General features: G+C 63.8%; 52 protein-coding genes and 1 tRNA gene (2 of these 53 cut by a window edge). 27 read left to right on the top strand and 26 right to left on the bottom strand.

The window, feature by feature from the left end; all coding sequences use genetic code 11:
• From KO516_RS16750 to KO516_RS16720, 7 genes are all read right to left on the bottom strand, one after another.
• Positions 1-1,681, bottom strand: the 5' portion of a protein-coding gene (locus tag KO516_RS16750; RefSeq protein WP_216004923.1) for a 3-hydroxyacyl-CoA dehydrogenase NAD-binding domain-containing protein. 515 nt of this gene lie to the left of the window's left edge; the window shows 1,681 of its 2,196 coding nt (coding positions 1-1,681); it begins with the start codon at positions 1,679-1,681; its stop codon lies beyond the left edge, outside the window.
• Positions 1,682-1,693: 12 nt separating this feature from the next.
• Positions 1,694-2,905 (bottom strand): acetyl-CoA C-acetyltransferase, encoded by a 1,212-nt coding sequence (locus tag KO516_RS16745; RefSeq protein WP_216004922.1) that lies wholly within the window; start codon positions 2,903-2,905, stop codon positions 1,694-1,696.
• Between the two features lie 27 nt (positions 2,906-2,932).
• The gene (locus tag KO516_RS16740) at positions 2,933-3,571 is read right to left on the bottom strand and encodes a glutathione S-transferase family protein (RefSeq protein ID WP_216004921.1); all 639 of its coding nucleotides are present in this window, start codon (positions 3,569-3,571) and stop codon (positions 2,933-2,935) included.
• A 465-nt stretch (positions 3,572-4,036) separates the two neighbouring features.
• Positions 4,037-4,207 (bottom strand): hypothetical protein, encoded by a 171-nt coding sequence (locus KO516_RS16735; RefSeq protein ID WP_216004920.1) that lies wholly within the window; start codon positions 4,205-4,207, stop codon positions 4,037-4,039.
• A 36-nt stretch (positions 4,208-4,243) separates the two neighbouring features.
• On the bottom strand, positions 4,244-6,019 hold the full coding sequence (locus KO516_RS16730; protein ID WP_216004919.1) for an acyl-CoA dehydrogenase C-terminal domain-containing protein: 1,776 nt from the start codon (positions 6,017-6,019) through the stop codon (positions 4,244-4,246).
• A 54-nt stretch (positions 6,020-6,073) separates the two neighbouring features.
• Positions 6,074-6,472, bottom strand: coding sequence for a MerR family DNA-binding transcriptional regulator (locus KO516_RS16725; RefSeq protein ID WP_216004918.1), 399 nt, complete (start codon positions 6,470-6,472; stop codon positions 6,074-6,076).
• Positions 6,473-6,744: 272 nt separating this feature from the next.
• Positions 6,745-7,113 (bottom strand): MerR family DNA-binding transcriptional regulator, encoded by a 369-nt coding sequence (locus KO516_RS16720; protein ID WP_216004917.1) that lies wholly within the window; start codon positions 7,111-7,113, stop codon positions 6,745-6,747.
• 119 nt (positions 7,114-7,232) lie between these two features.
• On the opposite strand from KO516_RS16720, the gene KO516_RS16715 reads away from it, so the two are divergent.
• The 6 genes from KO516_RS16715 (at position 7,233) to KO516_RS16690 (ending at position 12,629) form a co-directional block, all read left to right on the top strand.
• Positions 7,233-7,658: a PaaI family thioesterase gene (locus KO516_RS16715; protein WP_216004916.1), complete on the top strand. Its 426-nt coding sequence runs from the start codon at positions 7,233-7,235 to the stop codon at positions 7,656-7,658.
• Positions 7,655-8,146 carry a PaaI family thioesterase gene (locus tag KO516_RS16710; protein WP_216004915.1) on the top strand — a complete coding sequence of 164 codons (492 nt, stop codon included), beginning with the start codon at positions 7,655-7,657 and terminating at the stop codon, positions 8,144-8,146. The genes KO516_RS16715 and KO516_RS16710 overlap by 4 nt, the downstream gene beginning before the upstream one ends.
• A gap of 82 nt (positions 8,147-8,228) precedes the next feature.
• On the top strand, positions 8,229-9,554 hold the full coding sequence (locus KO516_RS16705) for an MATE family efflux transporter (RefSeq protein ID WP_216004948.1): 1,326 nt from the start codon (positions 8,229-8,231) through the stop codon (positions 9,552-9,554).
• Positions 9,555-9,839: 285 nt separating this feature from the next.
• A complete protein-coding gene (locus KO516_RS16700) occupies positions 9,840-10,853 on the top strand; it encodes a TRAP transporter substrate-binding protein (RefSeq protein ID WP_216004914.1) in 1,014 nt (337 codons plus the stop codon).
• Positions 10,850-11,347, top strand: coding sequence for a TRAP transporter small permease (locus KO516_RS16695; RefSeq protein ID WP_216004913.1), 498 nt, complete (start codon positions 10,850-10,852; stop codon positions 11,345-11,347). The genes KO516_RS16700 and KO516_RS16695 overlap by 4 nt, the downstream gene beginning before the upstream one ends.
• 1 nt (position 11,348) lies before the next feature.
• Positions 11,349-12,629 (top strand): TRAP transporter large permease, encoded by a 1,281-nt coding sequence (locus KO516_RS16690; RefSeq protein ID WP_216004912.1) that lies wholly within the window; start codon positions 11,349-11,351, stop codon positions 12,627-12,629.
• Positions 12,630-12,635: 6 nt separating this feature from the next.
• Here KO516_RS16690 and KO516_RS16685 read toward each other — a convergent pair whose 3' ends face one another.
• A complete protein-coding gene (locus KO516_RS16685; RefSeq protein WP_216004911.1) occupies positions 12,636-13,910 on the bottom strand; it encodes an FAD-binding oxidoreductase in 1,275 nt (424 codons plus the stop codon).
• Positions 13,911-14,031: 121 nt separating this feature from the next.
• On the bottom strand, positions 14,032-15,405 hold the full coding sequence (locus KO516_RS16680) for an FAD-binding oxidoreductase (RefSeq protein ID WP_216004910.1): 1,374 nt from the start codon (positions 15,403-15,405) through the stop codon (positions 14,032-14,034).
• Positions 15,406-15,475: 70 nt separating this feature from the next.
• On the opposite strand from KO516_RS16680, the gene KO516_RS16675 reads away from it, so the two are divergent.
• The gene (locus KO516_RS16675) at positions 15,476-17,152 is read left to right on the top strand and encodes a chloride channel protein (RefSeq protein ID WP_216004909.1); all 1,677 of its coding nucleotides are present in this window, start codon (positions 15,476-15,478) and stop codon (positions 17,150-17,152) included.
• Positions 17,153-17,375: 223 nt separating this feature from the next.
• Positions 17,376-17,876: a CHAP domain-containing protein gene (locus tag KO516_RS16670; protein ID WP_252737646.1), complete on the top strand. Its 501-nt coding sequence runs from the start codon at positions 17,376-17,378 to the stop codon at positions 17,874-17,876.
• A gap of 51 nt (positions 17,877-17,927) precedes the next feature.
• Here KO516_RS16670 and KO516_RS16665 read toward each other — a convergent pair whose 3' ends face one another.
• From KO516_RS16665 to KO516_RS16650, 4 genes are all read right to left on the bottom strand, one after another.
• Positions 17,928-18,272, bottom strand: a complete 345-nt coding sequence (locus KO516_RS16665; protein WP_216004907.1) for a DUF427 domain-containing protein — start codon at positions 18,270-18,272, stop codon at positions 17,928-17,930.
• Positions 18,273-18,398: 126 nt separating this feature from the next.
• A complete protein-coding gene (locus KO516_RS16660; RefSeq protein ID WP_216004906.1) occupies positions 18,399-20,174 on the bottom strand; it encodes an aminopeptidase P family protein in 1,776 nt (591 codons plus the stop codon).
• Positions 20,175-20,348: 174 nt separating this feature from the next.
• Entirely contained in the window at positions 20,349-22,226 is a 1,878-nt protein-coding gene (gene cobT / locus KO516_RS16655) for a cobaltochelatase subunit CobT (protein WP_216004905.1), read from the bottom strand.
• Between the two features lie 51 nt (positions 22,227-22,277).
• Positions 22,278-22,736, bottom strand: a complete 459-nt coding sequence (locus KO516_RS16650) for a hypothetical protein (protein WP_216004904.1) — start codon at positions 22,734-22,736, stop codon at positions 22,278-22,280.
• A gap of 159 nt (positions 22,737-22,895) precedes the next feature.
• Between KO516_RS16650 and KO516_RS16645 the strand changes: the two genes are divergently transcribed.
• The gene (locus tag KO516_RS16645) at positions 22,896-24,020 is read left to right on the top strand and encodes a DUF3466 family protein (RefSeq protein WP_216004903.1); all 1,125 of its coding nucleotides are present in this window, start codon (positions 22,896-22,898) and stop codon (positions 24,018-24,020) included.
• Between the two features lie 51 nt (positions 24,021-24,071).
• On the opposite strand, the gene cobS is transcribed toward KO516_RS16645, so the two are convergent.
• Complete coding sequence (gene cobS / locus KO516_RS16640; protein WP_216004902.1) at positions 24,072-25,052, bottom strand: cobaltochelatase subunit CobS; 981 nt, start codon at positions 25,050-25,052, stop codon at positions 24,072-24,074.
• Between the two features lie 153 nt (positions 25,053-25,205).
• On the opposite strand from cobS, the gene KO516_RS16635 reads away from it, so the two are divergent.
• Both KO516_RS16635 and KO516_RS16630 read left to right on the top strand, forming a co-directional pair.
• Entirely contained in the window at positions 25,206-25,757 is a 552-nt protein-coding gene (locus tag KO516_RS16635; RefSeq protein ID WP_216004901.1) for a sigma-70 family RNA polymerase sigma factor, read from the top strand.
• Positions 25,754-26,461 (top strand): anti-sigma factor domain-containing protein, encoded by a 708-nt coding sequence (locus KO516_RS16630; RefSeq protein ID WP_216004900.1) that lies wholly within the window; start codon positions 25,754-25,756, stop codon positions 26,459-26,461. The genes KO516_RS16635 and KO516_RS16630 overlap by 4 nt, the downstream gene beginning before the upstream one ends.
• Positions 26,462-26,740: 279 nt before the next feature.
• Here KO516_RS16630 and KO516_RS16625 read toward each other — a convergent pair whose 3' ends face one another.
• The 4 genes from KO516_RS16625 to KO516_RS16610 form a co-directional block, all read right to left on the bottom strand.
• Positions 26,741-27,457, bottom strand: coding sequence for a DUF3800 domain-containing protein (locus tag KO516_RS16625; RefSeq protein WP_216004899.1), 717 nt, complete (start codon positions 27,455-27,457; stop codon positions 26,741-26,743).
• A gap of 349 nt (positions 27,458-27,806) precedes the next feature.
• The gene (locus tag KO516_RS16620) at positions 27,807-28,811 is read right to left on the bottom strand and encodes an ABC transporter permease (RefSeq protein ID WP_216004898.1); all 1,005 of its coding nucleotides are present in this window, start codon (positions 28,809-28,811) and stop codon (positions 27,807-27,809) included.
• Complete coding sequence (locus KO516_RS16615; RefSeq protein WP_216004897.1) at positions 28,804-29,841, bottom strand: ABC transporter permease; 1,038 nt, start codon at positions 29,839-29,841, stop codon at positions 28,804-28,806. Before KO516_RS16615 ends, KO516_RS16620 begins: the two co-directional genes overlap by 8 nt.
• Positions 29,842-30,011: 170 nt before the next feature.
• Positions 30,012-31,718 (bottom strand): peptide ABC transporter substrate-binding protein, encoded by a 1,707-nt coding sequence (locus KO516_RS16610; RefSeq protein ID WP_216004896.1) that lies wholly within the window; start codon positions 31,716-31,718, stop codon positions 30,012-30,014.
• A gap of 214 nt (positions 31,719-31,932) precedes the next feature.
• Here KO516_RS16610 and KO516_RS16605 point away from each other — a divergent pair, with 214 nt between their 5' ends.
• The 8 genes from KO516_RS16605 to mltG all read left to right on the top strand — a co-directional run bounded on the left by KO516_RS16605 (position 31,933) and on the right by mltG (position 40,883).
• The gene (locus KO516_RS16605; protein ID WP_216004895.1) at positions 31,933-33,759 is read left to right on the top strand and encodes an ABC transporter ATP-binding protein; all 1,827 of its coding nucleotides are present in this window, start codon (positions 31,933-31,935) and stop codon (positions 33,757-33,759) included.
• Between the two features lie 149 nt (positions 33,760-33,908).
• Positions 33,909-35,072 (top strand): acetylornithine deacetylase, encoded by a 1,164-nt coding sequence (gene argE / locus KO516_RS16600; RefSeq protein WP_216004894.1) that lies wholly within the window; start codon positions 33,909-33,911, stop codon positions 35,070-35,072.
• Between the two features lie 88 nt (positions 35,073-35,160).
• The gene (locus tag KO516_RS16595; protein ID WP_216004893.1) at positions 35,161-36,324 is read left to right on the top strand and encodes a M20 aminoacylase family protein; all 1,164 of its coding nucleotides are present in this window, start codon (positions 35,161-35,163) and stop codon (positions 36,322-36,324) included.
• Between the two features lie 123 nt (positions 36,325-36,447).
• Positions 36,448-36,906: a cytochrome c gene (locus tag KO516_RS16590; RefSeq protein ID WP_216004892.1), complete on the top strand. Its 459-nt coding sequence runs from the start codon at positions 36,448-36,450 to the stop codon at positions 36,904-36,906.
• Between the two features lie 37 nt (positions 36,907-36,943).
• A complete protein-coding gene (locus KO516_RS16585) occupies positions 36,944-37,483 on the top strand; it encodes a cytochrome b/b6 domain-containing protein (RefSeq protein ID WP_216004947.1) in 540 nt (179 codons plus the stop codon).
• Between the two features lie 84 nt (positions 37,484-37,567).
• Positions 37,568-38,368, top strand: coding sequence for a glycosyl transferase (locus KO516_RS16580; RefSeq protein ID WP_216004946.1), 801 nt, complete (start codon positions 37,568-37,570; stop codon positions 38,366-38,368).
• Positions 38,369-38,462: 94 nt separating this feature from the next.
• Positions 38,463-39,719: a beta-ketoacyl-ACP synthase II gene (gene fabF / locus KO516_RS16575; RefSeq protein WP_216004891.1), complete on the top strand. Its 1,257-nt coding sequence runs from the start codon at positions 38,463-38,465 to the stop codon at positions 39,717-39,719.
• 3 nt (positions 39,720-39,722) lie between these two features.
• Positions 39,723-40,883, top strand: a complete 1,161-nt coding sequence (gene mltG / locus KO516_RS16570) for an endolytic transglycosylase MltG (RefSeq protein ID WP_216004890.1) — start codon at positions 39,723-39,725, stop codon at positions 40,881-40,883.
• A gap of 85 nt (positions 40,884-40,968) precedes the next feature.
• Here the strand turns inward: mltG and KO516_RS16565 are convergent, their stop codons facing one another.
• Positions 40,969-42,168 (bottom strand): MFS transporter, encoded by a 1,200-nt coding sequence (locus KO516_RS16565; protein WP_216004889.1) that lies wholly within the window; start codon positions 42,166-42,168, stop codon positions 40,969-40,971.
• A 118-nt stretch (positions 42,169-42,286) separates the two neighbouring features.
• Here KO516_RS16565 and KO516_RS16560 point away from each other — a divergent pair, with 118 nt between their 5' ends.
• Complete coding sequence (locus KO516_RS16560; RefSeq protein ID WP_216004888.1) at positions 42,287-42,916, top strand: DNA-3-methyladenine glycosylase 2 family protein; 630 nt, start codon at positions 42,287-42,289, stop codon at positions 42,914-42,916.
• A complete protein-coding gene (locus tag KO516_RS16555; protein WP_216004887.1) occupies positions 42,913-43,578 on the top strand; it encodes an alpha/beta hydrolase in 666 nt (221 codons plus the stop codon). The genes KO516_RS16560 and KO516_RS16555 overlap by 4 nt, the downstream gene beginning before the upstream one ends.
• Positions 43,579-43,689: 111 nt before the next feature.
• On the opposite strand, the gene trpE is transcribed toward KO516_RS16555, so the two are convergent.
• From trpE to KO516_RS16540, 3 genes are read right to left on the bottom strand one after another with little or no spacing between them, the layout of a single operon-like run.
• A complete protein-coding gene (gene trpE, locus KO516_RS16550; RefSeq protein WP_216004886.1) occupies positions 43,690-45,204 on the bottom strand; it encodes an anthranilate synthase component I in 1,515 nt (504 codons plus the stop codon).
• 4 nt (positions 45,205-45,208) lie between these two features.
• A complete protein-coding gene (locus KO516_RS16545) occupies positions 45,209-47,053 on the bottom strand; it encodes a peptidyl-prolyl cis-trans isomerase (RefSeq protein ID WP_216004885.1) in 1,845 nt (614 codons plus the stop codon).
• 47 nt (positions 47,054-47,100) lie between these two features.
• Positions 47,101-48,303 (bottom strand): aminotransferase, encoded by a 1,203-nt coding sequence (locus KO516_RS16540; RefSeq protein WP_216004884.1) that lies wholly within the window; start codon positions 48,301-48,303, stop codon positions 47,101-47,103.
• Positions 48,304-48,391: 88 nt separating this feature from the next.
• On the opposite strand from KO516_RS16540, the gene KO516_RS16535 reads away from it, so the two are divergent.
• Positions 48,392-48,571, top strand: coding sequence for a hypothetical protein (locus KO516_RS16535; RefSeq protein WP_216004883.1), 180 nt, complete (start codon positions 48,392-48,394; stop codon positions 48,569-48,571).
• Here KO516_RS16535 and gpt read toward each other — a convergent pair.
• Together gpt and fabI are read right to left on the bottom strand one after the other, a co-directional pair.
• Positions 48,561-49,070 (bottom strand): xanthine phosphoribosyltransferase, encoded by a 510-nt coding sequence (gpt, locus tag KO516_RS16530; protein ID WP_216004882.1) that lies wholly within the window; start codon positions 49,068-49,070, stop codon positions 48,561-48,563. The genes KO516_RS16535 and gpt overlap by 11 nt on opposite strands.
• 11 nt (positions 49,071-49,081) lie before the next feature.
• Positions 49,082-49,888, bottom strand: a complete 807-nt coding sequence (fabI, locus tag KO516_RS16525; protein ID WP_216004881.1) for an enoyl-ACP reductase FabI — start codon at positions 49,886-49,888, stop codon at positions 49,082-49,084.
• Between the two features lie 105 nt (positions 49,889-49,993).
• Between fabI and pdxH the strand changes: the two genes are divergently transcribed.
• From pdxH to KO516_RS16500, 5 genes are all read left to right on the top strand, one after another.
• Positions 49,994-50,599, top strand: a complete 606-nt coding sequence (pdxH, locus tag KO516_RS16520) for a pyridoxamine 5'-phosphate oxidase (protein ID WP_216004880.1) — start codon at positions 49,994-49,996, stop codon at positions 50,597-50,599.
• A gap of 109 nt (positions 50,600-50,708) precedes the next feature.
• The gene (locus KO516_RS16515; RefSeq protein ID WP_216004879.1) at positions 50,709-51,251 is read left to right on the top strand and encodes a cold-shock protein; all 543 of its coding nucleotides are present in this window, start codon (positions 50,709-50,711) and stop codon (positions 51,249-51,251) included.
• Positions 51,224-51,694 carry a DUF192 domain-containing protein gene (locus KO516_RS16510; RefSeq protein ID WP_216004878.1) on the top strand — a complete coding sequence of 157 codons (471 nt, stop codon included), beginning with the start codon at positions 51,224-51,226 and terminating at the stop codon, positions 51,692-51,694. The genes KO516_RS16515 and KO516_RS16510 overlap by 28 nt, the downstream gene beginning before the upstream one ends.
• A 52-nt stretch (positions 51,695-51,746) precedes the next feature.
• Positions 51,747-51,823: transfer RNA gene (locus tag KO516_RS16505), tRNA-Pro, on the top strand.
• 525 nt (positions 51,824-52,348) lie between these two features.
• Complete coding sequence (locus KO516_RS16500; protein ID WP_216004877.1) at positions 52,349-55,984, top strand: vitamin B12-dependent ribonucleotide reductase; 3,636 nt, start codon at positions 52,349-52,351, stop codon at positions 55,982-55,984.
• A 161-nt stretch (positions 55,985-56,145) separates the two neighbouring features.
• On the opposite strand, the gene KO516_RS16495 is transcribed toward KO516_RS16500, so the two are convergent.
• Positions 56,146-56,490: a hypothetical protein gene (locus tag KO516_RS16495; protein ID WP_216004876.1), complete on the bottom strand. Its 345-nt coding sequence runs from the start codon at positions 56,488-56,490 to the stop codon at positions 56,146-56,148.
• A 190-nt stretch (positions 56,491-56,680) separates the two neighbouring features.
• Positions 56,681-56,698 carry the end of a class I adenylate-forming enzyme family protein gene (locus tag KO516_RS16490; RefSeq protein ID WP_216004945.1) on the bottom strand. The gene runs 1,488 nt beyond the window's last position, so the window shows 18 of its 1,506 coding nt (coding positions 1,489-1,506); the start codon falls outside the window, past its right edge; it ends in the stop codon at positions 56,681-56,683.

Here is a 56,698-nt window from a genome sequence, read left to right as displayed (position 1 = left end):
CCCCAAGATCGATCGAGGTTTCATCCACCAGTTGCAGCGGCCCCAGCGGCATGCCCACCAGCTTGGCGGCGTTCTCGATTAGCGCTGGGGAAACCCCCTCGGCCACCATGCGGATGCCTTCGTTGATGTAGGGAATGATGCAGCGATTGGCGTAGAAGAACCGCGCATCATTGACCACGATCGGCGTCTTACGGATCTGCCGCACGAAATCGAGCGCCTTGGCCACGGCCCGCGCACCGGTGGCAAGGCCCTTGATGATCTCGACCAGCGCCATTTTTTCGACGGGCGAAAAGAAGTGGATGCCGATGAACTGCTCGGGGTTGTTCGAGGCTTTGGCCAGTTGCGAAATCGGCAGGGTCGAGGTGTTGGTGGCAAAGATGCAATCTTGCGGCGCGTGGCAAAGCACCTGCGCCGTCACCTCGGCCTTGATCTTCGGGTCTTCGAACACCGCCTCGATGATCAGATCGCAGCCCTCTAGCGCGGCGTAATCGTCGGTTGCGGTGATCAGCGCCAGCGCCGCCTCTTTCTGTTCGGGCATCGTTTTGCGCCGGGCGATGCCCTTGTCCATGTAAGCGGCGGTGTGATCGCGGCCCTTGTCGGCGGCTGCCTTGGATTGATCCAAAAGAACCACCTCGATCCCCGCCATGGCCGAGACCAGCGCGATGCCCGCGCCCATCATTCCCGCGCCGATGACGCCAAGTTTGCGCACCTGCTGTGGCGGCACATCGGGCCGGTTCGCGCCCTTTTCCAACGCTTCCTTGCTAAGGAACAGTGACCGGATCATCGCCGCAGACGATGGGTTGAGCAGCACCGAGGTGAACCAGCGCGCCTCGATCTTCAGGGCGGTGTCAAAGGGCACCAGCGCGCCCTCATAGACGGCGGACAGCATCGCCTTGGCCGCCGGGTAGACGCCCTTGGTCTTGCCATGCACCATGGCCGAGGCACCCACGAAGGTCATGAAGCCCGCCGGGTGATAGGGGGCGCCGCCCGGCATCTTGTAACCCTTGGCATCCCACGGCTTGACGATATCGGCAGGCTTGGCTGCCAGCACCCATGCTTTGGCGGCGGCGAGCGGATCCTCGCAGACCTCGTCGATCAGGCCCGCCGCTTTCGCCTTCTTCGGATCGGACAGCTTGCCTTCGAGCAGGTAGGGCGACGCCGCCATCGCGCCCAGCTTGCGCACCAGCCGCGTGGTGCCGCCCGCGCCCGGGAAGATGCCGACCATGATTTCCGGCAGACCGATCTTGGCCTTGGGATTGTCTGCGGCAAAGATCCGATGACAGGCCAGCGGGATCTCGAAGCCGATGCCCAGCGCGGTGCCGGGCAGGGCGCAGGCGATGGGCTTGCCGCCCTTGTTCCGCTCATCCATACCAGCGCGCTCGATCTTGCGCAGGATAGTATGGATCTGCAGCACCCCGTCCAGGATTCCAGCGGCGGGATCGTCGCCGCCATCCTCCCGCATCTTGGCCAGAACCCCCAGATCCATGCCCCCGGCAAAGCTGCCCGCCTTGCCCGAGGTCAGCACGATGCCGTTGACGGCCTCATCCGCCAGCGCCGCGTCGACAAGGGTCGACAGTTGGTGAAAGCCCTCGATGCTCATCACGTTCATCGACTTGCCGGGCGTGTCCCAGACGATCAGCGCAACGCCGTCGGCGTCGGTGCTCATGGTGAATTCGGTCATGGTATCCCTCCCTCAGAGCCGCTCGATGATGGTGGCCGCGCCCATGCCAGAGGCAACGCAAAGCGTGGCAAGGCCCGTGCCCTTGCCGCTGCGCTCCAGCTCGTCCAGCAGCGTGCCGATGATGATCGCGCCGGTGGCCCCCAGCGGGTGGCCCATGGCGATGGCGCCGCCATTGACGTTGACCTTGTTGCTGTCGACGTCGAAGGCTTGCATGAAGCGCAGGACAACGGCGGCAAAGGCCTCGTTCACCTCGAACAGGTCGATGTCACCGATGGCCATGCCGCTGTCTTGCAGGATCTTCTCGGTCACCGGAACCGGGCCGGTCAACATGATGGTCGGATCAGTGCCGATCTTGGCGGTGGCGCGGATGCGGGCGCGAGGCGTCAGCCCATGCGCCTGCCCAAAGGCCTTGTCGCCAATCAGCAGCGCCGCAGCCCCATCGACAATGCCCGAGCTGTTGCCCGCGTGGTGCACATGCTCGATCTTCTGAAGATGCGGGTATTTCATCAGCGCCAGCTGGTCGAACCCGGGCATGACTTCGCCCATCTCCTTGAAGGCGGGCTTGAGCGCGCCCAGCGCCTGCATATCGGTGCCGGGACGCATGGACTCGTCCCGATCAAGGATCGCGACGCCATTCTGGTCGCGCACGGTCAACATGGATCTGGAGAACCGGTCATCGGCCCATGCGGCAGCGGCGCGGCGCTGCGATTCCACCGCCAGCGCATCGACATCATGTCGCGAGAACCCGTATTGCGTCGCGATGATGTCGGCGCTGATGCCTTGCGGCACGAAATAGGTCTTCATCGCAAGGCTCGGATCGACCGCAATCGCCGCGCCGTCGCTGCCCATGGGCACGCGGCTCATCATTTCGACCCCGCCTGCGATATAGCCGCTGCCGGCCCCGCCACGGATCTGGTTGGCGGCAAGATTTACTGCCTCCATGCCGCTGGCGCAAAAGCGGTTGATCGAAAGGCCGGGAATGCGCTGATCCAGGTCCGAGGCAAGGACGGCCGAGCGCGCAAGGCAGCCACCCTGTTCGGCGACCTGCGTGGCATTGCCCCAGATCACATCCTCGACGGCATGGCCCTCCAGCCCGTTGCGCTCGGCGATGGCATTGAGTGTCAGGGCGGAGAGCCGCAGCGAGGTCACCTCGTGCAGCGCCCCGTCCTTGCGGCCTTTGCCGCGCGGGGTGCGCACGGCATCGTAGATATAGGCCTCGGTCATGTGGTCCTCCTCCTTGGTCGTGTCGGCTCAGACGCGGTCGGCGGGCGAGCCGGGCATTAGATCGTAGGGATGTTTCCAGCCGGGCAGGGCCTCGATGCGCGACAACCAGCGGTCGATGTCGGGCCAGTCCTTGCGGACGAAGCCAAAGGGCTCGGGGTAGAAGAGATAGCCACAGCAAGAGAAATCCGCATTGGTCGGGCCGTCGCCGACCATCCAATCCCGGCCCTGAAGATGCCCATCGAGCACCTTGTATGCTGCGGCGAGCCGGCCTTGGGCAAAGGCGATCACCTCGGCAGGGCGCTTGTCTTCGGGCAGGAAGTTCATCAGGAACCGCGTCATCCCGGCCTGGCTGGAGAGCTTGTGGTTGTCCCAGAAACACCAGCGCATCACCTCACGCGTCTCCTCCGGGCTGGCACCTCCGAATTTCCCGGTTTTCTCGGTGATATACATCTGGATGACGCCAGATTGCGTAAGACGGGTGTCGCTGTCGACGAGCACAGGCACTTCGCCCATCTCGTTCACCTCGGCGCGGTAGGCATCCTTGCGGGTTTCGCCGTTGAAGAAGTCGACCTTCACTGGCTCCCAGTCGAGTCCCGACAGGTGCAGGGGCAAAGCGGCCTTGTAGGCATTTCCCGACTCTCCGAAACAGTAAAGCTTGATCGTCATCGCGTTGTCCTTTGGTTGCGCCAGAATCCGGGATCGGCAGTGGGGGCTTCGCGCCCCCACACCCCCGCGGAGTTTAGGGGCAAGATGAAGGGGCGCGCCGCGTGTATCCTCAACCTCATCGCAAGGGAGTCAACGTGACATTCGATTATTTACTTTGCGTTAAGTATGTCGTGGCTAAGATGGTCCTGCGTCGCAGACTGGAGAGTTGAGCGGCGTGCAAGGTGAAGCTCCCCCGCCTGCCTGCGTTCCGCTTGGCGGTCGGGCTGACGGGGGAGCCGACCGGGTGCTGCCCATGATCCATTCGGGGTTCGATGTACGGTCTTCAACTTCATCTTGCCCCTAAACTCCGCGGGGGTCCGGGGGTGTGAAACCCCCGGTCCTTTGCTACGATGCGGGCGCTGGTGCCGGTTCTGTGGGGTGCCCTCAGCGTTCACGCTCATCCAGTTCGGCGTTGGGCTGCCGCAATCAGTGGGCCAGCAATTCACCATCAGTTACTCTGTCGTCATGTTTGAAGAGGAAGGACAGCGCCTTGCCCTCATCCAGCCCAGCATCGGATGCAAACCTCCTGTGACCGTGGTCGCCGTCTTCGGTCATGGCGGCGGAAAAGCGGCGGGTGAGGCGGAAGCGCTTCGGCATGTCGGTCTCCGCGGGTACTCGCGGCTCGTGTCTGATTCAGAACGCCGCCGGGTCAAGAGCCATCACCGGCGCGGCGCCGCTCTCGATCCGGGCGAGGTGCAGCTTTGTCGCGGGCAACTGGCGCGCCATGTAATAGTGGCCCGTTGCGATCTTTGCTTGCAGAAACGCCGTGTCACCGCCAGACCCCATCGCCTTTCCCGCGGCCTTGGCCATGCGGGCCCACATCAACCCGAGGCAGACATGCCCGAAGAGATGCATGAAGTCATACGAGCCCGCCAAGGCCTCATCCGGCGACGTCATGCCCTTCTGCATGAAGAACATCGCCGCCGCCTGAAGATCTTTCGACGCGGATTTGAGCGGGGTCAGGAACTGCGCCTCGAAGTTGTCGTCGCCCTTGTTTTCGGCGATGAAGGTCTTGACCAGATCGAAAAACGCCATGACGTGCTTGCCGCCGTCCGCCGTCAGCTTGCGCCCGACAAGGTCCAGCGACTGGATGCCGTTGGTTCCTTCGTAGATCATGGTGATGCGCGCATCGCGCACGAACTGTTCCAGTCCCAGATCGCGGGTGAATCCGGCGCCGCCCGGTGTTTGCTGGGCCAGCACGCAGGTCTCGAACCCCTTGTCAGTCAGGAACCCCTTGATCACCGGCGTGAGCAACGAGATCAGCCCTTCGGCATCGGGGTCGTTGCAGCGCTGCGCTCGGTCGATCAGGCTCGCCCCCCAGAAGACAAAGGCGCGCGCGCCTTCGGTGATGGCTTTCTGGTCCATCAGCCCGCGCCGCACGTCGGGGTGCACGATGATGGGATCGGCTGGCGCGTCAGGAGCGGCGACGCCGGTGACGGCCCGGCCTTGCTGGCGCTCTTTGGCAAAGGCCAGTGCGTTTTGATACGCGACCGCACCCTGTGCATAGCCTTGCAGGCCGACGCCCAGCCGAGCCTCGTTCATCATGGTGAACATGGCGCGCATCCCCTTGTGCGGCTCACCGATCAGCCACCCTTTGGCGCCCTCATAGCTCATCACGCAGGTGGCGTTGCCATGAATACCCATCTTGTGCTCGAGCCCGACGCACTCCAGCCTGTTGCGTGCGCCCAGCGAGCCGTCCTCGTTGACGAGGAACTTCGGGACGATGAACAGCGAAAGCCCCTTTATCCCCTCGGGGCCGCCGGGGATCCGGGCCAGCACAAGGTGGATGATGTTGTCGCACAAATCGTGCTCGCCAGCGGAAATCCAGATCTTGGTACCGGTGATCGCATAGCTGCCATCGTCCTGCGGCTCGGCCTTGGTGCGGATCAGCCCCAGATCGGTGCCGCAGTGCGGTTCGGTCAGGTTCATTGTACCGCCCCAGTCGCAGCTGACCAGTTTCGGCAGGTACATCGCCTTCTGCTCGGGCGAGCCATGGGCGTGAATGGCGTTATAGGCGCCATGTGTCAGCCCGGCGTACATGTTGAAGGCCATGTTCGCCGCGCTCAGAATCTCGCCGACCGCGGTCGACATCAGGTAGGGAAGCCCCTGACCGCCATACTCGGGGTCGCAGTCCAGCGCCGTCCAGCCACCCCGTCGCAGCTGATCGGAGGCGGCACGGAACCCGTCGGGGGTGCGCACCACGCCGTTTTCCAAACGACAGCCCTGTGCATCGCCCACCGCATTCAGCGGCGCGAGCACGCTGGAGGCCAGCTTGCCGGCCTCGTCAAGGATCGCCTGAGTGGTGTCGCTGTCAAGATCCTCGTAACCCGGAATACCGGCTTGGCTGACCATGAGCATCTCGTGCAGCACGAATTGCATGTCCCGGACGGGAGCGGTGTAGCTTGGCATCGGTATCCTCCTCCTGTGGCGTCGGGCGGCGGCCTCCTCCTGACCGCGGGCACCTTAGCCTGCCTTTTTCTGCTCCAATTGTGTGAGCATCTTTTCACCCCAGGCAAGTTGATCCTTCAGATCCTTGATCGCCGCATCCAGATCTTCACGCTCCTTGAGCAGATCGTCGAGCCGCTTGCGGGCGATCTCGTATGTGCGCTCGATCTGGGTCTGCTGCTGGTCGCCGACATGGTACAGCTCAAGCAGCTGGCGGATTTCCTCGAGGCTGAAGCCAAAGCGCTTGCCACGCAGGATCAGCTTGAGGCGAGCGCGATCACGACGGCTGTACAGACGTTTCTGGCCGACGCGTTGCGGAAAGATCAGTTCCTTCTGTTCGTAAAAGCGCAAGGTGCGCGGGGTCACCTCGAAAAGATCGCACATCTCGCGGATGCTCATTGCCGTGTCTTCGCTCATTGCTCTTCGGGCCTCACCTAGCGTTCTCATCAGCGTCAGGTGCCCCCTCGTCATAAAACATACAATGGGCATTTTGGTTTACGTAACGGGGACGTAACGTCACCCTGTAGGGTTACGTAACTTCCTTTCCGGTCAGTCGGGGTTTGCTGAAACATCCTTGCCGGCAGATCTGCGCCGATCTGCCTAAAATAGGCATTAAAGCGCTTTAATTCCACTTTTAAAACGGTTTTGCCGGGATTCGGTGGCGGGCAGGCCGCGGTGGCGACTCGCTGTCAGGGCAGCGAGGCTGCGGTTTCGTCGCGCAGCTTGCGCAGCTCGGCCATCGCCTCGTCAAGCTGGCGGCGCTGCTCGGCCAGCTCCTTCATCTGCCGGTCGGCCATGTCGACCCAGGCGCGCATCTGTGCCTCGGAGCCCTGCCGGTCGCGCATCTCAAGCCACTGCCGGATGTCCTCGAGCTGAAAGCCGAACTTGCGCCCGCGCAGGATCAGCACCATGCGGGCCACTTCGCGCGCGCCGTACCAGCGCGCACGCCCCTCGCGCTCGGGCGAGAGCAGTTCGATGTATTCATAATAGCGCAGGGTGCGGGGGGTCACCTCGAACCGCTCGCACATTTCCCTGAAGCTGAGACGGGTGTCGCTCATCTGCTCCTCCTAGCCCTCGGGCCGGACGGTATCCCCGGCGCAAGGGCAGAGCAACCGCCTCTTGCAGGGCAGGGGCGGGGCTTTCATAAAGGTCGCAACTTGCAGCGAAAGAGACCCCGATGAGCACCGATCAGACCGAGACTGCCCGCCGTTTCATGGAGGCGATCCCGCAGGCGCAGGCGCTCGGGCTCGAGATCCTCGAGATGCAGGGCGGCGTTGCGGTGATCCGGATGCCCTATGCCGAGGCGCTGGTGGGCGATCCTGAAACCGGGGTGATCCATGGCGGCGCAGTGTCGACGCTGATGGACACCTGCGGCGGCGCGGCGACGATTTCGCACCCGGGCAACGCCGGCGGCACGGCGACCATCGGGCTGCGTATCGATTATCTGCGCGGGGCGACGCCGGGGCAGGCGATCACCGCGCGGGCCGAATGCCACCACGTGACGCGCTCGGTCGCCTTCGTGCGGGCCACGGCGCATGACGACGATCCCGACCGGCCCGTGGCCACCGCCACCGGCACCTTTACCGTCGAGGCCAAGCCATGAGCCGTCCGGCCCCCGAGCCGATGCAGGTGGTCAAACAGCGCCGCGACGCCGCGCTGACGACCTTGGCCGGACGCGTGCCCTACATCCGATTTCTGAACATCACCTTCGATCGGCGCGGCGACGAATTGACCGGGGTGCTGAATTTCGACGGCAAGCTGATCGGCAACCCACTGCTGCCAGCGCTGCATGGCGGCGTGACTGCGGCCTTTCTCGAGGTGACCTCGATCATTACGCTCAGCTGGTCGCTGCTCTGGGAAGATGTGGAAAGCGGTGCAATCAGCCCCGAAGCGTTGCCGCGCCTGCCCAAGACCATCGACTTCAGCGTCGATTACCTGCGCACGGGGTTGCCGCGCGATGCCTATGCGCGTTCCACCGTGACCCGGTCGGGCCGGCGCTATGCCTCGGTGCGGGCCGAGGCATGGCAGGACAATCACGCCCGGCCCATCGCGTCGTCGAACGCGCATTTTCTGATGCCGCGCGAAGGCTAGGGCAATTTGGATGCCTGCGAATGATTGTTCCGGGCGCGGCAATCGGTTAGCGCTCCGGGCAAGTTGACACGCGAGGCCCATGATGACCGCTCCGGATGCTGGTACACCCGTCACACATGCGCGCGTTCTGAAGATCGCGTTGCCGATCCTGCTGTCGAACGTGACGATCCCGATCCTCGGGGCGGTGGATACCGGCGTGGTCGGCCAGATCCCGCAGGCGGAACCGATCGCGGCGGTGGGCGTCGGCGCCATCGTGCTGTCGGCGGTCTACTGGATTTTCGGTTTCCTGCGCATGGGCACGGTGGGGCTCGCAGCGCAGGCGGCCGGGGCTGGCGATCATGGCGAAGTCACCGCGCTTCTGACTCGCGCGCTGCTGATCGGCCTGGCCGGAGGGGTTGCGCTGATCTTGCTGCAGCCGCTGATCTTTGCCGGAACCTTCGCGGTGTCGCCAGCCTCGGATGAGGTCGAGCGGCTGGCAAGGTCTTACATGGGCATCCGCATCTGGTCTGCCCCCGCAGCCGTGGCGATCTACGGCATCACCGGCTGGCTCATCGCGCAAGAGCGCACCCGGGCGGTGTTCGCGCTGCAGCTTCTGATGAACGGGGTGAACGTGGGGCTCGACCTGCTGTTCGTGCCGGTCCTCGGCTTTGGGGTCGAGGGTGTGGCGCTGGCCACCGCCATCGCCGAAATCGCGGGGCTGGTGATGGGCCTGTGGCTGTGCCGCGAGGCGCTGCGCGATCCGGCGGCACGGGTCTGGGCACGGGTGTTCGACAAGGCGCGGCTGCTGCGCATGGCGGCGGTGAATGTTGACATCCTGATCCGCTCGCTGCTGCTGCAATCGATCTTCGTGTCGTTTCTGCTGCTCGGCGGCCGGTTCGGAGATGTCACTCTGGCGTCCAATCAGGTGCTGCTGCAATTCCTGATGATCACCAGCTATGCTCTGGATGGGTTCGCTTATGCGGCCGAAGCACTGGTTGGCCGCGCCTTCGGGGCTGGCCGGGTGTCGGCCCTGCGGCGCAGCGCAGTGGTGACGAGCCTCTGGGCCGCCGGGGTCGCAATGTTGCTAGCAGGGGTGTTCTGGTGGTGGGGGCCGTGGCTGGTCGATCTGATGGCGAAGGATCCGCAGGTGCGCGAGGCGTCGCGACTGTATCTGCCATGGATGGTGGCCGCGCCTGTCGCGCAGCTTGGTCTGATCATGTTCGACGGCATCTTCATTGGTGCCACGCGATCGCGCGACATGCGCAACATGATGATCCTGTCGTCAGGGATCTATCTGTGCGCCGTACTGCTGCTGATCGGCCCGATGGGCAATCATGGGCTATGGCTTGCGATGCTGATTTCGTTCGTAGCGCGAGGCTTGTCTCTTGGCGCACGCTACCCGGCGCTGGAGCGTGCGGCGAGGGCGTAGGGGGCGCTGCCCCCCGTGCGTCGCGCCCCCCCGGGATATTTAAGGCCAGAAGTAGCAGGGGCGCCGCGCCTTGGTTTCTTCTGGCCTTAAATATCCCCGCCGGAGGCAGGCGGAACCTTGCGGCCGGGCGCGTCGTCGAATTTTGGGCGGGCAGGTCTCTGCGGGGCTCGCAATCGCTGCAGGCGAGGGGGCGGGCCTTGCGTCCTGGAGCGGATTGCTCAAGAGATGGGCCAGCAGGATCGCGCCCCCTATGCGCATCCGGGGACAACCAATTGGGACAGACCGATGAAACACCTGATGATCGCAACCGCGCTGACGCTGAGCCTTGCCGGGGCTGCCTCGGCCCAGACCATGCTGACAGTCGCCAACTGGTTGCCGCCGTCGCATCCTCTGGTCTCGGACCTGATTGTTCCGATGACCGAAAAGATCGCCGAAGCAACTGGCGGCGAGGTCACCGCCAACATTCTTCCCGCGCCGCTAGGGCCGCCGCCCGCGCATTTCGATTTCGCCGTCAACGGAGTCGCCGACATCACCTTTGGCGTGCAGGGATTCACTCCCGGCCGCTTCAAGACCACCAACATCGTCGAATTGCCGTTCCTCGGCGAGACGGCCGAGGCGATCTCGGTTGCCTATTGGCGGGTGTTTGACGCTATGTTGAAGGACGCGGGTGAATACGATCAAGTCAAGGTTCTGGGGGTGTTCAGCCACGGGCCGGGTGAGATCTTTGTCAAGGAGGGCGATCTGAGCAGCCCCGATGTGCTGAAGGGCAAGAAGATCCGTGTCGGCGGCGGCATCGTTCACGAGGTTGCCAGCGCGCTTGGCGCTGTTCCGGTCGAGGGGCCGTCTACCAAGGCCTATGAGCTGCTGAGCCAAGGCGTCGCCGACGGGATTTTCTTTCCCTATGAGTCGGTGAATTTCTTCAAGCTGATCCCGCAGCTCGATCAGGCGATTGCGGTGCCGGGCGGGCTGTACAACACCTCGTTCTACGTCGTCATGAACAAGGCCAAGTGGGACAGCCTGACGCCGCAGCAGCAAGAGGCCATCGACAGCGTCACCGGCGAGGCGCTGGCGCGGATGGCGGGCAAGATGTGGGATGCCGCCGATGCCAAGGGCAAGGCCGCAATGGAAGGTGAAATCGACATTTTCCCCGCAACCGAGGCCCAGCTTGCCGCATGGGAGGGCGCCTTGTCGCCGCTGGTGCAGGCCAAGCTTGACGAGGCCGCAGAGACCGGGATCGATGCGCAGGCGGCCTATGACATGCTCAAGGCGGAAATCGCGACGGAAACCGCCAGCCAATGACCCGGCCCGCCCCAATTGATCACGGTGCCCCTGCGGGGGCACTGCGCGTGGCGCTGGCCGCGCTCGGCGGTGTGCTGTTGATGGCGCTGATGGCGCTGACGGTGGTGGACGTGATCGGGCGCTATCTGTTCAATTCACCGCTGATCGGGGCGACCGAGCTGACCGAGCTGCTGCTGGCCGCCGTCATCTTCCTTGGCCTTCCCGCCGTGGCGCTGGCTGAAGAGCATGTCAGCGTCGATTTGCTGACCGACCGGATGCCGCCTTGGGTGCAGCCGTGGCGGCTGGCGCTGGCAGGGGTGTTTTCCGGCGTGGTGCTGGCGCTGGTCACTTGGCGCATCTGGATTTACGCGGGGCAGATCGGCAGCTATGGCGGGGCGACGAACAGCCTGCGCCTTCCGATCGCGCCGCTGGGCTATTTCTGCGCGCTGTGCACCGGGGCCGGGGCGCTGATCACCGCGCTGATGCCGCTGCCGCGCCTCTTCCGGAAAGACTGAGATGGAACACTGGCCGACGGGATTGGCGGTGCTGACCGTGCTGCTGCTGCTGGGCGTACCGATTTCGATGGCGCTGGCCGGGGTCGGGCTGGCCGGGGTCGCTGCGATCATCGGCTGGTCTCCGGCGCTGTCGCTGATTGGCAGCGCGTTTTTCGACAATGGGCGGGAGTATTCGCTGTCGGTGTTGCCGCTGTTCCTGATGATGGGCAATTTCGTGGTGCAATCGGGGATCGCCGAAGAGCTTTATACCTCGGCCTATGCATGGCTGCGCCACCGCAAGGGCGGGCTGGCCATGGCGACGGTGGTGGCCTGCGGGGCGTTTTCTTCGGTGTGCGGCTCGTCGATGGCGACGGCGGCGACGATGACGCGGATCGCGCTGCCCTCGATGCGGCGCTTTGGCTATCCTGACCGCTTGTCGACCGCGTCGATTGCCGCGGGGGGCACGCTGGGCATTCTCATTCCGCCCTCGGTGATCCTCGTGTTCTACGGCATCCTGACGCAGCAGGACATTGGCAAGCTGTTTCTGGCCGGGCTGATCCCCGGCGTGATCGGTGTCATCGGCTATGCCATTGCGGTGCGGCTATCCATCGCGTTGGGAAAGATCGACTTGCCGGTCGAGCCAAAGCTGCCGCTGATGGATCGCATCCGGGCGCTGAAGGGCACGGCGGGGGCGCTGGCCCTGTTCGTCTTCGTGATGGGGGGCATCTATCTGGGCGTCTTCACCCCGACCGAAAGCGCTGGGATGGGCGCGGGGGGCGCGTTTCTTCTGGTGCTGCTCAGCGGAAAGTTCAGCAAGGACAGAATGATCGCGGTGCTCTACGACACCATGAAGACCACCTCGATGATGTTCTTCATCCTGTTCGGGGCGCTGACCTTTACCAATTATGTCAATATGTCTGGTATGACCGCCGACATTCAGGCCTTTCTGGCACTGTTCGGAGACAGCCCGACCACGACCATTCTGGTGATCCTTTGCATCTACCTTGTGCTGGGGTGCCTGCTGGAAAGCCTGTCGATGATCATGCTCACTGTACCTGTGTTCTATCCCATCGTTGCAGCGCAGGGGATTGACCTGATCTGGTTCGGCATCTTTGTGGTCATGGTGACCGAGATTTCCTACATCACGCCGCCTGTCGGGATGAATGCCTTTGTGCTGCGCTCGGTGGTGCCAGACGTACCGCTAAGCACGATCTTTCGCGGGCTCGGCCCGTTTGTGGTGATGGATGTCTTGCGGGTGGCGCTGCTGACTGCGGTGCCGGGGCTGGTGTTGCTGCTGACCTGACCCGGCTCAGCGCGCGCTTATCGCATGGGTCAGGGTTGCGCCGAATTCATAATAGCTAGCCTTGAGCGCCGTCAGGCTTTCGTTGTGGCGCGGCACCGGGGCCAACGGGAGACTCGCGCGATTGCCGCTTAGCAGCGCCTCGGCGCAGGCCGTGCCGAACACCGTGCCGGGGCCGATGCCGCGCCCGGAATAGCCGTGGCAGCCAAGCCCGGTTTCGCCAAGCGCGGTGATCTTGGGGATGTGATCCGAGGTCATGGCGATGCGCCCGCTCCAGCCGTGGACAAACGGCAGATCGGCCAGTTCGGGGAACAGTTGCGCCAGTTTGCGGCGGGCCCATGCGGCGTGGATGCCCGCGCCGGGCCCGTCCAGATTGCCCATGGCGCCGATGATCATCCGCCCATCGTTATCGGTGCGAAAGGACGACATCACCAGCGCGGTATCCCAGCAGCCTTCGAGCCGGGGCAGGATCTTGGCCCGCGCTGGCTGGGGCATCGGCACGGTGGCGAACTGGCCGTACCAGACCGGCACATAGGCGGGCGCGGGAGGCCCGCCCAGTGGCAGGTGATAGGCCCCCGACGCCAGCAGCAGCGCCCCGGCGCGCAGCCTGTGCCCGTTGCAGGTGATGCGCCAGCCGCTGCCGTCCGGCACCACGCTGCTCACCGGGCTGGCCTCGTGCAGGGTTGCGCCCGCCTGCTGCGCCGCGCGGGCGAGGCCACGCACATAGCTAAGCGGCTGGATCGTACCGGCGCGCGGATCGAACAGCGCTCCATGCACCGCGCGGCTGCCGGTGCGGGCCTGCGCCTCGGCGGCGTCCAGCAGTTGCAGCGGTGCACCGGCGGCATTGCCTTGCCGGTGCCGCTCGCGCAGATCGTCCATCCCAGAGGGGGCATGGGCGCAGTGCAGCGTGCCGTTGCGGGTGGCCTCGCAGCGGATGCCCTCGCGCGCGATCAGATCAAACACCTGATCGGGCGCGCCGCCAAGCCGGTCGATCAGCGCGCGGCCGGGGCCAGCGCCCAGCTTTGCGATGATCTCGTCGGGCTTGAGCCACAGCCCGGCATTGGCCAGCCCGACATTGCGCCCCGAGCCGCCATGCCCGATCTTGCGCCCTTCGAACAGCGCCACTTTCGCGCCGCGCCGCGCCGCTTCCAGCGCCGCCGAACAGCCGGTAAAGCCGCCCCCGATGATCGCAAGATCGACCACGGCATCAGCTTCGAACGGTGCGCCCGAGACATGCTCGCGCGCACTGGCCTGCCAGAGGTTGGTATCGGGGGCGGATGGCATCTGCAGAGTCCTTTTCCGGGGCGGCTCGATATGGTTGCCGCATCAAAGCGATGCGCCGCGCGCGGGGCAGTGGCAAGCTCTGGCGCAACTATGCGCCACCCCGGCGCGGCCAATTGCTGCCTTAGCGGGCGGGCACCAGCTTGCCGGGGTTCATCAGGTTCATCGGGTCAAGCGCGGTCTTGATCTGGCCCATCACATCCCAGCCATCGCCATGCTCGGCGCGCATATAGCCGGTCTTGCCCATGCCGATGCCATGTTCGCCGGTACAGGTGCCGCCAAGCGCCAGCGCGCGCTCTGCCATGCGATGCGACAGGCGCTTGGCCTCTTCGATCTCGGCGGGTTGATCCGGGTCGATCAGCAGGATGGCATGGAAGTTGCCGTCGCCGACATGGCCCAGAATCGGGCCGGGGATCAGGCTTGCCGCGATATCGGCCTGCGTCTGCTCGACCGCATCGGCAAGACGCGAGATCGGCACGCAGATATCGGTGACCAGCGCCCGCGCGCCTTTGCGGCTGGCAAGGATGGCGTAATAGCCGTTGTGGCGCAGTGCCCAGAGCGCGCGGCGCTCTTCCTCGCGCGCCGACCAGCGGAAGGTCGAGGCCCCGTGATCGGCGACAATCTCGGCAAAGCGTTCCGCGTCCTGCGCCACGCTGGCGTCCGAGCCGTGAAACTCCACCAGCAGATGCGGTGCCTCGGACATCGCCATGCCGGAATAGGCGGTAAAGGCCCGCGCCGTGGCCGCATCGACAAATTCGATACGGGCCATGGGGATGCCCATCTGGATCGTCTCCATCACCGCAGAAACTGCCGCGTGCATATCGGGAAAGGCGCAGATGCCCGCGCTGGTCGCCTCGGGAATGCCGTGCAGCTTCAGCGTCAGCTCGGTGACAAGGCCCAGCGTGCCCTCCGAGCCCAGCATCAGCGCCGTCAGATCGTAGCCCGCGGCGGATTTGCGGGCGCGGGTGCCGGTGCGGATCACCCGCCCGTCGGCCAGAACGACCTGCATGCCCAGAACATTGTCGCGCATCGAGCCATAGCGCACCGTGGTGGTGCCCGAGGCGCGGGTCATCGCCATGCCGCCCAGCGTGGCATTCGCCCCCGGATCGACCGGAAAGAACAACCCCGTCGCCCGCAGCTCTTCGTTCAGCGCCTCACGGGTGACGCCCGGTTGCACCGTGACATCCATGTCGGCAGGGCGCAGTTCCAGCAGCTTGTTCATCCGGGTGAAATCAATCACCACGCCGCCGCGCACCGCCAGCCCGTGGCCTTCTAGCGAGGTGCCCGCGCCCCAGCCGATCATCGGGCAGCGATGCTCAGCGCAGATCTTCACCAGCCCCTGCACATCGCTCAGGCTCTGCGGATAGGCGATCGCATCGGGAACCACCGGCGGAAAATACGATTCCGAGCGCGCATGAAGTTCCAGTTCTGACTTGGAGCGACTGAGCCGTTCGCCTAACAGGGAGGAAAGAGCGTCGAGCGCCGTGGCGATGGTCATGAATACCTCCGAGCAATCGGTTGATGTTACCCTTGCCATGCGCCTTCGAAAAGCCAAAGGGGACGTGGCGATGGTCCGGGCATTTTCCCGCCAATGGACGGAAATGACCAGCAGCTTCGGGCGGGGCTGGCACACAATGCGACACAAGGCACCGGGGCAGGTGAGCTTTTGGTTTGTCGCGCTGTTCGTCGGCATTGCATCCGGCTGCGCAGCGACGGTTTTCAGGTTTGCAATCAGCCGCTTGCAGGCGTTTCTTTACGGCACCGAAGATGTCAATACGCTGGCGAGTTTTGCCAGCACCCTGCCGTGGATCTGGGTGCTGCTGATCCCCGTGACCGGAGGCATCGTCGTCGGAATCATTGTGCAGTACTTCACCCCGGACGGGCGCGTGCGGTCGGTTTCCGATGTGATCGAAGGGGCGGCGCTGAACGACGGGCGGGTGGAAAAGAAGGCGGGTATCGCCTCTGCATTGTGTTCTTGGATCACGCTTTCAACCGGGGGTTCCACGGGCCGCGAAGGCCCCGTTGTCCATATCGCCGCGATGATCGCTAGTTGGACCTCGAACCGGCTGAGAGTCGACGGCATTACCGGGCGCGATCTGCTCGGCTGTGCGGTGGCGGCGGCGGTGTCTGCCAGCTTCAACGCGCCCATCGCCGGGGCGCTGTTCGGGCTCGAAGTGGTGCTGCGCCATTTCGCGCTGCATGCCTTTGCCCCGATCGTCGTGGCCAGCGCTGCGGGCACCGTCATCAACCGGCTCGCCTTTGGCGATGTGACCGAATTCCTGCTGCCCGGCACCACCACGGTCGAATTCTATCTCGAGCTGCCGGCGTTCTTTATGATGGGGATGGTGTGCGGGCTGGTGGCGGTGCTGATGATGCGGGCGATCTTCTGGTCCGACGATTTCGGCAATCGCGTGCAGAAATGGCTGGGGTTGCCGCTGGTGCTGCGCCCGGCACTGGCCGGGCTGTTGCTGGGCGCGCTTGCGATCCAGTTCCCGCATATCATCGGCGTTGGCTACGAGACGACCTCGCTGGCGCTGACCGGGGGGCTAGGGCTTGGCGCGGCCTTTGTGTTTTGCGTGGTCAAGGTGGCGGCGGTGTCGATCACCATGGCAGGGCGCATGGGTGGCGGCGTGTTTTCTCCGTCGTTGATGGTCGGCGCGCTGACCGGACTGACCTTTGCCCATATTGCCACCAGCCTGTTCCCCGAGCAGAGTTCGGCCTTCACGTTGTATGCGCTTGCGGGGATGGGCGCCGTGGCGGCAGCGGTTCTGGGCGCGCCGATCTCGACCACGCTGATCGTGTTCGAACTGACCGGCGACTGGCAGACCGGGCTTGCGGTGATGGTGTCGGTGTCGATGTCCACCGCCGTGGCGTCGCGTCTGGTCAATCGCAGCTTCTTCCTGACCCAGCTGGAGCGGCGCAAGGTGCATCTGGCCGCCGGGCCGCAAAGCTATCTGCTGGCGATGTTCCGCGTTGCCGGGGTGATGCGCAAGATCGACGATCCGGGCGCGGCAGACGAAGAAGCCTGCCTGCGGATGATCGATCAGGGGCTTTATGTGAAAACCACGGCGACGCTGGAAACCGCGCTGCCGCGCTTTGACAAATCCGGCGTGGCCTTCCTGCCGGTGGTGACGCTGGATGCGCAAACCCAGGAGCCGCTTCTGCAGGGCGCACTGTTCCATGTCGATGCGCTCAAGGCCTATAACCGCGCGCTTGCGGCCACCGCTGCAGAAGAACACAGCTGAGGCGTCAAGTTCCTGCACGAAATGGTTCCCGGATGTGTCTGGATCTGCGCGGATTTCCGCGCATCGCGATCACGCCCCCTTTCTTTTGGTTAAGTGATCGTAAAAAGATGTGACTGAGCTTCGGGACACACGAGGCAGGGCAGATCCAAACTCTTCGAGGGACAGAATGAGTGTGAACGGCAACCGGAGGGCACGTCTCGCCCTTCCTTTGATGTGTGTGTTGATGACGGCCGTTGCGGCCTGTTCCAGCAACCCCACCCCCGACATCCGATATGCCTCCGAAGGCGGACTTGACCTTGATCGCCGCGCCATGGCGCTGCGCGAGGTGAAGGCGCTTCAGAACAAGGGGGCTCGCGTGTGGTGCGTGCCCTTCGCCCGCAACGCCAGCGGCGTCAATATTCGCGGCAACGCCAACACATGGTGGGGCAAGGCGGCGGGGGTCTATGATCGCGGTCGCAAGCCGGTGGTTGGCGCTGTCATGGCCTTTGCCGGCACCTCGGGCATGAGCATGGGTCACGTCGCGGTGGTCTCTGAGGTGGTGTCGGAACGCATGCTCAAGATCGACCACGCCAACTGGAACCGCAACAAGGTATCGCTTGGCATGTTGGTCGAGGATATCTCGCCGCGCAATGACTGGAGCTCGGTGCGGGTAGAGAGCAATCCGGGGAGCTTTGGCAAACCATACCCGATCAACGGGTTCATCTATCCCAAGCAGGATAGCTGATACGAAAAAGGCCCCCGGTTCGGGGGCCTTTTCACATTCGGGAAATGCGCGTCAGACCAGTTCGACGGCAACGCCATCCTGAACATGAAACGCAAGATAACCCCGAAGCGCCGCGCCCTCATCGGTCGGGTTCTCATAGGACCAGACGGCGTTTTCGTAGGTCCGGCTTTTTGATGCGATGTTGTAATAGGTAGCCTCGCCAAGCCACTGGTTGCGGGTCCGGTAGTCGGACGGCTCAAGAAACGCTGTGGCGATATCCTCGCGCGGGAAATAAATCACAAAGGGCATGTCGCCTTCGGTCAGCTCCATCGCGCGGCTGCTTTCGCCAAGGACAGCGCCGCCGGCGCGGATCACCCATGTGCCGTTCGTCGGCCGGACCTTGATATGTTTCAACATGTCTTCTCTCCCCGTTTGCACCCCGGATGATATACCAATCGGAATGCGACAGTGTTGTGTCATTACGGCGCAGGCGCGCCGCGTGCTTGTGTCTGTTCGGCGAGGCGACGCCGCAGCCTGTTGCGCTCAGAAAGGAGCGCAGGCGCGGGCGAGCCATGCCGCGTCTTCCGTGTCGACCAGCGGACCAATCCTGACGAGGATTTCCGCGTGGTAGGCATTGAGCCAGTCACGATCTTCTTCGGTCAGCAGATCTGGCACAATCAGCCTGCGATCGATCGGCACCCATGTCAGGGTTTCGAAACGCAGCATCGCGGGCACCGTCTGCCCCGGCAGGGGCGGCGCGTCTTCGACCGCGATGAGGTTCTCGATACGGATACCATAAGCCCCCTCGCGATAGAAGCCCGGTTCGTTCGAAAGGATCATGCCCGGCGCAAGGGGGACGGTGCCGGTGCGGGCGATGCGCGCCGGCCCTTCGTGCACGCTAAGATACGCACCCACGCCATGCCCGGTGCCATGCCCATAATCAAGCCCCGCCTGCCAGAGCGCGGCGCGCGCCAGTGCGTCGATGTCACGCCCGGCAAGTCCACGCGGGAAGCGCAGCCGGGACAGCGCGATCATGCCCTTGAGCACACGGGTAAAGCTGTCTTTCTCGGCATCGCCGGGCGTGCCGATGGCGATGGTGCGGGTGATATCGGTGGTGCCGTCGACATATTGCCCGCCGCTGTCCATCAACAGAAGATCACCCGCGTTCACCACGCGGTTTGTAGCCTCGGTGACGCGGTAATGCACGATGGCGCCATTTGGCCCGGCGCCCGAAATCGTCTCGAAAGAGATGTCGCGCAGCGCGTTGGTGGCGCGGCGTTTGGCTTCCAGTGCCTTCACCGCGTCGATCTCGGTGAAGTTGCCGGGCGTCTGCCGGTCGAGCCATGCAAGAAAACGCACCATCGCCGCGCCATCGCGCAGATGGGCGGCGCGGGCACCGGCAAGCTCGGCGGTGTTCTTGCAGGCCTTGGGCAGCAGACAAGGATCCGGAGCCTCGATGATCTTGGTGCCACGAAGCGCATCGGCGACGGCAACGGGGCAGGTGGCCGGATCGATGCGCACCCGTCCCTCCAGCGTTGCGATGGCCGCAAGGAAGCCCTCCGGTGGCAGGATCGACACCCGCTCTCCGAGATGTGCGCCAAGCTTTGCCAGCTTTTCTTCGGCGATGAACAGCTCGACCGTGCCATCGGCGTTGAGCAGGGCAAAGCTGTGCGGCACCGGGTTGCGCGGGATGTCGCTGCCGCGGATGTTGAGCAGCCAAGCGATGCTGTCGGGCAGGGTCAGAACACAGCAAGCCGCCCCCAGATCCCGTGCCAGACGGGCGATCTTGTCGTCATGGGATTCGCCCGAAAGACTGACGTCCTGCGCAAAGACCGCCCCCATGGGCGGCGCAGGCTGATCTTCCCAGATCTCATCTACGAGGTTGTCGGTGAAGCGTAGTTCTAAGCCGCGCAGATCGGCCTCAAGGCGGCGCACTTGTTCGACCGAGAACAGCCAGGGGTCGATACCTATGCTGCCGCCATCGGGCAGCTTGTCCGAGATCCACTCGGCAAGGCCGGTCTCGGGCCAGTCGACGGGAGTGAAGACATCGGCCACTTGCGCCTTGACCTGCACCCGGTATCGGCCATCGACAAAGACCCCGGCAACGTCGCGCAAGGCAACGCAGTAACCCGCTGAGCCGGTGAAGCCGGTCAACCATGCCAGCCGGTCATCATGTGGTGCAACATATTCGCCCTGATGAGCGTCGGCCCGAGGAACGATGAAACCGTCGATTTGCCGCGCATCGAACAACCCGCGCAGCTCTTCGAGACGCGTAGGACCCTGATCCGGATGGGCGGTTTCGGTGAACTGCTGATACATGCTGCGCCTTTCCTTGATGGTGTGCGCTTTGTGAGCGCCGAGGCGGGGGCCAGCCCCCGCACCCCCGGAGTTTAAGGGCAAGATGAAGGGGCGGCGTTGCGCTTCATCTTGCCGAATAAACTCCGGGGGGAATTGGCCGTAAGGCCAAGGGGGGCAGCGCCCCCAATCGTTGCATTACCCTGCCCGGCGGATGCCCATGAAGCGGGCGCGCGCGCGCGGATCGCTGTCGAACAGCGCCGCAAGCTGTTCGGTCATCGCGCCGGCAAGCTGTTCGACATCGGTGATCGTGACCGCGCGGTTATAGTAGCGTGTCACGTCATGACCAATGCCAATAGCGAGCAATTCCACTTGCTTGCGCCGTTCGACCATGGCGATCACGTCGCGCAGGTGTTTCTCCAAGTAATTCGCCGGGTTCACCGACAGGGTCGAATCATCGACCGGGGCACCGTCGGAAATCACCATCAGGATCTTGCGGGCCTCGGGGCGGGAGATCATGCGGCGGTGCGCCCATTCCAGTGCCTCGCCGTCGATGTTTTCCTTGAGCAGCCCCTCTTTCATCATCAGGCCAAGGTTGTCGCGCACCCGACGCCAAGGCGCGTCGGCGCGCTTGTAGATGATGTGGCGCAGATCGTTGAGCCGCCCCGGTTGCTGTTCGCGCCCCTCGTTAAGCCATTTCTCACGCGCGGTGCCGCCTTTCCACGCACGAGTAGTGAAGCCGAGAATCTCGACCTTGACCGAGCAGCGTTCCAGCGTGCGGGCCAGAACGTCAGCGCAGATCGCGGCGATCGAGATCGGGCGCCCGCGCATCGATCCCGAGTTGTCGAGCAGCAGCGTGACTACTGTGTCGCGGAATTCGGTGTCTTTCTCGATCTTGAAGCTGAGCGGTGTCGTCGGGTTGGCGACGACGCGGGCGAGGCGGCCGGCGTCGAGGATGCCTTCTTCGAGATCGAATTCCCAGCTGCGGTTCTGCTGGGCCTGAAGCCGACGCTGCAACTTGTTGGCCAGCCGCGACACCGCGCCTTTGAGCGGTTCGAGCTGCTGGTCGAGATAGGCGCGTAGCCGTTCTAGCTCTTGCGGATCGGCGAGTTCCTCGGCGGGGATCTCTTCGTCATGGGCGCCGTCATAGACCTTGTATTCCGGGTCGGCCTCGGACACCGGCGCGGGGGCGGGCGGCTCCATCGGAGCGTCGCCCTCGGGCATTTCGGTTTCCTCGCCCATTTCCTGATCGGCGAGATCGTCGGTCGAGACCTGGGCCTGGCTGGCATCCTGGGTCTGGTCCTGCGATTGCTCGGGAGAGGCCTCGGCCTCGTCCTGATCGTCGGCATCGTCACCGCTGCTGTCGGGCTGGTCCTCTTCGGCGCCTTCGGGTTCGGCCTCGTCGCTGTCGTCTTCGTCGAGCGAATCCGGGTCTTCGCCAAGCTGATCGCCATAGCCCAGATCGGTGATCATGCGCCGGGCGAACTTGGCAAAGCTGGCCTGATTGGCGAGCGTGTCTTCGAGCCCTTCGAGCGTGCCGCCGGCCTGATCCTCGATGAAGCCGCGCCACAGTTCCATGACATGGGCGGCATCCTTGGGCAGATCGCGCCCGGTGGCGAGATGGCGAATGAGATAGCCCGCCGCAACCGGCAGGGGCGCCTCTGCCGCCTGGGTGATCTGGCCATAGCCGCGACGTGCGGCTTCGTTGCCGATCTTGGCGTCGATGTTGCCGGCGGTGCCGGGCATGTCGCGCGCGCCCATCGCCTCGCAGCGGGCGGTTTCCATGGCTTCGTAAAGCTCGCGCGCCATGTCGCCGGGGGGCGCGTAACGTGCGTGGGTGCCCGTATCGTGATAGCGGCGATACAGCGCCAGCGCGTCGGCGGTGCCACGCGCCAGCAGCACCTCGTCGCGGGTCATGCGCCGGCTGACCTGCGGCAGGCGCATGTTGTCGCCGGAGACGCCCGATGGATCGACGGTGAAATTCACCGACAGATCGGGGTCGTCGGCCATGACCTTTGTTGCCTCGGCCAGAGCTTTCTTGAAGGGATCAGCGGGGTTGTCATCGCGCATTGCCATGCGCTCAGGTTTCGCGCCTTGGCGGGAGCTTGGCAAGGGGCAAATGCAGCCCTAGCGGTTGATCATCCGGTGGCAGGTGAAAAGCTGGTTCATCGCCGTCGTTTCGGCGAGCCGGGCGCGGCGGGCGTCATCGTTGAAACTGCCGGTTTCGAGCAGCGCGAGCTGGTCGCGTTTGGCGCGGATGCGCAGCATCATGTTGAGTTCGCGCCCCGCCTGCGTTTCGCCGGGAAGGGGAAGGCGCGTGGCGTCATACAGCGCCCTGACCCAGTCGCGACGGAGTTCCAGCGCGTCGGCGAGCGGGTCCTGGATGAGCCAGGAATGTTGCAGCAGCGCTGTCAGCCGCCCCAGACAGACGGCGTAATCCGCCGCCAGAAGCATTTGCCCCCGGTTGCTTTCGTGGGTTTGCGCAAGATCCTGTGTCTCGGCAGCGCCCGCGCCTGCCGCCAGCCAGAGGCAGAACAGGGCGCAGATGCGCGCGTACAGCAGGCGTATCAGAGGTGATCTGGTCATGCCGTGAGCCTGCGACGCAAACCTTCAGATTCCGTGAAAACACCGCACGGACGCGTTCGACCTGATTGCATTGGCCGTTAACCTATCAATCAAAGGTAGAATCAGGCTACGCTGACACGCGTCAGGGGCAATCCTGACCTGTCTTCGGAGGAACCGGGAATGGCCTTTCTTCGCCTTGTGCCTGTGGCGCTGTTCGCACTGACTGGCACCGCGCAAGCCGCGACGCTCTCATATTCTGTGACTGAAATCGGAGACAGGGTGCTTGGCAACGCTCTGAATGATTCCGGAACCGTGGTCGGCCGTGACGGTGCCTACGGATTCATCTACAAGGACTCGGCGATGACGCTGCTTCCGCCTGACGACGATCACTACTGTTGCAGCATCGCCTTTGCCGTGAACAACGATGATGTCGCCGTCGGTCACACGGCCTGGGACTATTACGACTCCGGCAATTCCAACGCGACGAAATGGGCGGGTGGTGTCGGCGAGGAGATGTCCAACTTCAGGACCAGCGCGCGCGATATCAACGACAGCGGAATGAGCGCCGGCATTGCCTGGAGTGGGTTCAGCAATGAGGAGGCCTTCGTCTGGTTCGCGGACGGGTCTCAGCGCTACCTCGGCCATCTTTATTCGGCAGATTACCGGTATTCCTACGCATATGCCCTGAACGAGTCTGGTCAGGTGGTCGGCCAAAGCGACGTCGAATGGCAGTACGGCCTGCCCGATCTGCCGCATGCCTTCATCTGGGACCTTGGGACCGGGATGCTGGATCTGAACGATCGGGTCGATACGGGCGCGACCGTGCTGACATCGGGCAATGATATCAACGATTTCGGAGTGATCACCGGCAGCGAGGTCACGGGCGACGTGCTGTCTGGCTTTTATCTGGATGGCAGTGAATACCGCTCTGTCGAGTCGGGTGCGCTTGGATTCTCGGTCGTTACCCCGAGCGCGCTGAACAACAACGGGATTGTCGTGGGCTCGGCGGGCGACGACGAGGCGGGTTTTTCCGCCTTCTCCTGGGCGATGGAGGGCGGCATGGTCGATCTCAATACGCTCATTGACCCGGCGCTCGGCATCTCGCTGATCGAGGCGGTCGACATCAATGACGCGGGCCAGATCCTCGCCCTTGGCAATACCGATGGCAGCTTTTTCGGCGCGGACGCCAACCGGACCTTTTTGCTGACCCCGCTTGCACCGGTGCCGCTTCCGGCCTCGATGCTCATGCTCCTCGCCGGGTGCATGGCGCTTTGCGCGCTGCGGCTTCGCGGCGTCGGAACGTAAAAGCCCCGCCACAAGGGCGGGGCTCTCGATACCGTCGATGCGGCAAACGGGTCAGGCGATGCTTAGGCTTGCGGCGCTCTCGGGCAGTTCTTCATCAAAGCAGCGCTGGTAGAACTCCGCCACGGTCTGGCGTTCAAGCTCGTCGCATTTGTTGAGGAAGGACAGGCGGAAGGCGTAGCCCACATTGCGGAAGATTTCCGAATTCTGCGCCCATGCGATCACCGTGCGCGGCGACATCACCGTCGACAGCTCGCCGTTCATAAAGGCGCGGCGGGTGAAATCGGCCACCGTGACCATCTGGCGAATGGTCTTGCGACCCTTCTCATTGTTGTAATGCGGCGCCTTGGACAGAACGATGTTCACCTCGGCGTCGATGCTCAGGTAATTGAGCGTCGCCACCAGCGACCAGCGGTCCATCTGTCCCTGGTTGATCTGCTGGGTGCCGTGATACAGGCCCGTCGTGTCGCCAAGGCCGACGGTGTTCGCGGTGGCGAAGATGCGGAAATACTTGTGCGGCGTCAGCACTTGATTCTGATCCAGCAGCGTCAGCTTGCCGTCGGTCTCCAGCACGCGCTGGATCACGAACATCACGTCGGCGCGGCCCGCATCATATTCGTCGAACACGATGGCGCAGGGGTTGCGCAGCGCCCAAGGCAGAATGCCTTCCTGAAATTGCGTGGTCTGCTTGCCGTCGACCAGCTTGATCGCATCCTTGCCGATCAGGTCAATCCGGCTGATGTGGCTGTCGAGGTTCACCCGCACCGACGGCCAGTTCAGGCGGCTTGCCACCTGTTCGATATGGGTCGACTTACCCGTTCCGTGGTAGCCTTGGATCATCACGCGGCGGTTGTTGCGGAACCCTGCAAGGATGGCCAGCGTGGTATCGGGGTCGAATTTGTAAGTGCTGTCCAACTCCGGCACCCGATCGGTGCGGTCGGCAAATCCGTGCACCACCATATCGGTGTCGATGCCGAACACTTCGCGCACCGCGATCTCTTCGGTCGGCTTCGCATTGACGTCGATATCGCTCATCTTCGGCCCCTGGTCTTTCTTGCAAGAATTGTCGCCCCGTGGTGCCCGATATCAGGCGCAAGGGCAAGAGTGCCCGGCCCATGCTTTGGGGTTTGCCGTTCCAATGCCGCCGCGATAGGCTCTGGCGAAACGCACCCGGCAGGCAGGTTGGACGTGAACACGCCCTTATCCGAGATTGAAGAACTCATCTCGCGCATCGCCATGGGCGACCGTGCGGCCTTTCGCGCGCTTTACGGGCGAACCTCTGCGAAACTCTTTGGCGTGTGCCTGCGTGTCTTGAACGACAGGGGACAGGCCGAGGAGGCGTTACAGGAAGCTTATGCCAAGATATGGACACGCGCCGGGCAGTACCGGGTCAACGGGTATTCGCCGATGACCTGGCTGATCACGCTGGCGCGCAACACAGCCGTCGACAAACGCCGTGCCTCCGGGAGGGCGCGCCGCTACGCGCCCATCGACGCGGCAGAGCAGATCGCCGATCCGGGGCCGGGCCCCGCGCAGCAGGCCGAGGCCAGCGACGAGTCGCGCGCGCTGCATGGCTGCCTGTCCGAACTGCCGCCCGAGCGGGCCGAGATGGTGCGCCGCGCCTATCTCGACGGGTTTTCCTACGTGGAACTCGCCGAGGCCACCGGCACCAAGCTCAACACCGTGCGGACCTGGCTGCGGCGCAGCCTGATGCAGCTCAGGGAGTGTCTTGGTCGATGAGCGGACCGGCGGACCATGACCTTCCCAGAGATTTCCCCGGCGGCTGGGAAGCCGCAGCGGCGGAATATGTGCTCGGCCTGCTGCCGGCGCCAGAGCGCAAGGCGTTCGAAAAGCGCCTGCTGGATGATCTCGATCTGGAACAGGACGTGGCCGCTTGGCAGGAATATTTCGCCAGCTTCGCGGAGAGGATCGCACCGCAGGAGGCACCGCCGCAGGTTCTGCACCGTCTCGAGGCGCAGCTGTTCGGCGCGGCGCGCAAGCCGGTCTGGCGGCAGCTTGTGCCCTATCTGCTCGGGGCCATTACCGCTGCGGCCATCGCTTGGGGCGTCAGCTTCTCGGGGCTGCTCGATACCGGGAATGCGCCCGACCTGTGGGCCGATCTGGAAATCCGCGCGCCCGAGCTGGTGCTGCTGGCGCATTACGCGCCCGACAGCCAGACTTTCATGGTGCGGCGCGATGCGGGCACGCTGCCGCAGGATCGCTCGCTCGAGCTCTGGCTGATCCCCAAAGGCAGCAATACGCCGGTCTCGATCGGCCTGCTGCAAGACGTCACGCTGACAGAAATTCCGCTGTCCGACGAATTGGCGGAGCAGGTGCCCGGCGCCACGGTCGCGATCTCGGACGAACCGCTGGGCGGCTCGCCAGAAGCAGGCCCGACGGGCCCGGTGCTGACGCTTGCCACCATGTTGCCGCGAGGCGACTAGCCCGGAGTGGCTGGGCAGGCCGCTAGATGAGCTTTCGTGCCCGTTTTGTCGGATGCAGCGCTCGGTAGTGAACGACTGCTATGCGCAGAAAGCGGGCTTTGCAAAGTCGTGGCATGAGCCGCCTCCTTGCCGTCCGTTGATCACGCTTTTGATGTTTAAGAAGAGAAACCTTGAATGTCAGGCAGCGCATAGTATGCTGTTCTTAGCTCGCGGCAGTTGAACCGGCTGGCCAGACCAGTCTCCTCGGGAGAACCGATAGGCTGTCGCGTGTGAATCCTCTTAACAGTTGAAGTTCCAAATAGAGAACTGCCGCTCGTCTCGATGGGAGTCTGTTGACAGGTCAGAAATCGGGCTTTTCGCCATCACGTAGTCTCGCAGGTCAGCCTTCACCGCTTTCACCGATCTGTCTTCACGATGCGCAGCCATTGCCCCAATGATCACGTCTGTCATTTGCAGAAGACCGACCTTCTTTGATGCAGTTGGGTGGATCTCTCTAAGACAGTTCGGTTTAGCGGTGTACCTCTTATACGCTTGCCCGCAAATCCCGTTTCTGTAGTCGCCAATTTGATAAGAATCCGGCCCATGATCCGGGAACATGACTATGCGCCACTTGTCTCCATACCGCCTGCAAACTTCATGAAGCATAAGCTGGTAGTACATCTTATTTACGGATAGATGCGGCGCTCCACGTCCTTTCTTGTGATGATCGAATTCATCAAAATCGACAATCATCGCATGGAAATGCATATAGTGCAGGTCGATCGCCTCATAGAAAAGGTCGATTAACGCCTCATACGTCGCTTTCTTCCTGCCACCGCGATATTCACTCCACTTGAACTCGCTCTGCATACCGATCCCCTCCTTTAACGACTGGACCTTGCCGTTTAGGAGGTCAACCATGTGAGCCTTGACTGCAATGCCGCCGACGACAGCGTACTTGTTGTCACCCGCGTAGCTGCTGCAGTCGCAATAGTAGTGGAGTACGTCCAGAGCCATCTATATCTCGTTGTTGCCAATGCTCTCTGCAACAAGATAGCCATGCCCGCAGCGGGTGTTAAGCTCGACTTGTTGAATCGTAACCTGAGAATTGCGTTTATTCGCAAACGGGCAGTGAATGTCCGGCTTCCGCCCGACGTGCTAGACCGCCACATCCGCTTCGGGCTGAGTCCAGTCATTGAGAGACGACTGGCAAATGGGGGCTCTGTTCCACTGAGCGGACATCAATGCTCGCCGAAGACGGCTTGAGAACGCGGTCTTCGGATATAGCTTTCTGGGTGCAATAAATTTGTAGTAGCGGTCTGCGCAACACACAGGTGCCGGGGCAAGCCCCGACACCGTTGATATTCTAGCGGCCCCGGATGCGCGGATCGAGTGCGTCGCGCAGGCCGTCGCCAAGGTAATTGACCCCCAGCACCGTCAGCGAGATCGCGATACCCGGCAGAACGACGCGTTCGGGGTAATCCTCCATCCGGGCGACAGCATCGGCCAGCATCTTGCCCCATGTCGGAAAGTCCGATGGAAAGCCAACGCCCAGAAAGCTCAGCGCGGATTCTGTGATGATCGCGGTGGCAAGGCCCAGCGTCGCCGACACCATGATCGGCGAGAGCACGTTGGGCAGCAGGTGGCGCCGGATGATGGCAAAGGGACGCGTGCCGATGGAGCGCGCCGCCAGCACGAATTCCCGCTCCTTGAGCGCAAGCACATCGCCGCGCACGATCCGCGCCGTCGGCATCCACGAGGTGATGCCGACCACGGCGACGATCAGGATGAACATGCCGCCCTCGGGGCCGAAATTGGCGCGCAGCGGTTGGCGGAACAGCGTGACCGCCACCAGCAGCAGCGGCAGGATCGGCAGGCTCAGGAACAGGTCGGTCAGCCGCATCAGCGGCCCGTCGAGCCTCTTGAAGAACCCCGCAACCACGCCGACCCCGGTGCCAATGATCAGCGACAGCAGCATCGCCGCCCAGCCCACCGCCATCGAGGCCCGCCCACCCGCGATCAGCTGCGCCAGGTTGTCGCGCCCCAGCTGGTCGGAGCCGAGCGGATGGTTCCAGCCGGTCTTGGCCTCGGGGTTCCACAGCGCGGTATAGATCGGGCGCATGTCCTTGGCCCGGATATCGAGCTTTTGCGCATCCAGCGTCCACAGGTAGGGGCCAAGCAGCACACCGAAGGTGATCAGCATCAGGAAGAAGGCGCCGATCATCGCGCCCCGGTGTTTGCGGAACTGCGCCCAGACGTCTTTCCATTTCGACCGGGGCGGGGCATCCGGCCCCTTGTCCCTGAGCGCTTCGATGGGGGCCACGGTTTCGGGGGCGGCCACAATCAGATCGTCCTGCGGGCTGTCAGTCATAGCGGATCCTCGGGTCGAGCAGGCCGTAAAGCACATCGGCGATCAGGTTGAAGGTCACGATCAGGAAGGCGAAGATGAAGGTCAGGGTCATCACCATCGGCAGATCATTGGCAAACAGCGCCGTCAGCAGCAGCTGGCCGATGCCGTTCACCTTGAAGACGTTCTCGGTAATGATCGCGCCGCCAAAGATCGCCGGAACCCCCAGCGCAATCACCGTGACCACCGGAATCATCGAATTGCGCAGCACATGCACCATGACCACGATGGCTTCGGACAGCCCCTTGGCCCGCGCGGTGCGCACGTAATCCTGCCCTAGATTGTCCAGCATCGAGGCGCGCATGTAGCGCGACAGCTGTGCCGTGGTCTGCAGCGCCAACACCATGATCGGCATGACCATCTGGCGCAGCTGCACGGTGAAGCTGTCCCAGTCATTGACCACATGGGTGGTGTCATAGATCGACGGGAACCAGCCAAGATAGACCGAAAAGATCACGATCAGCAGCGGCCCGGTAAAGAACGGCGGGATCGAAAAGCCGACCATGGTGACAAAGGTGCCGGCCTGATCGAACACCGAATATTGCCGGTAGGCGGAATAGATGCCGATGGGCAGCGCGATCAGGATGCCGACGATATACGACAGCCCCACCACCCACAGTGTCTGAGGGAGGCGTTGCAGCACGATGTCCATCACCGGCGAGCGGGTCTGCCAGCTGAGCACGCGAAGTTCGTTCTGATACAGATGGGTATCGGGCAGCCAGCCCAGCAGAAAGGAATCGCGGGTCAGCCAGTCGATGAAAATCTTCGGCTCGGTCCAGAACACCTGCACCAGCCATTTCCAGTATTGCACCAGCGGCGGCTCTCCGAGACCCAGCGCCTGACGCATCTTTTCCTTCACGTCTGGTGGCACTGTCAGTGGCACCTGCGCCATCGGATCGCCGGGGGCGAGCTGAAGCAGCATGAAGATGACGAAGCTGATGAACAGCAGCGTCGGAATGGACAGCAATAGGCGCCTTACGGCGAATGTCAGCATGGTCGGTGGCCTCCGGTCTGGGCGCGGCTGGCGAAGCGGTTCCGTTTCATCGCGCTCTAGCGGCGCGGGCGCCACCCTGCAACGGGCAGCGTTACGGAAAACGGGCCTTGCCGCTGGCAAGACGCCCGAAAATCAGGCGCGCCCCCGTCCGAGGGCGCGCCAAGACGGCATCAGCCGTCGATGCGGTACCAGTCCGCGGCGTTCCAGAGCTCGGAATCCCAAGTGTTCAGGATCACGCCGCCAAGGCTGTTGGAATGGGCCGAAACGCGGCCACGGTCGACCAGCGGAACGATGGTGTAGCTGTCTTTGGTCAGCATCTCGTTCAGCTTCTTGGCGATCTCGCCGCGCTTGGACAGCTCGCCAGTGGCGGCCAGCTCGTCGAGCAGCGCATCATAGGCGGGATCGCAGTAGCGGTTGATGTTTTCGCCCTGCCATTGCGACGAGGGCTTGGGCTCGTTGCCGCAGCGGTACATCTGCAGATAGCTCTGCGGATCGGTGCCATCGAAGTTGTTGGCGTACATTTCCACGTCGGCATAGAACTTCTGGAAAGTGTCGGGCGAACCGGGATCGCCGCCGAAGAACACCGAGCTGTCGACATTGCGCAGTTCGACCTCGACACCGATCTGGTTCCACCAATCCTTGATCAGGGCCTGAAAATCCTGACGCACGGCGTTGGTCGAGCTTTGGTACAGCAGCGAAAGCTTTTCGCCGTCCTTGTCGCGGATGCCGTCGCCATCGCTGTCGGTCCAGCCGGCCTCTTCGAGCAGCGCCTTGGCGCCGTCCAGATCCTGCGTCAGGCAGTCGGTGTTGGGGCTGGCGTACATCTCGGGCGCGGGCACGAGGTTACAGGTGGCACGACCAGCCTGACCGTAGCCGACCTCGACCAGCAGATCGCGGTCGATGGCCATCGACAGCGCCTTGCGCACGTTCAGATCCGACAGGATCGGGTGCGGATGAGCCACGGTCGCGCGCTCACCCTCGGGCAGGTCGGGCGAGGGGTCGGTCATGTTCATTTCGATGCGCTCGACCAGCGTGCCGAAGGCCGACACAGGTACACCGGCGCCGGCTTCGGCCATCGAGGCCAGCACGTCGGGGGCCAGCTGCAGGTTCCACGCGTAATCCATCTCGCCGGTCTGAAGCACGGCCCGGGCCGCCGATTCCGCATCGCCGCCGCCCTTGAGGGTCGCGGTGGCAAAGGCGGGCTTGGCCGGATCGCGGTAGTTGGGGTTGGCCGACAGCGAGATCACATCGTTGGGCTTGAACTCGTCAACCACGAACGGGCCGGTGCCGACCGGCTTGAAGTTGGCCTCGGTGCAGGTCGATGCCGCCGCGCCCATGCAGGATTCGAACTGCGCCTTTTGCAGAATCGGTGACTGGCCACCCATGAACGGGCCGTAGGGGTTCGGCATTGCCTTGTCGAAATGCACGATGATGGTCAGATCATCCGGCGTTTCGATTTCCGAAATATGGTCGAACTTGGCCAGCTGCGCGCAGCCGCCTTCGGGGTCCATGCAGTAATCGGCGGTGAATTTCACGTCGGCAGAGGTCAGCGGGGTGCCATCGGACCAGGTCAGCCCTTCCTTGAGCTTCCACGTGATGGTGGTCAGGTCTTCGGAGACGCCGCCGTTCTCGACGGTGGGGATCTCGGCCGCGAGATAGGGCACCAGCGCGCCGGTCTGGTCGTAGCGACCCAGCGGTTCCAGAACGAGGCTGGCGGCCTCGATGTCCTTGGTGCCGCCCGACAGGTAGGGCGTCATGATCGACGGCGCCTGCCAGTAGATGATGTTGACGTGCCCGTCCTCGCCTCGCTCGGCATAGGCGGCCGGGGCCAGCGCGGACGTGGCGACCGCCCCGAGCAGCAGGGTCTTGAGGGTCATGAGTCTCTCCTTGTTGGGCTCACGGCCGCTCTGGGCCGCTTGTTGGTCTTGGGGCCACCGGTCGACACATCGGCCATGGCGCTTCCCTGCGCCAATTCGAACCACATGCGCAGGGAATTGCAAGCGCTGCCGTCGGGAAATCTTGTCGAGGGGTTTGACACTTGCTTGGCGCTGCCCGTAGCCTTGGCATCTTGAGATCCCCAGGAGAGCCGAAATGCTGGACAGCGCCGGACCCATCGCCCGCATCGAAAAACTGCGCGTGGAATTCCAGACCAAGGACGGCACCGTCGCCGGGGTCAAGGACGTGAGCTTTGACATCAACCCCGGCGAGACGGTCTGCGTGGTGGGCGAGAGCGGGTCGGGCAAGTCGGTGTCCTCGCTGGCATTGATGCGGCTGATCGAGTTCGGCGGCGGCACCATCGCGGGCGGACGGCTGCTGTTCGATCGCAAGGATGGCGGCGAGATGGATCTGGCCACGGCGGATCAGGACCTGATGCGCACCATCCGCGGCAACGAGATCGGCATGATCTTTCAGGAGCCGATGACCGCGCTGAACCCGGTGTTCACCGTGGGCCGCCAGCTGACCGAAGGGCTGCGAGTGCATCGCGGCATGTCGAAGGACGCGGCCGAGGCGCGAGCGCTTGAACTGCTGCAACAGGTGCGCATTCCCGAGCCCGAGCGGCGGCTCAAGCAGTATCCGCACGAACTTTCGGGCGGGATGCGCCAGCGTGTGGTGATCGCCATGGCACTGGCCTGCAAGCCGCGCCTGCTGATCGCCGACGAGCCGACCACGGCGCTGGATGTGACCATTCAGGCCGAAATCCTCGCCCTGATGGACCGACTCAAGCGCGAGACCGGCACGGCGGTGATGTTCATCACCCATGACATGGCGGTGGTGGCGCAGATGGCCGATCGCGTGGTGGTGATGTTCCGCGGCAACAAGGTCGAAGAAGGCCCGGCGACGCAGATTTTCGAGACCCCGCAGCATCCCTATACCAAGGCGCTGCTGGCGGCGGTGCCCAAGCTGGGCGAGATGACCGGCAAGGCCTATCCCGAGCCGATGAAGCTGCTGGGCCGCGAGTCGGATGCCATCGCGCCCATCGTCGGCACCGACACGCCGCTGCTGACGGTCGAGAATCTGGTGACGCGGTTTCCGGTCAAGGGCGGCTTTTTCCGTCGCACCGTGGCCAATGTACATGCGGTCGAGGATGTCAGCTTTACCATCAACAAGGGCCAGACCCTGAGCCTTGTCGGCGAATCGGGTTGCGGCAAATCGACCTGCGGGCGCTCGCTGTTGCGGCTGGTCGAGCCGGATCAGGGCCGGGTGGTGCTCGATGGCACTGACGTAATGGGGCTCGGGCCGAACATGCTGCGCAATGCGCGGCGCGAAATGCAGATGATCTTTCAGGACCCGTTTGCCTCGCTCAACCCGCAGATGGGGCTGGCCGATCAGGTGGCCGAGCCGATGCGCAATTACGCTACCCATTCGGGATCGGAGATGATGGACCGCGTGGCGATGCTGTTCGACCGGGTCGAGCTGCCGCGCAGTTTCATGCGGCGCTATCCGCACGAACTATCGGGTGGGCAGCGCCAGCGCATCGCAATTGCCCGTGCGCTGGCCCTGTCGCCCAAGCTTATCGTCGCCGACGAGGCGGTGTCAGCGCTGGACGTGTCGGTGCAGGCGCAGGTGCTGAACCTGATGATGGAATTGCAGGCGGATCTGGGCCTGTCGTATCTGTTCATCAGCCATGACATGGCGGTGGTCGAGCGGGTGTCGCACAATGTGGGCGTGATGTACCTTGGCCGTATCGTCGAGATGGGGCCGCGGGCGGCGGTGTTCGAGAACCCGCAGCACCCCTACACACGGGCCTTGATGCAGGCGGTGCCGGTGGCGGATCCGCGCCGGCGCAAATCCGAGAAAGACCTGAATTTCAAGCCGATTCCGTCGCCGATCCATCCGGTCGGCTATGAACCTGCCGCGAATGTCTATGCCGAGGTTGCGCCGGGGCATTTTGTCCTGACCTCCGACAGCGGGTATTGAAGAGGGGGGCCAGCCCCCCGCCTGCGGCTCCCCCCGGAGTTTTCCGGGCAAGATGAAGCGCGGGCGCGGCGCGTTATGGGGGTGTTGCGTGGCTTGATGCCGGGGCGGCACGGGCGTAGGTCATTGGTGGACATACGAAGGACCCGGACATGCCACAGCATCTTTCCCCCCGTGAAATCCTTGCCGAGCTCGTCGGTTTTGCGACCGTAAGCCGCGATCCGAACCTGCCGCTGATCGAATGGGTGGCGGGGTATCTGCACAGCCACGGCATCGAGAGTTTCCAGCACCGCAAACCCACCGAGCCGGACACCAAGGCGGCGCTGTTTGCCCATGCTGGCCCGCGCGTCGCGGGGGGCGTGGTCTTGTCGGGACATACCGACGTGGTGCCGGTGGATGGCCAGAGCTGGACATCGGACCCGTTTGTGCTCGCCGAACGGGAGGGGCGGCTCTATGGGCGCGGCACCACCGACATGAAGGGGTTCGATGCGCTTGCGATCTGGGCCATGGTCGAAGCGCAGCAGCGGGGCGTGCCCTTGCAACTGGCGCTGAGTTACGACGAAGAGATCGGCTGCGTCGGAGGCAGGGATCTCGCCGAGGCGCTGGTGGCCAGTGATCTGCCGCGCGCCGCCTCGGTGATCGTTGGCGAGCCGACGATGATGAAGGCGGTGTCGGGTCACAAGGGATCGGTGAATTTCTGGGTGCATGTGCACGGGGTCGAGGTGCACTCATCGATCCTGCACACCGGCGTTTCGGCGATCATGTGGGGCGCCAAGCTGATCGACTGGTGCAACGGCATCAATGCGCAGAACGCCGCGCGCACACCGGGGCCGGTGGCGGCGATGTTCGAGCCGCCCTATACCAACGTCCACGTCGGGCAGATTTCAGGCGGCACGGCACATAACATCACCGCCAAGGATTGCGCCTTCGGGGTTGGATTTCGCATCGTGCCGGGCGAGACCACCGAGCAATGGGTGACGCGTTTCAAGGCCGAAGTCGCGCGGCTGACCGAGCAGATGCAGCAGGTGCGCCCCGAGGCGTGGATCGAGATCACCCCGATGTTCGAGGTGCCAGTGCTACGGCCAAGCGCCGACAACAGTGCCGAAACACTGGTGCGCGCGATCACCGGTGACAATGCCAGCCTGCAGGTCAGCTATGGCACCGAGGCGGGGCATTTTCAGGCGGCGGGCTATGATGCGGTGGTGTGCGGGCCATCGGATATCATCCTTGCCCATACCCCGGACGAGTATATCGAGATCGCCCAGCTAGAGGCCGGGCAACGTTTCATGGACCGGCTGCTGACCCGGCTGGGCTGACACGCGCGCCCGACCGTGCCGGGCCGATCCGCTTGCGGGCGGTGCGCCGGGCTGGCAGGCTGCGCCGCAAAACTGGAAAGGACCCTTCATGCCTGTCAAGAACCGTTTCGCCGAGCTTCAGGCAGAAATCACCGCCTGGCGCCGCGATTTGCACGAGAACCCCGAACTGCTGTTCGACACCCACCGCACATCGGGCGTGGTGGCCGACAAGCTGCGCGCCTTTGGCTGCGACGAGGTGGTCGAGGGCATCGGGCGCACCGGCGTGGTCGGCGTGATCAAGGGCAAGACGCAGAGCTCGGGCAAGGTCATCGGGCTGCGCGCCGACATGGATGCGCTGCCGATCACCGAGAACACCGGGGTCGAGTATGCCTCGAAAACGCCGGGCGCGATGCATGCCTGCGGCCATGACGGCCATACCGCCATGCTGCTGGGCGCGGCGAAATACCTGTCGGAGACGCGCAATTTCGACGGCACCGTGGTGGTGATCTTTCAGCCTGCCGAAGAGGGCGGCGGCGGCGGCAAGGTCATGTGCGACGATGGCATGATGGACCGCTGGGGCATTCAGGAAGTCTATGGGATGCACAACTGGCCGGGCCAGCCTTTGGGCAGCTTTGCGATCCGGCCCGGCGCCTTCTTTGCGGCGACGGACGTGTTCGAGGTCACCATCGAGGGGCGGGGCGGTCACGCCGCCAAGCCGCATGAGACGATCGACCCTACGGTGACCTCGGCGACCATCGTCACGGCGCTGCAAAGCATCGCCTCGCGCAATGCCGATCCGGTCAGCCAGATCGTCGTGTCGATCACCAGCTTTGTCACCTCGAGCCAGGCGTTCAACGTGATTCCCGCCCGCGTTACGTTGCGCGGCACCGTGCGCACCCTGTCGGCGGAGAACCGCGATCTTGCCGAGGAACGTATCAGCCAGCTCTGCACCGGCATCGCTAGTGCCTATAATTGCAGCGCAAAGGTGGATTACACCCGTAACTATCCCGTGATGGTGAATCACGACGAGCAGACCGCCTTTGCCGCCGAAGTGGCGCGCGAGGTGTCGGGTGATTGCGCCGATGCGCCGCTGATCATGGGCGGCGAGGATTTCGCCTTCATGCTCGAGGAACGCCCCGGTGCCTACATCCTCGTCGGCAACGGCGACACCGCCATGGTGCATTCGCCCGAGTACAACTTCAACGACGAGGCGATTCCCGCCGGGTGTTCGTGGTGGGCCGGACTGGCGGAACGGCGGATGCCCGCCGCCTGACAATGTCGTGAGCATCAATGCTCGGATTGTTACATTTATTTTGTGATATGTAATGATCACTGACGAGTAGGGCGGGGCCATGTCTGGCCCCTCCTTTGGTTTGACAACAGGAAAGACGATATCATGCGCAAGCTGCTGATTGCCACGCTCGCTGCCGCCGTGCCTGCCACGATGGCCCTTGCCCAATCCGCCGAAAACACCTTGAAGGCGCGTCAGGGGTTCTTTCAGTTGATCAGCTTCGAGATGGGCGGTCTTGCCGCCATGGCCAAGGGCGATGTCGAGTATGACGCCGAGGCGGCCAGCGCCCACGCGGCGGATCTGTCGACGCTGATGTCGCTGCATATCGCCGATTACTTTGCACCAGAGACATCGAACGCCGATCTGCCGGGCAAGACCCGCGCGCAGCCGGTGATCTGGGAAGACATGGATGGTTTCATGGAAAAGGCCACGGCGCTGAACGCGGCTGTTGAAACCATGGCTGGCGCGGCGGGCAACGGGCTGGATGCGCTGCGCCCGGCGGTCGGTCAGCTTGGCGGTACCTGCAAGGCCTGCCACGACGATTACCGCGCCAAGAGCTTCTGATCCCGTGAGCGCCGGAACCAACGAGCCCTCCGGCGAGATGTGGGACCCGGTAGTCCGGGTTCTGCATTGGGCGCTGGTGTTGGCCTTCGCCACCGCTTGGGGGCTGGGGAAGTTCGGCCCGGCGCAGATGACGCTGCATTTTTACGCGGGCTACACGGTGGCGGCCATCGTGACGCTGCGGGTGATCTGGGGGCTGATCGGGCCGCGCACCGCCCGGTTTACGAGTTTTGTCAAAGGCCCGCGCGCCATCGCCGCCTATGCACGGCGCCTGCCCAATCGCGCGCCGTCACGGACGTGGGGGCACAACCCGGTGGGCGCGCTCTTCGTGGTCGGCGTGCTGGCGGTTCTGGCGATGCAGGTGCTGTCGGGGCTGTTTTCGGACCCCGAGGATTACATCAACGTCGGCCCGCTGGCGAAATACGTCAGCTACGAGACCACGCAGAGGGCGCTGGCCCTGCACGAGCCGCTGTCGACGCTGCTGCTGATCATGGTGGCGATCCACATCGGGGCCATCGTCTTTTACAGGCGCTGGAAGGGCGAAGACCTCGTGACCCCAATGATCACCGGTCGCCGATAAGCCATCCCTGCCGGAACGCGCAAGGATGGCACCCGGATGCGCTTTGCGCTAAACCCCGCGCAAGAGCAGCCCGAGGAGACCCGCGTGAGCCAACGCGCCAATATCATCTGCATCAAATGGGGCACCTTGTTCGGGCCGGAATACGTCAACCGGCTGTATTCCGGAGTGCGGCGCAACATGGCGCGTCCCGTGCGGTTTTTCTGCATGACCGAACACGCGCAGGGCCTGCACCCGGATATCGAAGTGCTGCCATTGCCCACCGAACCCTTTGCCGAACCGATGGCACAGGCGCTGGCTGTGGCAAATCGGCAGGGGGCGATGCGCAAGGTGTCGCTGTTTCGCCCCGGCCTCGTGCCCGATCTGGATGGACCATATCTGGGATTCGATCTCGATGTGGTAATCACCGGCAGTCTTGACGAGATTCACGATCTCGCCCCCGGCACCGTTGCCATGCGCCACGACTGGACCGAAAAGCGTAAGGGTCGGCCCACCGGACATGGCTCGGTGTTTCGCTTCGATCCGGCGCAACACGGGTTTCTCTACGAGGATCTCGCCGCCGATGCCTACAGGGAAGTTGAACAGGCGCGCGGATCGGAACAGCGCTACACCAGCCACAAGGCGATGGATCGCGGGGTGTTCACCTATATCCCCGAACCTTGGGTGGTGTCGTTCAAATATGATTGCAATCCATTTCCGGGCAACTGGCTGCATCCGCCGCGCCTGCCGCAGGACGCGCGCGTCGTCTGTTTCCACGGACGGCCCAAGATGAGCGACGCGCTGAGCGGCTGGAATGGCTCGCTGATCCGCCATTCCAAGCCCTGCGATTGGCTGCAAGACCACTGGATAGACCGCTCGCGGGCGGATCTCGGCTCGGAATGGGCCTGATGGTCTCGCCAAGGCTTGCCCCGGGGCCTTGGGGCAGGGTATGAGCGGGGCCACGAAAAATCACGTTATATCGACCGAGAAGAGGGCAGACAGCATGCGTCGTGTCGTTGTCACCGGGCTGGGGCTTGTATCGCCCCTCGCGGACGGAGTGGAAAAAAGCTGGGAACGCCTTCTCGACGGTCAGTCGGGCGCGGGCCCCATCAAGAATTTTGATACCGAGGGGCTGGTCACGACCTATGCCTGCGAGGTGCCGCTGGGCGAGGCCGAGGGCGAGTTCAACCCGGACCGTTATCTGGCACCCAAGGAGCAGCGCAAGATCGACACGTTCATCCTGTTCGGCCTTGCCGCCGCGCAGCAGGCGGTCGAGGATTCCGGCTGGATGCCGACAGAGCGCGAAGATCTGGACCGCACCGGCGTTCTGATCGGCTCTGGCATCGGTGGGCTGAATTCCATCGCCAATACCGCTGTCACCATGGAAACCAAGGGGCCGCGCCGGGTTTCGCCGTTCTTTGTGCCGGGCGCGCTGATCAACCTGATCTCTGGTCAGGTGTCGATCAAATACGGCTTCCGCGGCCCGAACCATTCGGTGGTCACCGCCTGTTCCACCGGCGCGCATGCCATCGGCGATGCCATGCGGCTGATCCGCTATGGCGATGCCGACGTGATGGTCGCCGGCGGGGCCGAGGCCGCGATCTGCCGCATCGGCATCGCCGGCTTCAACGCCTGCAAGGCGCTGTCGACCAAGCGCGCCGATGATCCGACCAAGGCCAGCCGCCCCTATGACGCCGACCGCGACGGGTTCGTGATGGGCGAGGGCGCGGGCATCGTGGTGCTCGAGGAATACGAGCACGCCAAGGCCCGCGGCGCCAAGATCTATGCCGAGGTGCTGGGCTATGGCATGTCGGGCGACGCCTACCACATCACCGCGCCGTCCGAAGATGGCGACGGCGCCGAACGCTCGATGCGCGCGGCGCTGAAATCGGCCAACCTTGCGCCGACGGATATCGATTACATCAACGCGCATGGCACCTCGACCATGGCCGACACCATCGAGCTGGGCGCGGTGGAACGCCTGCTGGCCGATCACGCCGCCAGCGTCACCATGTCCTCGACCAAATCGGCCACCGGGCACCTTCTGGGCGCGGCGGGCGCGATCGAGGCGATCTTCTCGATCCTCGCGATCCGCGATCAGGTTGCACCGCCGACCATCAACCTCGATAACCCGGCGGTCGAGACCCCGATCGACCTTGCGCCCAACGCCAAGCGCGAGCGCAAGGTGCACTACGCCCTGTCCAACTCCTTTGGGTTCGGTGGCACCAACGCCAGCGTGATCTTCGGAAAGGTGGACTGAGCCATGTGGCGCAACATCGCCTCCAATGCGATGACCTTTCTCGTGGTCATCGTCTTCCTCTTCGGGGGCGTGCTGCTCTGGGCGCAGAACGAATACCGCACGGCGGGTCCTCTGGACGCGCCGATCTGTCTTCAGGTGCAGCGCGGCAGCAATTTCAACCGGGTGTCGGCTGATCTTGAAGATCAGGGCGCGATCACCTCGGGCACGCTGTTCCGGCTTGGGGCGGATTACACCGACAAGACCGCGCTGTTGAAGGCTGGCTCGTATCTGGTGCCCGAAGGCGCAACCATGCCCGAGATCACCGACATCATCACCCGCGGCGGGGCTTCGACCTGCGGCACCGAGGTGGTCTATCGCATCGGCGTCACCAGCGCCGAAGTGCAGGTGCGCGAGCTTGACCCGGCGCAGGGCCGCTACGCCGAGGTTCTGGCCTTTGATCCCGCCGAAGACGCGCCCGCAGATTACGCTGCGTTTCGCGACGATGTCGGCACCCGCTTTCGCGTCGCGCTGGCCGAAGGCGTGACCAGCTGGCAGGTGGTCACCGAGCTGGGGCAGGTCGATATCCTTGAGGGCGAGGTCGCCGATCTGCCCGCCGAGGGCGCGCTTGCCCCTGACAGCTACGAGATCGCCAAGGGCGACACCCGCGCCAGTGTCATCACCCGGATGCAGGACGCCCAGCAGCAGATCCTTGCCGAGGCATGGGCGAACCGCGCGCCGGGTCTGCCCTATGCCTCGCCCCAAGAGGCGCTGACCATGGCCTCGATCGTCGAGAAGGAAACCGGCGGTCCGGATGAACGCCCGCTGGTGGCTAGCGTCTTCGTCAACCGCATCGAGCGCGGCATGCGCCTGCAGACCGACCCGACGGTGATCTATGGCATCACCAAGGGTGAAGGCGTGCTCGGGCGCGGCATCCGGCAGTCCGAACTGCGCCGCGAGACGCCCTACAACACCTATGTGATCGACGGCCTGCCACCGACCCCCATCGCCAACCCCGGTCGTCTGGCGATCGAGGCGGCGCTGAACCCGGCTGAGTCCGACTATCTCTACTTTGTCGCCAAGACGCTGGACCCGGCAGATGGGCATCTGTTCGCCGAAACGCTGGACGAACACAACCGCAACGTTGCCGGCTATCGCAGGCTCGAGGCCGAGCGCGCCAACCAGTAGCCTCAGCGCAGAACACCACACAATGAAAAGCCCCCGATGCGCAATGCGTCGGGGGCTTTTGTCTGTTCGTCGTGGCTTGCGCCTGTCACGCCTCCTTGGGGCGCAACAGCAACCAGATCAGCGCGCTGCCTGCCAGCACCAGAAACGGCGCCATCGCCATGTTCACCGCCGCCCATCCAGCCTGCGGCGAGCCCCCCGTGCAGTTCATCAGCCCGCCCGAGGCGAGCGAGGCCATGGTCACCCCGCCGAACACCAGAAGATCGTTCAGGCCCTGCATCCGGCCTCGCTCTTCGGGGCGGTGGGCGCCGGCCAGCATGGTCGTTGCGCCGATGAAACCGAAGTTCCAGCCGATCCCCAGCAGCACAAGCGCGGCGAAAAACTGTTCCAGCTCGACCCCGGTCAGCGCGACGCCGCCCGCGCTGGCGAGGATCACCAGCCCCAGCGCAATCACTTTTTCGACGCCAATGCGTGCGATGACATGGCCGGTGAAGAAGCTTGGCACATACATCGCCAGCACATGCGCGGTAACGACATTGGCGGCATCCGCGGTTTCAAACCCGCAGCCGACCACCGCAAGCGGCGACGAGGTCATCACGAGGTTCATCAGCGCATAGCTGACCATGGCGCAGATCACCGCCACGGCGATGCGCGGCGTGGCCAGCAGTTCGCGCCTTGAACGGCCCTTGGGCGCGTCATGCGCCGGCACCGGCGGCTTGGGAATGCGCAGGAACAGGAACAGCGTGCTGCCGACCAGGTTCACCGCGATCACCGTCGCATAGGTGCCAAGAAACGGAACGACAAAGGCATTGGCCGTCAGCTTCACCAGCTGTGGGCCGATGATCGCGGCGGCCAGACCGCCCGCCATGACATAGGAAATCGCCTTGGGCCGGAATGCTTCGCTGGCGGTATCAGCGGCGGCAAAGCGATAGAACCCCTGCGCTGACATGTAGATGCCGGTCAGGAAGCTTCCCACAAGGAACAGCGGGAAGGATGCGATATACAGCGCATAAGCCCCGACAGCGCCGCCCAGTGCGCCGCCAAGCGTGCCCAGCATGAACCCGGCGCGGCGGCCGAATTTCTGCATGAACGCCGACACCGGGGTGGCTGCGCTCATCGAGCCGAGCACGATCAGCGAGATCGGCAGCGTGGCAAAGCAGGGGTTGGGGGCAAGGCTCTGCCCGGCAAGCCCGCCGATGGTAAAGATCATCGGCATCTGCGCGCCCAGCAGGGCCTGCGCCATGACCAGCACGATGACGTTACGTTTGGCGAGGCTGTCTTGGGGCATGTCGGTCTTTCGGCGCAGGTTTCGGGTGGAGCTTGTGGTGTCCCCCGTGTCAGACTGGGGGCAACCCTTTGCTTTGGCACCGGGATAAGTGCATTCAACACAAGATGAAAGGCTCACCGTGGTTGGACGGATCATCGAAAGCGATGCCTGTATCGCCGAAGGCGCAGCGTGGCTGGCCGAGCTCGAGCCGCGCTTTGCCCATGCCTTGTCGCTCACCGGGCCATTGCCGCTGCGCCTGCGCCCCGACGGCTTTGCGCAGCTGCTCTCGGCGGTGGTCAGCCAGCAGGTCAGCGTCGCGTCGGCGCGGGCGATCTGGGCGCGGCTTGAAGCGGCGGGCATGACGCAGCCGGGGCCGGTGCTGGCCGCCTCGGATGAAGAGCTGCGCGCACTGGGGCTGTCGCGGCAAAAGGCCAGCTACGCGCAGGCGCTGGCCGGCGCGGGCATCGATTTCGACGCGTTGCGCGCCGCACCAACGGAGGAGGTCGTCAAGACGCTGGTGGCGGTCAAGGGCATCGGCATCTGGACCGCCGAGATCTACGCGATGTTCTCGCTGGGCCGGGCGGATGTGTTCGCCCCCGGAGATCTGGCCTTGCAGGAAGGGGCGCGGCTGCTGTTCGATCTGCCCGAGCGGCCCAAGGACAAGGCGCTGCGCATCATGGCCGAATCGTGGTCGCCATGGAGGTCGGTTGCGGCGCGCGCGCTCTGGGCCTACTACCATGTGGCGAAGCAAAGAGAGGGCATTGCATGACGCGCGTTCTGACAGCTGGCCGCAAGGAGCCCGTTTCGGGCGAAATCCGTTCCTGCGTGGTCTTCCTGCATGGCTATGGGGCCAATGGGGCCGATCTTCTGGGGCTGGCCGATCCGCTGGGCGAACACCTGCCCGACACGCTGTTCGTCGCCCCGGACGCGCCCGAGGATTGCGCCGGCTCGCCGATGGGTTTCCAGTGGTTTCCGATCCCGTGGATCGACGGCTCCTCCGAAGAGGAATCGATGCAGGGCATGGCCCGCGCGGTCGAGGATCTGAACGCGTTCCTCGATGCGCTGATGGTCGACGAGGATCTGCTGCCCGAACAGGTTGCACTGTTCAGTTTTTCGCAGGGCACGATGATGGCGCTGCATGTCGCGCCGCGGCGCGAGGATGAGTTTGCCGGTCTGGTGGCGTTTTCCGGGCGGCTGTTGCAGCCCGAACTGCTGGCCGACGAGGCTGTAAGCCGCCCGCCGGTGCTTTTGGTGCATGGCGATCAGGATGACGTGGTGCCGGTGGAATCGCTGCCGCAGGCGGCCGAAGCGCTTCAGGGCGCTGGTTGGAAAGAGGTCTTTGCCCATATCCAGAAAGGCACCGGCCATGGCATCGCGCCCGATGGGCTCAGCGTCGCGCTGGCCTTCATTCGTGACAAATGCGGGTTCTGAACGGGTGACGCTCTGGCAGCGCTGAAGGCCGGTTGTGGCGTTTCAGCGTTGCCAGAGCTTTTACTTGGCAGTCTATGTGTAGGGCAATGCCCCACGCATAGAGGGGCCGTGTCAGCCGTTGCCATGCCCGGTAAAGCGCGCCGCATCCGCAGCCGCACGGCGGATGGCGTTGGATTTATGCACCGTCTCCTGATATTCGGATTCCGGATCGCTGTCGTAGACCACGCCGCCGCCTGCCTGAATATACAGCTTTTCGTCTTTCACGATGGCGGTGCGCAGGGCGATGCACATGTCCATGTCGCCGCCCGCGCTGAAATAGCCGACACCGCCGCCATAAACGCCGCGCTTTTCCGGCTCCAGCTCGTCGATGATTTCCATCGCGCGCACCTTGGGCGCGCCAGACACCGTTCCGGCGGGCATCCCGGCAAAGAAGGCCGACAGCGCGTCCTGATCATCGGCCAGCTCGCCCACCACGTTGGACACGATATGCATCACGTGGCTGTAGCGTTCGATGATGAACTGCTCGGTCGGGCGCACGGTACCGATCTTGGACACCTTGCCAGTGTCGTTGCGGCCCAAATCGAGCAGCATCAGATGCTCCGCCAGTTCTTTTTTGTCGGCGAGCAGATCGGCCTCGAGGGCGCGGTCTTCCTCGGGGGTGGCGCCGCGCGGGCGGGTGCCAGCGATGGGGCGGATGGTGACCTCGCGGCCAAAGACCCGCACGAGGATCTCGGGCGAGGCACCGATGACCTGAAAACCGCCGAAGTTGAAGTAGAACATGAAGGGCGAGGGGTTGGTCCGGCGCAGGCTGCGATACAGCGCAAACGGCGGCAGAGGGAAATCCTGCGTCCAACGCTGTGCGGGCACCACTTGAAAGATGTCGCCTTTGCGTATGTAATCCTTGGCTTTTTCGACAGCGGCCTTGTAGCTTTCGCGGGTGAAATTCGACACCGGCTCGCCGATCTCGCGCGCCTCGCCCAGATCGCGGCTGGCCTGCGGCATGGCCCGTTCCAGATCGCGCACCGCGTCCATTACCCGTTCGGCGGCGCGGGCATAGGCGGCGCGGGCCGATACCCCGTCCGAAACCCATGCCGGGGCCACCACCGTCACCTCGCCCTTGACGCCATCAAGCACGGCAACCACCGAGGGGCGCAGCATCAGCGCGTCGGGCAGGCCCAGCGGGTCGGGGTTCACGTCGGGCAGCTTTTCCACCAGCCGGATCATATCGTAACCGAGATAGCCGAACAGCCCGGCGGCGGCCTGCGGCAGATCGTCCGGTAATTCGATACGGCTTTCGGCCAGCAGCGCGCGCAGGCTGGTCAGCGGGTCCTGATCGCAAGGCACAAAGGCCTCGGGGTCGAACCGCGCCTGCCGGTTGATCTGCGCGGCCTCACCATGGCATTTCCACACCGTGTCGGGCTTCATGCCGATGATGGAATAGCGCCCGCGCACCTCGCCGCCGGTCACCGATTCCAGCATGAAGGCATCCTTGGCAGCGCCCGTCAGCTTGAGCATCAGCGACACCGGCGTGTCGAGATCCGCCGCAAGACGTGCATAGACCACTTGGTTCTGACCGGCCTCGTAGCCGGGGGCGAAATCGTCGAAACTGGGAATGAGCGTGGCCATGAGCTTACCGGATATTCGTGAGCACGGCGTTGACCGCCGCCTGATCGACGTTGACGCCCGCGCGCTGCTGCACATCGGCGTTGAAGGCAGAGAACAGGTCTTGCGCGACGGAATTGCCCGCCTGCTGGCGCAGGATCTGCGAGAGCATCTGCACCTGCGCGTCCTGCATGTCGACCGGGGTGACCTCGTCTAGCCGGATGACGACGGCGCCGTCATTGGCGGGCAGGGCGCGGGTCTCTCCGGGCTGCATCTCGAACAACGCGGCGATCACGCTGGCGGCAAGGCCGTCGGGCTGGCTGTCGCGGCGCAGGCCGCTGCTGGTCTGGGTGCTCAGCCCCTCGTCTTCGAAGCTGGCACCGCCTGCGATCGCCTCGGCCTTCACCTCGGCCTGCGCGGTGAGCGCCTCGGCGGCTTTCTCGGCGTCCCAAAGCTGGCGGACCTCGTCAGCCACATCGTCATAGGGGGCCGGTGCGGGCGGGTTGATGGCATCGACGCGCAGGGCGAACAAGCCGCCATCGCCCAGCCGTTCGATGGCCGGATAGTCGCCTTCGACTGCCTGTGCGGCGGCGGTGTTGAAGGCGCTGTATTGCGCCGGCCCGTCGCTGCTGCTTTCGGTCCAGTCGATCTGGCCAAGCTGCATGTCGGTGTCCGCGGCGAGCTCTTCCAGCGTCGCGCCGCCGGCCAATTCGTCATCCAGCGCCTGTGATTGCGCGTCGATGGCCTTGCGGGCCTCGTCCATGGCGACGCCGTCGCGCAGGGCATCGCGGGCTTCTTCGAAGCTGGTTTCCTGCGCCGGGAAAACCCCGTTCACCCGGTACAGCGCCGGGCCAAAAGGCGATGGTGCCGGGCCGACCACCTCGCCAGTCTGCGCGGCAAACACCGCATCGGCGGCCTCGCCCAGCTGCTCTGCGTCCTGATCGCCAAGGTCGGTGTCTTCGATCTGCAGGCCGCGGGTTTCGACCTCGTCTTCGAAGCTCGCCGCGCCAGAGGCGATGCGTTCGGCGGCAGCCTGCGCTTCGGCCTCGTTGCCATAGACCAGCCGTTCGACCAGACGCCGCTCGGGCATGTTGAATTCGGCGCGCCGTTCCTCGTAGGTGGCGCGCAGCACGTCCTCGGTGATCTCGACGCTGTCGATGATCATCGACGGCGTGAGCCATGCATAGGTGATCGCGTGGGTTTCGGGCAGGGTGAAGCGGTCGATGTTGGCATCGTACCAGTCTTTCAGCTGCGCCTCGGTCGGTTCGGGAATGCCGATGGTCAGCGCATCGCGGCCCAGCGTCGCCCATGTCAGGCTGCGGGTTTCGCCGGCATAGCCAAGCAGCGTGTCGATATAGGTGTCGGGCAGGGTGGTTCCGGCAAGGATCGCGCCTTGCAGGATCGAGCGGGCGGCATCGGCGCGCAGGCTGTCCTCGAACGCGCCTTCGTTCAGACCGGCGTTGCTCAGCGCAAAGGCATAGGCATCGCGGTTGAAGCTGCCGTCGGGGCCGGAAAAGGCGTCGATGTCCTGCAGCGATCTGGCCACCTGCGCATCGCCCACCGACAGGCCGATCTGCAACGCCTCGTTGTCGAGCGCGGCGTTGCTCACCACGCGGGCCAGAACCTGCTGGGTCAGCCCCATCTGCCGCGCCTGTTCCAGCGTCACCGCCTGCCCGGATTGCTGTGAAAGCTGGCGCATCTCGCTGTCAAGCGCGCGGGCGTAATCGGAGCCCTTGATCGGGATGTCGCCCGCGGTTCCGATACGGTCGGTGGTGCCGGTGAAATTCACCGTGCCAAAGGCGCCGAAGCCGACAAAGGACGCGATCAAAACGCCCCAGACCGCATATTTTGTGATGCCGTTCTTGCGCGTCATGGTGCGTTTTCCCCGTATTGTCTGCCTTGGCCTCGTGGCGCCAGTGTCTAAGCCGCGCCGTCACTGCCCGCAAGGGGCCAGTCCAGCGCCGCAAGCCGGTCGAACAGCTCTTCGATGCCGCTTCGGTTCACATTGGCGTAGGCGATGCGAAGATGGCGCGCGCCGGTGGCATCGCCGGCAGGCGTGAACATGGTGCCCGGCAGCACCAGAACACCGGCCTCTGGCACCAGCTTGGGGCCCAGTTCGTCGGACGACATGGCAAACGGGTGTTCGAGATAGGCAAAATAGGCGCCAAGCCCCTTGAGCACCCAGCCCTTTTCCTCAAGCTTGGGCATGTTGTCGGCGATGGCGGCGCGGCGATTAAGGATCTCGTCGCGCTCGCCCGCGAGCCAGTGCGACAGGTTTTCAAGCCCCCAGAGCGCCGCGTGCTGGCCGAGCTGCGGCGCGCAGATCGCCACGGTGTCCTGAAATTTCTCGATCTCCTGCAACAGCGCCGGGTCGGCGATGATCGCGCCAACGCGGTGGCCGGTCAGGCGATAGGCCTTGGAAAAGCTGTAAAGCTGCACCAGCGTCTCGTCCGCGCCCTTGCGATTGAGCAGGTCATGCGGCGCGCCGCTGCGGCTGTCGAAATCCTTGTAGGTTTCGTCGACGATCAGCTTCAGGCCCTTTTCCACCGCCAGATCGAACAGCGCGTTCAGCGTCTCGGCGGGGTATTCGACGCCGCCGGGGTTGTTGGGCGACACCAGCACGATGGCCTGCGTGCGCTCGGTGATCAGGGCGCGGGCAGTGTCGGCATCGGGGAGCAGCTGCTCATCGGTGGGCAGCGGGACGGTGGTGACGCCCTGCATGTCGAGCCACATCTTGTGATTGAAATACCACGGCACCGGCAGCAGCACCTCGTCGCCATTGCCGCAGATCGCCGACAGGGTCGCGGCGAAGGCCTGATTGCAACCGGCGGTGATGGCGACCCGCTCTGGCGCGACCGGGGCGCCGTAATGGGCCGACCAGTTGGCGGCCAGCGCCTCGCGCAGCGCGGGCAGGCCAAGCACGGGGCCGTAAAGGTGGGTTTCCGGCTTTTCCAGCGCCTCGGCCATGGCGCGACGCAGCGGTGCGGGCGGCGGGTCGATGGGGGCGGCCTGGCTGACGTTGATCAGCGGGCGTTCGGGCGGGAAGGTGATGCCAGCAATCCAGCGCTTGGCCTCCGGCACGGGGGGCACAAAGGTCGATTGGGTGCTGCTGCTGTGGGTCATGATCTGTCCTGCCTCGAAATTTGCCGCACGCTAGCAGCGGCGGCGGGCAGGGGGAAGGGTCAGACTGCGGCCGCAAAGACGTGGTCTGGTGACCGTCGCACTGGCAGATCGCGCAAGCGTTTCGCGGGGGCGCATCCTGTCGCAGCCCTTCGCCACCCGGGCCCGCCTTGGCGACTGGTTGAAGGGCGCGGCGGAACAGAAAACCCCGCGCCTTGATCGGGCGCGGGGCAAAGTCGAGATCATCCGGGATCGGGCGCTCAGTCGCTGACGCCGCGATAGGGTTTGACGTATTGCAGCGCCATGTCCCACGGGAAAAAGATCCACGTGTCCTGACTGACCTCGGTGATGTAGCTGTCGACCATCGGCTTGCCCTTGGGCTTGGCATAGACCGTTGCCACATGCGCTTTGGGCAGATGCTTGCGCACCACTTCCAGCGTGCGACCGGTGTCGACCAGATCATCGACGATCAGCACGCCGGTGCCGTCGCCCATCACTTCCATGTCGGGAAACTTGATGACCTTGGGCTCGCTTTGCGCCCGATGATTGTAGCTTTTCACCGAGATCGTATCGACAAGCCGGATGTCCAGCTCACGCGCGACGATCATCGCCGGGGCCATGCCGCCGCGGGTGATGGCGACAACGGCGCGCCAGCCGCCATCCGCGGGGCCGTGCCCCTGCATCCTCCAGGCCAGCGCCCGCGCGTCGCGGTGCAGCTGGTCCCAGCTGACGTGAAATCCTTTTTCATGCGGCAGGCGATCCAGATCCATGGCGTGTCTCCTCAGGCTTTGGTGATGTCCGGCGCGTCCACCGCCTTCATTCCGACCACGTGATACCCTGCATCGACGTGGTGAGTCTCGCCCGTCACACCGCTGCCGAGATCGGACAGCAGGTACAGCGCCGAGCCGCCGACATCGTCGATGGTCACGTTGCGCCGCAGCGGCGAGTTGTAGGCGTTCCAGTTCAGGATATAGCGGAAATCACCGATGCCGCTGGCGGCCAACGTCTTGATCGGTCCGGCAGAGATGGCGTTGACGCGGATACCGTCCTTGCCCAGATCCTCGGCCAGATAGCGCACCGAGGCTTCCAGCGCGGCCTTGGCAACGCCCATGACGTTGTAATGGGGCATGATGCGCTCGGCGCCGTAATAGGTCAGCGTGATCGCCGAGCCACCCTTGGTCATCATCTTCTCGGCACGCTGCATCACGGCGGTGAAGCTGTAGACCGAGATATCCATGGTCAGCGTGAAATTGTCGCGGCTGGTGTCGACATAGCGCCCGCGCAGCTCGTTCTTGTCGGAAAAGCCGATGGCGTGGACGATGAAATCGATGTTGTCCCAGCGCTGTTTGATTCCGTCGAACAGCGCGTCGATCGACGCCTCGTCGCCTACGTCACAGGGCAGCACGAAATCCGATCCCAGTTGCGCGGCCAGCGGGCCGACCCGCTTTTTCAGCGCGTCCCCCTGATAGGAAAAGGCCAGCTCGGCGCCAGCGGCGCTCAGCGCCTTGGCGATGCCCCATGCGATCGACTTGTCGTTTGCGAGGCCCATGATCAGGCCGCGCTTGCCCGCCATCAGAGTGTTTGACATTCCCATTCCCCAACCGGCATTGCTATGTTTCCGATCCCTTTAGACAAAGCCCGGCAGGGCTTCAAGGGCCGGGACTGTTGGCGCCCCACAGCAATGGAGATCATGATGTCTGACCGCACCGGAATATTCGCGGGGGACGACCCCTTTGCCATTGCCCGCAGCTGGCTGGCCGAGGCCGAAGCGAGCGAGCCGAATGATCCAAACGCCATCGCCCTGTCGACCGTCGATGCGCAGGGAATGCCCAACGCCCGCATGGTGCTGCTCAAGGATATCGAGGACGCGGCCTTTGTGTTCTACACCAATTACACCAGCGCCAAGGCACAAGAAATTGAACAGGGCGGCAAGGCCGCCTTTGTCATGCATTGGAAATCGCTGCGCCGACAGATCCGGGTGCGCGGCACGGTCACCCGCGAAGACGGGCCGCAAGCGGATGCCTATTATGACTCGCGCTCGCTGAAGTCGCGACTCGGGGCATGGGCCTCGCAGCAAAGCCAGCCTTTGGCCTCGCGCGCGGCCCTGATGGCAGAGGTGGCAAAAGTGACGGCGAGCCATGGCCCGATGCCTGCCCGCCCGCCTTTCTGGGGGGGATTCAGGATCGCTCCGATTGAAATTGAGTTCTGGGCCGATGGCGCCTTCCGGTTGCATGACCGGTTTTGCTGGCGGCGCCAGACGATATCTGACCCTTGGTCAGTAAAACGGCTTAATCCTTAGGCTGATACTAAGTTGACGCAGGGGACACTATAAAAAACTGTTCCATACATCCCTTGCATTCCATGTGCACAGTATCGCAAGAGGGGGCGGGGATACGCGAACAAGAACAATGGAAACACAGTTGAAACAGCACTATGATGAGGCGCAGCACGTCCTCGGCAAAGTGAAGTGGTTTGATCCAGTTAAGGGATTCGGCTTCGTTATTGCCGATGCAGGGGGGCCGGATATCCTTTTGCATGCGAACGTTTTACGCAACTTTGGGCAGAGTTCCGTCGCAGACGGTGCTTGTATTGAAATCACGGTCCAGCGCACCGACAGGGGCGTGCAGGCCATCGAGGTCCTGAAGATCTCGCCGCCGGAAGTGCCGGAAGGATTGCCGCTTGCAGACTTCGAGGGAATCGATCCCGAGATCATGCGGGCCGCTCCGCTGGAACCGGCGCGGGTGAAATGGTTCGACAAGGCCAAGGGGTTTGGCTTTGCTAATATTTTCGGCTCTTCCGACGATATCTTCATTCACATCGAAGTGCTGCGCCGGTCAGGCCTTGCCGACCTTCAGGCTGGCGAGGCGCTGGCGCTTCGCAAAATTCCGGGCAAACGTGGCCTGATGGCAACCGAGGTTTGGGCATGGGAAGCCGCACTCCCCACTTCCTGACGCTGCTCGCGCTGCTGGCGGCCTCACCCGTCAGCGCTGCCGAGTGCCGCGACGATACGCTCTGGTTGCGCGGCGACTGGGGATCGGCGCGTTTTCACGTCTCTGTCGCGGATGATGCGGCCGAGCGCGCGCAGGGGCTGATGTACGTTCAGAAGATGCCAAGCGCCACGGGGATGCTGTTTGCCTACGAGCGCGAGCAGCCCGTATCCTTTTGGATGAAGAACACCTTCATTCCGCTCGATATGATCTTTGCCGATGCAAGTGGTCGGGTCACGCGGGTGCATTCCAACGCGGTGCCCCATGACGAGACCCCGATCCCCAGCGGAGCGCCGGTGCGCTACGTTCTGGAGATCAACGCGGGGCTGGCAAAGCAGATGGGCATTGCGCCCGGCAGCCAGATTCAACACCCGGCCATCGCCGATCCGGTCTGGCCGTGCGACTAAGACGCGTTTTCGCTCTTTTCAATCCCATGCCTCGCCTGTAAACGAGGCCCGTCGGGGCGTAGCGCAGCCTGGTAGCGCGTCTGTTTTGGGTACAGAAGGCCGTGAGTTCGAATCTCGCCGCCCCGACCATCTTCCTCAGCACCACATCTTGATCCGTTCCGCCGCGCTGACTCGTCGAGTCGCGTGGTTTTGCCGGTTTTTTGATCACGCGGCAGTGCTCCGCCTGCATGGGCCGGGCCGGGGCGAAAAAACGCCAATCCGCTGAGTTATCTTCAGGCAAGTTCTCAACAGCTGTGGATAAACAACGCCGCTCGGCAGGTTTTCCCAAGGGAACAGGCCAGCCCGTCGCAGGGTGCAAATGTGGATAAGGCAAGAGCAACCCATAGCCCTAGTGGCACGGCTTTGGGTCAATACCAAATATATGTAAAAAGGGTCAAAAAATTCGTTGACCATTACCTTAGATTGAGGCCAGTTTGTGTAGACCCGAGGTCGCGACACAAGATGTAGTGGTCTTTGGCGGGGATAAACCGACACGACATAGCAGTGACAGACCGCGGCGAGGCGGCGACGAGGGCAGGGCAACTGCCATCGGCTGGTCGGGTGTTCCTGCGCTTCGGGGGTGGTTTGAGCATATCTGAAGGCAGAGGCAGAGCGATGAAGATCGAGAGAAAATACACCCGGGCAGGTCAGGACGCCTATGCAGGGATCGAGTTCGTCACCACGAGCTCGGAGATCCGCAACCCGGATGGCAGCACTGTCTTCAAGCTCGACACGCTCGAGGTTCCCGCAAACTGGAGCCAGGTCGCATCGGACGTCATCGCGCAGAAGTATTTCCGCAAGGCTGGCGTGCCCACCGACCTGAAAAAGGTTGCGGAAAAGGGCGTGCCGCAGTTCCTGTGGCGCTCCGTCCCGGCCAATGCTGACACGCCGCGCACCGGCGAAACCTCGGCCAAGCAGGTGTTCGACCGGCTGGCAGGGGCCTGGGCTTATTGGGGCTGGAAAGGCGGCTATTTCGGCTCCGAGGATGACGCCCGCACCTATTACGACGAAATGCGCCACATGCTGGCGGCGCAGGTCGCAGCGCCCAATTCGCCGCAGTGGTTCAACACCGGCCTGCATTGGGCCTATGGCATCGACGGCCCGTCGCAGGGGCACTTCTACGTCGACTACAAGACCGGCAAGCTGACCAAATCCAAATCCGCCTATGAACACCCGCAGCCGCACGCCTGCTTCATCCAGTCCGTCAGCGACGATCTGGTCAACGAGGGCGGCATCATGGATCTGTGGGTGCGCGAGGCGCGCCTGTTCAAATATGGCTCGGGCACCGGCACCAACTTCTCCAGCCTGCGCGCAGCGAACGAGCCGCTGTCGGGCGGCGGCAAGTCGTCGGGCCTGATGGGCTTTCTGAAGATCGGCGATCGCGCCGCGGGCTCGATCAAGTCGGGCGGCACCACGCGCCGCGCCGCCAAGATGGTGATCTGCGATGCCGACCACCCCGATATCGAGGAATTCATCAACTGGAAGGTCAAGGAAGAGCAGAAGGTCGCCAGCCTTGTCGCCGGGTCCAAGATGCACGAGCAGATGCTCAACGGTATCTTTGCCGCGATCCGCAACTGGGACGGTCTGGAATCGGATGCCTATGAGGCCAACGCCAACCTCGGGCTGAAAAAGGCCATCCGCGAGGCCAAGAAGGTGTCGATCCCCGAGACCTATATCAAGCGCGTGCTGGATTACGCGCGGCAGGGCTATGCCTCGATCGAATTTCCGACCTACGACACCGATTGGGATAGCGAAGCCTACGCCTCGGTTTCCGGCCAGAATTCCAATAACTCGATCCGCGTCACCGACGCCTTCCTCGACGCGGTCCGCAAGGGCCAGCCGTGGGAGCTGATCCGCCGCACCGATGGCTCGGTTGCCAAGACCGTCGATGCCAAGGAGCTGTGGGAACAGATCGGCCACGCGGCCTGGGCCTGCGCAGATCCGGGCATCCAGTTCCATGATACCGTCAACGCTTGGCACACCTGCCCCGAAGATGGCGCGATCCGCGGCAGCAACCCGTGCTCGGAATACATGTTCCTTGACGATACCGCCTGCAATCTTGCGTCGATGAACCTGCTGACCTTCCTGCAGGACGGGCGCTTTGACGCCGAAACCTACATGCATGCGACGCGGCTCTGGACGCTGACGCTGGAAATCTCGGTGCTGATGGCGCAGTTCCCGTCGAAGGAAATCGCGCAGCGCAGCTATGATTTCCGCACGCTGGGCCTTGGCTATGCCAATATCGGCGGCTTGCTGATGAACATGGGCCTTGGCTATGACAGCGACGAGGGCCGCGCCCTTGCCGGCGCGCTGAGCGCGATCATGACCGGCGTCGCCTATGCCACCTCTGCCGAGATCGCTGGAGAGCTGGGCGCTTTCCCGGGCCATGAGCGTAACGCAGAACACATGCTGCGCGTCATCCGCAACCACCGCACCGCCGCCTTCGGGCAAAGCGAGGGTTACGAGGGCCTCGCCGTCAAGCCGGTGCCGCTGGATATCGACAACTGCCCCGATCACAAGCTGGTCGAGCTGGCCCAGACCAGCTGGGACGAGGCGCTGCGCCTTGGCGAGGCGCATGGCTATCGCAACGCGCAGGTGTCGGTGATCGCCCCCACGGGCACCATCGGCCTTGTGATGGATTGCGACACCACCGGCATCGAGCCCGATTTCGCGCTGGTGAAATTCAAGAAGCTCGCGGGCGGCGGTTACTTCAAGATCATCAACCGCTCGGTTCCCGGCGCGCTTGAAAAGCTGGGCTATGGCTCGGCGCAGATCGAAGAGATCGTGTCCTACGCTGTCGGTCACGGCAGCCTCGGCAATGCGCCCGGCATCAACCACACATCGCTGCGCAGCCGAGGCTTCGGCCAGACGCAGATTGAAAAGATCGAAGCCTCGCTGGCCACCGCCTTTGACATCCGCTTCGTGTTCAACCAGTGGACGCTCGGGGCCGAATTCTGCCGCGACGTTCTGAAGGTTCCGGCGGAAAAGCTCAACGATGCCAGCTTCGAGCTGCTGCGCCATCTTGGCTACAGCAAGGCCGAGATCGACGCCGCCAACGATCACGTTTGCGGCACCATGACGCTGGAAGGCGCGCCGCATTTGCGCCCCGAGCATATCGGCATCTTTGACTGCGCCAACGCCTGCGGCAAGAAGGGCAAGCGCTACCTGTCGGTCGAAAGCCACATCCACATGATGGCGGCGGCGCAGAGCTTTATCTCGGGCGCGATTTCCAAGACCATCAACATGCCCAACTCGGCGACGGTCGCGGATTGTCAGGCTGCTTACGAGCTGTCGTGGTCGCTCGGGGTCAAGGCCAATGCCCTGTACCGTGACGGATCGAAACTGTCGCAGCCGCTGGCCTCGGCGCTGATCGAAGACGATGACGATGCGCTCGAAATTCTGGAAACCGGCACGCCGCACGAAAAGGCGCAGGTCATCGCCGAAAAGATCGTCGAGAAGGTGGTCATCAAGGAAGTGGTCCGCGCCGGGCGCACCAAGATGCCCGAGCGCCGCAAGGGCTATACGCAAAAGGCGGTTGTCGGCGGGCACAAGGTCTATCTGCGCACCGGCGAATATCAGGACGGCGCGCTTGGCGAGATCTTCATCGACATGCACAAGGAAGGCGCAGGCTTCCGTGCGATGATGAACAACTTCGCTATCGCCGTGTCGGTCGGCCTGCAATATGGCGTGCCGCTCGAGGAATTCGTCGACGCCTTCACCTTCACCAAGTTCGAACCGGCGGGCATGGTGCAGGGCAATGACAGCATCAAGAACGCCACCTCGATCCTTGACTACATCTTCCGCGAACTGGCGGTGAGCTATCTGGATCGCACTGACCTTGCCCATGTCAAACCCTCCGGGGCGACCTTCGACGATCTGGGCCGCGGCGAGGAAGAGGGCGTCAACAACGTCAAGGAACTGTCCGAAGGCACCGCGGCGCGCTCGCTTGAAATGCTCAAGCAAATCTCCTCGACGGGCTATCTGCGCAAGCGTTTGCCGCAGGAACTGGTGGTGCTACAGGGCGGTCAGGCGACGATGACCGGCACCGGCGGTGCGATGGCGGTATCCGCACAAAGCAGCGTCGCCACGCTGACCGGGACCACCTCGGCCACTGCGATGGATGCGCGGGTCAAGGCCAAGATGCAGGGCTACGAGGGCGAGGCCTGCGGCGAATGCGGCAATTACACGCTGGTGCGCAACGGCACCTGCATGAAGTGCAACACCTGCGGCTCGACTTCGGGCTGTAGCTGACGGAACCACGAGGGCGGGGTGCAGCACTGCGCCCTGTCTGCCTCCGGGACGGGTGCGCTCGTCCTGTCGCGGGCAAGGCAGCAGGCATAAAACAGTCCGGGCGGTAAATCATAAGCCTTGTCAGCGAACCTTCAGGGGCTCCCGTTCGGGGGCCCCCTTTTTCACTTGATGGTCAGGCGCAGGGTGAAATCCTCGAAGCCGTTGCTGCGCATCAGCGGAGAGACGTTGATCTGGTAGGGGCGGCGCTGCGTGACAAAGCTGTAATCGTCGCGGCAATCGGCCACGCCGACGATGGCGAAACAGGTATTCTGGCTGCCAAACAGCTGCACCCGCGCGGTCTGGCCCGCCCCGGAGCCAAAGCTGAAACACAGGGGCGCGCTGTCGGACACCCGGCCCGAGACCTCGCCCGACGAGGCGCCTCTGGAGAACTTGATCTCGTGACAGCCCTGAGCAAGCGCGCCGGTGGCGCACAGCCCGAAGGCAAGGGTTGCGGCAAGAAACGTCATGGCGCTGGTCTCCGCTGGGCTGATGGCTTCCGTAAGGGAAGCTTAGGCCGACGGCCCTGCACCTGTCCAGCTTCGGCGCAAAGGGGTGGCGCAGCTGTTCCAGCCTGCGTTGCCCTTGCCTGATCTGCTGTACCTGTTTGTCCGGTTTGCCGGAATGCGGCGCGGATCGTGTCGATCAACCCTGAAACGCCTAGAGCGCGTGATCCTT

Source organism: Citreicella sp. C3M06 (assembly GCF_018860705.1).
Lineage (GTDB): Bacteria > Pseudomonadota > Alphaproteobacteria > Rhodobacterales > Rhodobacteraceae > Salipiger.
Note: the sequence above shows the minus strand (reverse complement) of the source record. Positions and strands in the feature narration are given on the sequence as shown.

What these genes read in the sequence shown, in the direction of transcription:
- KO516_RS16745 (WP_216004922.1), bottom strand. Translation starts at nt 2,905, where the DNA reads ATGACCGAGGCCTATATCTACGATGCCGTGCGCACCCCGCGCGGCAAA.
- KO516_RS16740 (WP_216004921.1), bottom strand. Translation starts at nt 3,571, where the DNA reads ATGACGATCAAGCTTTACTGTTTCGGAGAGTCGGGAAATGCCTACAAG.
- KO516_RS16735 (WP_216004920.1), bottom strand. Translation starts at nt 4,207, where the DNA reads ATGCCGAAGCGCTTCCGCCTCACCCGCCGCTTTTCCGCCGCCATGACC.
- KO516_RS16730 (WP_216004919.1), bottom strand. Translation starts at nt 6,019, where the DNA reads ATGCCAAGCTACACCGCTCCCGTCCGGGACATGCAATTCGTGCTGCAC.
- KO516_RS16725 (WP_216004918.1), bottom strand. Translation starts at nt 6,472, where the DNA reads ATGAGCGAAGACACGGCAATGAGCATCCGCGAGATGTGCGATCTTTTC.
- KO516_RS16720 (WP_216004917.1), bottom strand. Translation starts at nt 7,113, where the DNA reads ATGAGCGACACCCGTCTCAGCTTCAGGGAAATGTGCGAGCGGTTCGAG.
- KO516_RS16715 (WP_216004916.1), top strand. Translation starts at nt 7,233, where the DNA reads ATGAGCACCGATCAGACCGAGACTGCCCGCCGTTTCATGGAGGCGATC.
- KO516_RS16710 (WP_216004915.1), top strand. Translation starts at nt 7,655, where the DNA reads ATGAGCCGTCCGGCCCCCGAGCCGATGCAGGTGGTCAAACAGCGCCGC.
- KO516_RS16705 (WP_216004948.1), top strand. Translation starts at nt 8,229, where the DNA reads ATGACCGCTCCGGATGCTGGTACACCCGTCACACATGCGCGCGTTCTG.
- KO516_RS16700 (WP_216004914.1), top strand. Translation starts at nt 9,840, where the DNA reads ATGAAACACCTGATGATCGCAACCGCGCTGACGCTGAGCCTTGCCGGG.
- KO516_RS16695 (WP_216004913.1), top strand. Translation starts at nt 10,850, where the DNA reads ATGACCCGGCCCGCCCCAATTGATCACGGTGCCCCTGCGGGGGCACTG.
- KO516_RS16690 (WP_216004912.1), top strand. Translation starts at nt 11,349, where the DNA reads ATGGAACACTGGCCGACGGGATTGGCGGTGCTGACCGTGCTGCTGCTG.
- KO516_RS16685 (WP_216004911.1), bottom strand. Translation starts at nt 13,910, where the DNA reads ATGCCATCCGCCCCCGATACCAACCTCTGGCAGGCCAGTGCGCGCGAG.
- KO516_RS16680 (WP_216004910.1), bottom strand. Translation starts at nt 15,405, where the DNA reads ATGACCATCGCCACGGCGCTCGACGCTCTTTCCTCCCTGTTAGGCGAA.
- KO516_RS16675 (WP_216004909.1), top strand. Translation starts at nt 15,476, where the DNA reads ATGGTCCGGGCATTTTCCCGCCAATGGACGGAAATGACCAGCAGCTTC.
- KO516_RS16670 (WP_252737646.1), top strand. Translation starts at nt 17,376, where the DNA reads ATGACGGCCGTTGCGGCCTGTTCCAGCAACCCCACCCCCGACATCCGA.
- KO516_RS16665 (WP_216004907.1), bottom strand. Translation starts at nt 18,272, where the DNA reads ATGTTGAAACATATCAAGGTCCGGCCGACGAACGGCACATGGGTGATC.
- KO516_RS16660 (WP_216004906.1), bottom strand. Translation starts at nt 20,174, where the DNA reads ATGTATCAGCAGTTCACCGAAACCGCCCATCCGGATCAGGGTCCTACG.
- cobT (WP_216004905.1), bottom strand. Translation starts at nt 22,226, where the DNA reads ATGGCAATGCGCGATGACAACCCCGCTGATCCCTTCAAGAAAGCTCTG.
- KO516_RS16650 (WP_216004904.1), bottom strand. Translation starts at nt 22,736, where the DNA reads ATGACCAGATCACCTCTGATACGCCTGCTGTACGCGCGCATCTGCGCC.
- KO516_RS16645 (WP_216004903.1), top strand. Translation starts at nt 22,896, where the DNA reads ATGGCCTTTCTTCGCCTTGTGCCTGTGGCGCTGTTCGCACTGACTGGC.
- cobS (WP_216004902.1), bottom strand. Translation starts at nt 25,052, where the DNA reads ATGAGCGATATCGACGTCAATGCGAAGCCGACCGAAGAGATCGCGGTG.
- KO516_RS16630 (WP_216004900.1), top strand. Translation starts at nt 25,754, where the DNA reads ATGAGCGGACCGGCGGACCATGACCTTCCCAGAGATTTCCCCGGCGGC.
- KO516_RS16625 (WP_216004899.1), bottom strand. Translation starts at nt 27,457, where the DNA reads ATGGCTCTGGACGTACTCCACTACTATTGCGACTGCAGCAGCTACGCG.
- KO516_RS16620 (WP_216004898.1), bottom strand. Translation starts at nt 28,811, where the DNA reads ATGACTGACAGCCCGCAGGACGATCTGATTGTGGCCGCCCCCGAAACC.
- KO516_RS16615 (WP_216004897.1), bottom strand. Translation starts at nt 29,841, where the DNA reads ATGCTGACATTCGCCGTAAGGCGCCTATTGCTGTCCATTCCGACGCTG.
- KO516_RS16610 (WP_216004896.1), bottom strand. Translation starts at nt 31,718, where the DNA reads ATGACCCTCAAGACCCTGCTGCTCGGGGCGGTCGCCACGTCCGCGCTG.
- KO516_RS16605 (WP_216004895.1), top strand. Translation starts at nt 31,933, where the DNA reads ATGCTGGACAGCGCCGGACCCATCGCCCGCATCGAAAAACTGCGCGTG.
- argE (WP_216004894.1), top strand. Translation starts at nt 33,909, where the DNA reads ATGCCACAGCATCTTTCCCCCCGTGAAATCCTTGCCGAGCTCGTCGGT.
- KO516_RS16595 (WP_216004893.1), top strand. Translation starts at nt 35,161, where the DNA reads ATGCCTGTCAAGAACCGTTTCGCCGAGCTTCAGGCAGAAATCACCGCC.
- KO516_RS16590 (WP_216004892.1), top strand. Translation starts at nt 36,448, where the DNA reads ATGCGCAAGCTGCTGATTGCCACGCTCGCTGCCGCCGTGCCTGCCACG.
- KO516_RS16585 (WP_216004947.1), top strand. Translation starts at nt 36,944, where the DNA reads ATGTGGGACCCGGTAGTCCGGGTTCTGCATTGGGCGCTGGTGTTGGCC.
- fabF (WP_216004891.1), top strand. Translation starts at nt 38,463, where the DNA reads ATGCGTCGTGTCGTTGTCACCGGGCTGGGGCTTGTATCGCCCCTCGCG.
- mltG (WP_216004890.1), top strand. Translation starts at nt 39,723, where the DNA reads ATGTGGCGCAACATCGCCTCCAATGCGATGACCTTTCTCGTGGTCATC.
- KO516_RS16565 (WP_216004889.1), bottom strand. Translation starts at nt 42,168, where the DNA reads ATGCCCCAAGACAGCCTCGCCAAACGTAACGTCATCGTGCTGGTCATG.
- KO516_RS16555 (WP_216004887.1), top strand. Translation starts at nt 42,913, where the DNA reads ATGACGCGCGTTCTGACAGCTGGCCGCAAGGAGCCCGTTTCGGGCGAA.
- trpE (WP_216004886.1), bottom strand. Translation starts at nt 45,204, where the DNA reads ATGGCCACGCTCATTCCCAGTTTCGACGATTTCGCCCCCGGCTACGAG.
- KO516_RS16545 (WP_216004885.1), bottom strand. Translation starts at nt 47,053, where the DNA reads ATGACGCGCAAGAACGGCATCACAAAATATGCGGTCTGGGGCGTTTTG.
- KO516_RS16540 (WP_216004884.1), bottom strand. Translation starts at nt 48,303, where the DNA reads ATGACCCACAGCAGCAGCACCCAATCGACCTTTGTGCCCCCCGTGCCG.
- gpt (WP_216004882.1), bottom strand. Translation starts at nt 49,070, where the DNA reads ATGGATCTGGATCGCCTGCCGCATGAAAAAGGATTTCACGTCAGCTGG.
- fabI (WP_216004881.1), bottom strand. Translation starts at nt 49,888, where the DNA reads ATGTCAAACACTCTGATGGCGGGCAAGCGCGGCCTGATCATGGGCCTC.
- pdxH (WP_216004880.1), top strand. Translation starts at nt 49,994, where the DNA reads ATGTCTGACCGCACCGGAATATTCGCGGGGGACGACCCCTTTGCCATT.
- KO516_RS16515 (WP_216004879.1), top strand. Translation starts at nt 50,709, where the DNA reads ATGGAAACACAGTTGAAACAGCACTATGATGAGGCGCAGCACGTCCTC.
- KO516_RS16510 (WP_216004878.1), top strand. Translation starts at nt 51,224, where the DNA reads ATGGGAAGCCGCACTCCCCACTTCCTGACGCTGCTCGCGCTGCTGGCG.
- KO516_RS16500 (WP_216004877.1), top strand. Translation starts at nt 52,349, where the DNA reads ATGAAGATCGAGAGAAAATACACCCGGGCAGGTCAGGACGCCTATGCA.
- KO516_RS16495 (WP_216004876.1), bottom strand. Translation starts at nt 56,490, where the DNA reads ATGACGTTTCTTGCCGCAACCCTTGCCTTCGGGCTGTGCGCCACCGGC.